30 protein-coding genes and 1 tRNA gene are annotated in these 41,343 nt (G+C 42.7%); 17 read left to right on the top strand and 14 right to left on the bottom strand.

Features of this window, described 5'->3' with window-relative positions; all coding sequences use genetic code 11:
- From V7K36_RS30150 to V7K36_RS30140, 3 genes are all read left to right on the top strand, one after another.
- Positions 1-1,147 (top strand): restriction endonuclease subunit S (locus V7K36_RS30150; RefSeq protein WP_335121312.1); only part of this gene is annotated, 1,147 nt, incomplete at its 5' end.
- A 31-nt stretch (positions 1,148-1,178) separates the two neighbouring features.
- Positions 1,179-1,406, top strand: a complete 228-nt coding sequence (locus V7K36_RS30145; RefSeq protein WP_335121311.1) for a DUF6883 domain-containing protein — start codon at positions 1,179-1,181, stop codon at positions 1,404-1,406.
- 720 nt (positions 1,407-2,126) lie between these two features.
- Positions 2,127-5,297: a type I restriction endonuclease subunit R gene (locus V7K36_RS30140; protein ID WP_335121310.1), complete on the top strand. Its 3,171-nt coding sequence runs from the start codon at positions 2,127-2,129 to the stop codon at positions 5,295-5,297.
- Positions 5,298-5,654: 357 nt separating this feature from the next.
- Here the strand turns inward: V7K36_RS30140 and V7K36_RS30135 are convergent.
- The 3 genes from V7K36_RS30135 to thrC (V7K36_RS30125) all read right to left on the bottom strand — a co-directional run bounded on the left by V7K36_RS30135 (position 5,655) and on the right by thrC (V7K36_RS30125) (position 7,754).
- Positions 5,655-5,725: transfer RNA gene (locus tag V7K36_RS30135), tRNA-Cys, on the bottom strand.
- Positions 5,726-5,957: 232 nt separating this feature from the next.
- On the bottom strand, positions 5,958-6,548 hold the full coding sequence (locus tag V7K36_RS30130; RefSeq protein ID WP_334824247.1) for a chromophore lyase CpcT/CpeT: 591 nt from the start codon (positions 6,546-6,548) through the stop codon (positions 5,958-5,960).
- A gap of 114 nt (positions 6,549-6,662) precedes the next feature.
- Positions 6,663-7,754 carry a threonine synthase gene (gene thrC / locus V7K36_RS30125; protein ID WP_335121309.1) on the bottom strand — a complete coding sequence of 364 codons (1,092 nt, stop codon included), beginning with the start codon at positions 7,752-7,754 and terminating at the stop codon, positions 6,663-6,665.
- 543 nt (positions 7,755-8,297) lie between these two features.
- Between thrC (V7K36_RS30125) and V7K36_RS30120 the strand changes: the two genes are divergently transcribed.
- Positions 8,298-8,495 carry a hypothetical protein gene (locus V7K36_RS30120; RefSeq protein WP_335121308.1) on the top strand — a complete coding sequence of 66 codons (198 nt, stop codon included), beginning with the start codon at positions 8,298-8,300 and terminating at the stop codon, positions 8,493-8,495.
- Positions 8,496-8,693: 198 nt separating this feature from the next.
- On the opposite strand, the gene V7K36_RS30115 is transcribed toward V7K36_RS30120, so the two are convergent.
- Complete coding sequence (locus tag V7K36_RS30115; protein WP_335121307.1) at positions 8,694-11,051, bottom strand: hypothetical protein; 2,358 nt, start codon at positions 11,049-11,051, stop codon at positions 8,694-8,696.
- Between the two features lie 328 nt (positions 11,052-11,379).
- On the opposite strand from V7K36_RS30115, the gene V7K36_RS30110 reads away from it, so the two are divergent.
- Complete coding sequence (locus V7K36_RS30110) at positions 11,380-13,044, top strand: iron uptake porin (protein WP_335121314.1); 1,665 nt, start codon at positions 11,380-11,382, stop codon at positions 13,042-13,044.
- 266 nt (positions 13,045-13,310) lie between these two features.
- On the top strand, positions 13,311-13,664 hold the full coding sequence (locus tag V7K36_RS30105; RefSeq protein WP_335121313.1) for a hypothetical protein: 354 nt from the start codon (positions 13,311-13,313) through the stop codon (positions 13,662-13,664).
- Between the two features lie 359 nt (positions 13,665-14,023).
- On the opposite strand, the gene V7K36_RS30100 is transcribed toward V7K36_RS30105, so the two are convergent.
- Both V7K36_RS30100 and thrC (V7K36_RS30095) read right to left on the bottom strand, forming a co-directional pair.
- Positions 14,024-14,299 carry a ubiquitin-like small modifier protein 1 gene (locus V7K36_RS30100; protein WP_335121306.1) on the bottom strand — a complete coding sequence of 92 codons (276 nt, stop codon included), beginning with the start codon at positions 14,297-14,299 and terminating at the stop codon, positions 14,024-14,026.
- Positions 14,300-14,389: 90 nt separating this feature from the next.
- Positions 14,390-15,694, bottom strand: coding sequence for a threonine synthase (gene thrC, locus V7K36_RS30095; protein WP_335121305.1), 1,305 nt, complete (start codon positions 15,692-15,694; stop codon positions 14,390-14,392).
- 573 nt (positions 15,695-16,267) lie between these two features.
- On the opposite strand from thrC (V7K36_RS30095), the gene V7K36_RS30090 reads away from it, so the two are divergent.
- Positions 16,268-16,426 carry a hypothetical protein gene (locus tag V7K36_RS30090; RefSeq protein ID WP_335121304.1) on the top strand — a complete coding sequence of 53 codons (159 nt, stop codon included), beginning with the start codon at positions 16,268-16,270 and terminating at the stop codon, positions 16,424-16,426.
- Between the two features lie 18 nt (positions 16,427-16,444).
- Entirely contained in the window at positions 16,445-17,233 is a 789-nt protein-coding gene (locus V7K36_RS30085) for an SDR family oxidoreductase (RefSeq protein WP_335121303.1), read from the top strand.
- Positions 17,234-17,394: 161 nt separating this feature from the next.
- On the opposite strand, the gene V7K36_RS30080 is transcribed toward V7K36_RS30085, so the two are convergent.
- Positions 17,395-19,065: an alpha/beta hydrolase gene (locus V7K36_RS30080; RefSeq protein WP_335121302.1), complete on the bottom strand. Its 1,671-nt coding sequence runs from the start codon at positions 19,063-19,065 to the stop codon at positions 17,395-17,397.
- 492 nt (positions 19,066-19,557) lie between these two features.
- Here V7K36_RS30080 and V7K36_RS30075 point away from each other — a divergent pair, with 492 nt between their 5' ends.
- A complete protein-coding gene (locus tag V7K36_RS30075) occupies positions 19,558-20,013 on the top strand; it encodes a hypothetical protein (protein WP_335121301.1) in 456 nt (151 codons plus the stop codon).
- A 154-nt stretch (positions 20,014-20,167) separates the two neighbouring features.
- On the opposite strand, the gene V7K36_RS30070 is transcribed toward V7K36_RS30075, so the two are convergent.
- The 3 genes from V7K36_RS30070 to V7K36_RS30060 form a co-directional block, all read right to left on the bottom strand.
- Complete coding sequence (locus V7K36_RS30070) at positions 20,168-21,223, bottom strand: M28 family peptidase (RefSeq protein ID WP_335121300.1); 1,056 nt, start codon at positions 21,221-21,223, stop codon at positions 20,168-20,170.
- A gap of 58 nt (positions 21,224-21,281) precedes the next feature.
- Entirely contained in the window at positions 21,282-22,844 is a 1,563-nt protein-coding gene (locus tag V7K36_RS30065) for a metallophosphoesterase family protein (RefSeq protein ID WP_335121299.1), read from the bottom strand.
- Between the two features lie 112 nt (positions 22,845-22,956).
- On the bottom strand, positions 22,957-23,928 hold the full coding sequence (locus V7K36_RS30060; protein ID WP_335121298.1) for a YegS/Rv2252/BmrU family lipid kinase: 972 nt from the start codon (positions 23,926-23,928) through the stop codon (positions 22,957-22,959).
- 191 nt (positions 23,929-24,119) lie between these two features.
- Here V7K36_RS30060 and V7K36_RS30055 point away from each other — a divergent pair, with 191 nt between their 5' ends.
- Entirely contained in the window at positions 24,120-24,542 is a 423-nt protein-coding gene (locus V7K36_RS30055) for a lysozyme inhibitor LprI family protein (RefSeq protein WP_335121297.1), read from the top strand.
- Between the two features lie 517 nt (positions 24,543-25,059).
- Here V7K36_RS30055 and V7K36_RS30050 read toward each other — a convergent pair.
- Positions 25,060-26,130, bottom strand: coding sequence for an LOG family protein (locus V7K36_RS30050; protein ID WP_335121296.1), 1,071 nt, complete (start codon positions 26,128-26,130; stop codon positions 25,060-25,062).
- Positions 26,131-26,334: 204 nt separating this feature from the next.
- Entirely contained in the window at positions 26,335-28,104 is a 1,770-nt protein-coding gene (locus V7K36_RS30045; RefSeq protein ID WP_335121295.1) for a pentapeptide repeat-containing protein, read from the bottom strand.
- An 815-nt stretch (positions 28,105-28,919) separates the two neighbouring features.
- Here V7K36_RS30045 and V7K36_RS30040 point away from each other — a divergent pair.
- Positions 28,920-31,958 carry a zinc-dependent metalloprotease gene (locus V7K36_RS30040; protein WP_335121294.1) on the top strand — a complete coding sequence of 1,013 codons (3,039 nt, stop codon included), beginning with the start codon at positions 28,920-28,922 and terminating at the stop codon, positions 31,956-31,958.
- An 829-nt stretch (positions 31,959-32,787) separates the two neighbouring features.
- Here the strand turns inward: V7K36_RS30040 and V7K36_RS30035 are convergent.
- Entirely contained in the window at positions 32,788-33,369 is a 582-nt protein-coding gene (locus V7K36_RS30035; RefSeq protein ID WP_335121293.1) for a type I restriction endonuclease, read from the bottom strand.
- Between the two features lie 930 nt (positions 33,370-34,299).
- On the opposite strand from V7K36_RS30035, the gene V7K36_RS30030 reads away from it, so the two are divergent.
- From V7K36_RS30030 to V7K36_RS30010, 5 genes are all read left to right on the top strand, one after another.
- Entirely contained in the window at positions 34,300-34,887 is a 588-nt protein-coding gene (locus V7K36_RS30030; protein WP_335121292.1) for a sigma-70 family RNA polymerase sigma factor, read from the top strand.
- Complete coding sequence (locus V7K36_RS30025; protein ID WP_334833388.1) at positions 34,884-35,231, top strand: hypothetical protein; 348 nt, start codon at positions 34,884-34,886, stop codon at positions 35,229-35,231. Before V7K36_RS30030 ends, V7K36_RS30025 begins: the two co-directional genes overlap by 4 nt.
- A 12-nt stretch (positions 35,232-35,243) precedes the next feature.
- On the top strand, positions 35,244-35,726 hold the full coding sequence (locus tag V7K36_RS30020) for a Spy/CpxP family protein refolding chaperone (RefSeq protein WP_335121291.1): 483 nt from the start codon (positions 35,244-35,246) through the stop codon (positions 35,724-35,726).
- Between the two features lie 4 nt (positions 35,727-35,730).
- Positions 35,731-37,284: a DUF1800 domain-containing protein gene (locus V7K36_RS30015; RefSeq protein ID WP_334943251.1), complete on the top strand. Its 1,554-nt coding sequence runs from the start codon at positions 35,731-35,733 to the stop codon at positions 37,282-37,284.
- A gap of 228 nt (positions 37,285-37,512) precedes the next feature.
- Positions 37,513-38,745: a DUF1501 domain-containing protein gene (locus tag V7K36_RS30010; RefSeq protein WP_335121290.1), complete on the top strand. Its 1,233-nt coding sequence runs from the start codon at positions 37,513-37,515 to the stop codon at positions 38,743-38,745.
- Positions 38,746-38,977: 232 nt separating this feature from the next.
- On the opposite strand, the gene cobJ is transcribed toward V7K36_RS30010, so the two are convergent.
- The gene (gene cobJ / locus V7K36_RS30005; protein WP_335121289.1) at positions 38,978-40,711 is read right to left on the bottom strand and encodes a precorrin-3B C(17)-methyltransferase; all 1,734 of its coding nucleotides are present in this window, start codon (positions 40,709-40,711) and stop codon (positions 38,978-38,980) included.
- Positions 40,712-40,984: 273 nt separating this feature from the next.
- Between cobJ and V7K36_RS30000 the strand changes: the two genes are divergently transcribed.
- Entirely contained in the window at positions 40,985-41,233 is a 249-nt protein-coding gene (locus V7K36_RS30000) for a helix-turn-helix domain-containing protein (protein WP_335121288.1), read from the top strand.
- The last annotated feature ends 110 nt before the right edge of the window (positions 41,234-41,343 follow it).

Genomic DNA, 41,343 nt, shown 5'->3' with positions numbered 1-41,343 from the left:
ATCGAATATGCTGCCATCTCTAAATAATCTGTTTTTTTACATCTTTCAAGTTTACAATCTTTGTGGCTGGTTTGATATCAAATTGCTGTTAATTGTTGTTCGTGGCATGATTCTGGCACAACATTTTCCTGTTACGATAACCAAACGTACAGTAGCATTTAATCAAGATTTAAAAGCTTTGGAATGTTCTCCTGAAGTTGAGCCACAGTTTCTATTCCACTGGCTAAGAGGTAAATCATACGAAATTCTCGGTCTAGCTGATGAAGCTGCTCATGGGACTAAAAGATTACAGACAGATAGACTAAAGAATTTACCATTGCATTTACCCCCTCTTCCCACGCAGAAGAAAATCGCCGCTATACTCTCAGGGTATGATGACCTAATAGAAAACAACACAAGACGCATCAAAATATTAGAAGAAATGGCACAAACCCTCTACGATGAGTGGTTTGTCAAATTCCGCTTCCCTGGTTGCGAACAGGTGCAGATGGTTGAAAGTGAGTTAGGGGCGATTCCAGAGAGGTGGGAAATCAAGCAATTATCCGATGTTTGTGTAAGAATTACGGACGGTTCTCATTGGAGTCCGAAATCAACTGATGACGGCTATCCTATGGCATCTGTGAAAGATATGCATACTTGGGGATTCAATCTTAAAACATGTCGCAAAATTTCTCAACAAGACTACCAGAAATTAGTAAAAAATGACTGCAAGCCTCTAAAAAATGATGTCCTTATTGCAAAAGATGGTAGCTATCTAAAACATATTTTTGTTACAGAAGAAGAGCAAGAAATGGTAATTCTATCTTCAATAGCTCTTCTGCGACCGGCTGATAATATTTTACCTTATATTTTATCTTCTTACCTGCTTCAGCCCTCCATAAAAACTAGAATGTCAGGTTATGTTTCAGGGGTAGCAATCCCAAGAATTATTTTGAAAGATTTTAGAAACTTCTCAATCCTTGTACCTCCAATTGTCTTACAAAAGAAATATTACGAACTTACTGAGTCAATGATTACTAACTGTCATCAGTTAATCAAAAAAAATCACAACCTCCGCCAAACCCGTGACTTACTCCTCCCCAAACTCATCTCAGGAGAAATCGACGTAGAACGCCTAGACATCACCACAGAGGAGATAGCTGCTTAAACAATTAAAAATTACCACATCAAAACTAATTGTGAAAATCCCCGATAATATCATCATTCCCGAAGAAAAAGTTACCCGCTATCTTCTAGTTCCCCGCATCAAAGATGATAAATCAAAATTTTTAGCCCAAGCAGGATTTACACAAAATAACCCAGAAGATTTATTGACAGCCATTCGACAACTTGCCATCACCAACGAAGTTGTAGAAGATAATACTAATGAATATGGAACTTTTTACACCATTGCTGGATACCTCTAAGGAGTAAATGGTCAAAATTTAGCAGTTATTACAGTTTGACTAGAATCAAAACATGACGGAAGCTTTCGTTTTATTACCTTACGCCGTGTGCAACTCTCTCTCAGACCTAACCCCCAACCCCTTCCCTACAAGGGAAGGGGAGCAAGAATCAAAGCCTCTCTCCCTGTGCGCTACAGTATACACACAAGTCGGATTTACCCCCCTTAATCCCCCCTTGGAAAGGTGGGAAACAGGAAATCCAGTTCCCTCCCCTTTCCAAGGGGAGGGTTAGGGTGGGGTAAAACCTTGGTTAATCAACTATTTCAGACTTATATGTACACCGTAGCCCTGTGGGGGAGAGGTTTGGAGAGGGGTTTTAAGGATAAGTTGCACATCGCGTTACCTTGAAACCAAAGAAGGACTAACCAACTTGCAATCTGCTGTAAAAGTCGTGTTGAGGTACTTCAACATCGTATTTAGGTACTTGGAAGTCGTGTTGGAGTACTTGGAAGTCGTATTTAGGTACTTAAAAGTCGTATTGGAGTACTTAAAAGTCGTGTTGGAGTACTTAAAAGTCGTGTTGGAGTACTTAAAAGTCGTGTTGAGGTACTTCAAACTTTGTCGCACCGCAAGCTGTGTAGATTGGGTTCAGCCTTTGCAACGTGCTTGAGAAAATCACCCCCTCAATCCCCAACACCGAATTTTTGAGTTAAAAATGGAGTAAATCTATACTCCATACCTATGCATCCACCTCACCCAGACTCAGAAGCAGCGTTAGAAAATGCCACTATTGACCTATTCTCTCAACTGCAATGGCAAACAGCCAACTGTTTCCATGAAACCTTTGGTACAAACAGCACACTGGGAAGAGAGACAAAGGGTGAGGTAGTTTTAATTCCCAAACTCCAGTCAGCTTTACAAAACTTAAACCCTGACTTACCCACAGAAACTATCCAACTTGCCATTGAAGAATTAACTCGTGATAGAAACACATTGAGTTTAGCCAATGCGAATGCAGAAATTTATCAACTCCTCAAAGATGGGGTAAAAGTCAGTTTTAAAAATAATGAGGGTGAAGACGAAGCAGAAACAGTCAAAGTCATTGACTGGAATCACCCAGAAAATAATAATTTTTTTCTCGCTTCCCAATTCTGGGTTACAGGAGAGATTTACACCAGAAGAACAGATTTAATCGGGTTTGTGAATGGTTTACCCTTAATATTCATTGAATTAAAAGCACATCACCAACGCTTAGAACTTGCCTATAAAAATAATCTCGCAGATTACAAACAAACTATCCCCCAACTCTTTTGGTACAACGCATTTATCATCCTCTCCAATGGTACAAAAAGTCGCATTAGTAGCTTAACTGCCAAATGGGAACATTTCGCTGAGTGGAAGAAGATAAATTCTGAAGGGGAAGAAGGGATAATTTCTCTAGACACCATTATTAGAGGAACTTGTGAACCTACCAAATTACTGGATTTAGTTGAAAATTTTATCTTCTTTTATTCTGCCAAAGGCAGTTTAGTTAAAATCGTTGCCAAAAATCACCAATATTTAGGAGTTAACCAAGCAGTTACCGCAGTAACAGAAATTAAATCCAACCAAGGCAGATTAGGAGTATTTTGGCATACCCAAGGTAGCGGGAAAAGTTATTCAATGGTCTTCTTCTCCCAAAAAGTGGTGCGAAAACTCTATGGGAACTGGACTTTTGTAATTATCACCGACAGAGAAGATTTAGACGAACAAATCTATAAAAACTTTGCCTACGCTGGTGCTGTGACAGAAATCGAAAAAAATGTCCGCGCTAAAAGTGGAGAACACCTCAAACAACTCTTGCACGAAGATCATCGCTACATTTTCACGATGATTCAAAAATTCCGCACCGAAAAAGGCGGAACCTACCCTCAACTTTCCGATAGGTCAGATATTATCGTCATTGCTGATGAAGCACACCGCAGTCAGTATGACACATTTGCTCTCAACATGAGAAATGCCTTACCCAATGCAGCATTCATTGGTTTCACTGGTACACCCCTAATGCTAGGAGAACAAGAAACCAAAAAAACCTTTGGTGATTACATCAGTATTTATAACTTCCGCGAATCAATAGAAGATAGCGCCACAGTTCCCCTCTACTACGAAAACAGAATTCCCGAATTGCAACTCGCCAATGATGCACTCAATGAAGATATGGCAGAAATCATTGAATCTGCAACACTGGATGAGGAGGAAGAGAAGAAATTAGAAAGACAATGTGCCAGAGAATATCAATTAATTACCAGAGATGACCGATTAGAGAAAATTGCTCAAGATATTGTCACCCACTTGTTGGGTAGAGGTTATCAAGGTAAAGCAATGATTGTCAGCATTGACAGATTTACTGCTGTCAAAATGTACAACAAAGTCCAGCACCACTGGCAAGAACACCTCCAGCAGTTTAGAAATGAACTTGCTCAGTTTAATTTAAGCGAATTTGAACAAAAAAAATTATCAGTCACTATTAAATATATGGAAGAAACAGATATGGCAGTAGTCATATCTCAATCTCAAAATGAAGTAGAAGTATTTCAGCAAAAACAATTAGACATCACTCCTCACCGCCAAAGGTTAGTGAGTGAATCTCCCCCACTCGATGAAAAATTTAAAGATCCATCTCATCCCCTACGCATCATCTTTGTCTGCGCTATGTGGATGACTGGATTTGATGTCCCCAGTTGTTCCACCATTTACCTAGACAAACCGATGAAGAACCATAGTCTCATGCAAACGATTGCCAGAGCAAATCGTGTCTTCCCAGGTAAAATAAATGGACTGATAGTTGATTATATTGGTGTCTTCCGAGATTTACAGAAAGCACTAGCTATTTATGGTTCTGCATCTGGTGGTAGTATTCAAGAAGGGGATACCCCAGTTAAAGCTAAAACAGCTTTAGTGGCACAATTGAGAGAAGCGATCGCCCAAACCACAACATTCTGTACGCAAAAAGGCATTGATTTTGGTGTACTGGAGTCAGCACAAGGTTTTGCACGCACCAAATTTTGGGCAGATGCAGTAGAATCCATCATTATTAATGATGATGCCAAAAAAACTTATCTTTCTCTAACAGGTAACGTTAACAAACTTTACAAAGCCATCCTTCCAGATGCTGGTGCTAATGAGTTTACTCTTATCAATGCTCATTTGCAGGCAATCAAAGACCAAATTCTGGCAGAAGTACCAGAAGTTGATGTGTCCGAAGTGATGTCCGAAGTGGAAGAACTGTTGGATTTGTCCATCACTGCTGGGGAGTTTGTGATTCAGGAATCTCACACTCAACGCATCGACTTAAGCCAAATCGACTTTGCAGCGTTAAAAAATAAATTTGCTAATACTGACTACCAGAGAACGGAGACAGAAAAACTCAAAACTGCGATCGCGCAAAAACTCCAGCAGATGCTGAAGTTAAATAAAACTCGCATGGGCTACCTGGAGAAATTCCAGCAGATGATAGCAGAATACAATGCTGACTCACGCAACGTGCAAATATTCTTCAATGATTTGATTAACTTTGCTCAGGAATTGGGTGTTGAAGATAAAAGAGCGATCGCACAAAATCTCACTGAAGAAGAACTAGCAATTTTTGACTTCTTGACTAAACCAGAAATTAAACTGACTAAGCAAGAGGAACAGGAAGTCAAACAAGTTGCCAAAGAATTATTGAAAACTCTTAAAAAAGAGAAATTAGTTTTGGATTGGAAGAAGAGACAGCAAACCAGAGCATCGGTGGAAGTGGCAATTAAGGATAATTTGGATAAGTTACCCCAGAGTTATTCTGCTGAAGTGTATGAACAGAAATGTCAGGAAGTTTATCAACATGTTTATGAGAATTATTCTGGACAAGGGAGTGTTTATGATGCTGGTGGATAAATTCTACTAGTACAAAATCTGCTTTTATCAGACGACCTAAGCCTTAGAGGTTGTTTGAAAAGTCGTAAAGTATACTAGAAACCCCGCTTCCATTCCTCTCCCCGAAACGGAGAGAGGCTTTGAAACCCCCATTCCCTTGTAGGGAAGGGGGTAGGGGGGTTAGGTTTCTGAGGCTTTGATGTTAATAAAAATACTTTTCAAACATCCTCTTACATATTTACCCCAGTTTTACCCCAGTTGTTTCCCCAAACTACCCAAAATTACAAAGAAGGCAGGAGTTAGGAGGCTCTGGAAACAATCCCTATAACTCGCATTAAAAAAGGGCTTAGAAGCCCTGTAATGCTTATATTTATTTTAAGGCGGCACCCGGATTTGAACCGGGGGTGGAGGTTTTGCAGACCTCTGCCTTACCACTTGGCTATACCGCCACAGCCCAATTCTTTGAACTACTTTAATGTTTTTAAGGTATCTTAGTAGCCATAGGGCGCTAGTTAACCCATAATAGCATAGGATTCTGAGGTGGAGATAGTGGGTTAAGTGGATGTTTTTGGTAGTCTTTAGGCGATCGCTAGGGAGTCCTAATAACAGGTTGACCATAGCACAAACAACCCTTAGCAGATTAAGGAGAATTATGAGTTTTAATTCCTCACTCCTGACTTGTTACACCTTCACTTCATCGGCAAAATTGCCCCAACGGACAAAGTGAAAGGGACCGGCGATAGAACCCCACAGACGTTCATCAGTGTCTAAATCCCTTCCCCGGTCGAGGCTGAAAAATTCTTTAGCATCAATCTCAAATTCGTTATCTAGATAAGTATTTTTGCCGTCACGAACCACAATGCAGCCTTTACCAGGTTCAACCCTGCCTTTGAAGCTATTACCTGTCCACTCTACAACCATGTTGCAACCTGACATTTTCTCCAATTGGTCAACAGATAAAACTTTTAAACGTTCGGGGTCACGAGATGCGCCATAAAATTTTTGTTCTTCTTTAACCGTGTAGTGTTCAATAACAATGTGGTTTTCTGCCGGAATCAACTTCATTACCCGCATCCGGTAGGGTTGATTGAGCATAAAATCATAAGCTTGTTCGAGAAATAAACTTACCCCTGAGAATAATTCCAAAGGAAGGGGACGGATACACACGCGAATATGAGCATAAAAAGGCGGATTTTCAAAAGCTTGTTCTTGATTGCTAAAGTCAGCTGCCATCCACCGGGCTAAGGTGGCAATATCAGTAGAATGAGTCACGTCGCTTTGCTCCGAATTCAAAATTCACGCATTCAAAATTAAGAATCTCAATAAATAAATTTAGTCGCTCTGTATGCTTTTCGGTTTCGGCCATTACAAGATGATCAACCAGTTTTAAAATCCCATTGCCCCGGCTACTGCGCCCAATTCTGCTGCAATACCCTGTTTAAATAGACTGTGATTGTGTTTAATGGCTGTATCTGGGTCTTTTAGACCATTGCCTGTAAGGACACAAACCACTGTTGCCCCTGTAGGAATCTGGTCTTTCACCTGCAACAACCCGGCTACAGAAGCGGCACTAGCCGGTTCGCAGAAGATACCTTCTGATGCTGCCAAAAGTCGATAAGCGTCGAGAATTTCGGCATCGGTAACAGCGTGGAAATTACCTTGACTTGCGGTTTGCGCTGCAACAGCTAATTCCCAACTAGCAGGGTTGCCAATACGAATTGCTGTCGCCAAGGTTTCGGGATGCGCTACTCGCTGACCGTGTACTAAGGGGGCTGCACCTGCGGCTTGAAATCCCATCATTCGGGGTAAGCGATCGCACTTTTTGGCTTGATGATATTGACAAAACCCCATCCAATATGCTGTAATATTTCCCGCATTGCCCACGGGGATACACAGCCAGTCTGGCGCATCACCCAGCACATCAACAATTTCAAAGGCTGCTGTTTTCTGCCCTTGTAGGCGGTAGGGATTGACCGAATTCACCAAAGTAATCGGATAGCTTTCGGCCATCTCGCGGACAATTTCTAGCGCTTGGTCAAAATTACCTTTAATTGCCAATACTTCTGCACCGTAGAGTAATGCTTGGGCTAACTTGCCCAGCGCCACATAACCTTCGGGAATCAGTACAAAGGCATTCATTCCCCCACGCCTTGCATAAGCGGCGGCGGAGGCTGAGGTGTTGCCCGTACTGGCACAAATTACTGCTTTTGCTCCTGCTTCCTTGGCCTTGGAAATTGCCATAGTCATCCCCCGGTCTTTGAAGCTGCCGGTGGGATTCAGACCGTCGTATTTTACAAAAACCCGCACTTGTCTGCCAATGCGTTCGGCGATCGCTGGCACTGGTATTAGAGGTGTGTTACCCTCCAACAGAGTCACAATCGGTGTTTTTTCGCTTACAGGCAAGTATTCGCGATAGGCTTCTATCAGTCCGGGCCAGGGTTGGCGATGAGATTTAGCAGTAGACAGGCTCAAAGTCACGGGATTTAAAATTTCTTAATGTAAGGATCGGATATTTAGAAAGGGTGGGATAAGGAAGCGCCGAATGGGGAAGAGTCAGAAAGTAAATTTCTCTTTGCCAGTTCCCAGTTAAGAGTCCCTTAATTCCAAACGTATATTATTAAGAATATTATTTTTTGTGGTACAGGCGTTACACTTGCTATTTTTATTTTATTTCAAACGTCAGTTTATCATCAACCGCCACGGCACTCTTTGGTTTAACGAAATATAGTCTATATCTGATTTATTGCGTAAATTACCCATAAACAGTGATAACAATTCATACAACCAGAATTGACAAGCTACCAATTCAGTATTGCTAAGTACCGTCGAGTAGAAAGAAGCTTTGCACACTTGGGGCGATGTATTCTCTGGAACACAGTCATTATGATCACCGTCTCTGATGATAAAACCTGAAATCCATTAGAGTAATTGATTTAAAATCTCAAATATTATCATAAAGCTTAAAAGAGCATTATTATAATATTTCTAATGGTGTGAGTTAAGTTGTGGATTTAATTAGCGATGTCTACTTGTTTATCTAGTGTTTCCGATCGCGACTCCCAGACCAACTGGGTCAGTAAGTTAACCAAGTCTTATTATCAAGACGACCAGCAAGCTAAACTCATGCATTTACAAGCAGAGGTAGACTCCCTGTTGCAGCAGTTGGAAAACCTGAAGCACCAACGTCTAGCCAACGCTAACCAAGGGACTTCCAAGTAAAAAAATATCCCATCGCTTTTATGGCAGGGGAGCAGGGGGCAGGGAGCAGGGGGAGGGAAAGTTATTTTGATTCCAGAAATTGGATAATTTATTTTTTGGAGTTACCCAAAAATAATAAGTCAGTCTTGTAGATAGCGATCGCTTTTCCCCTCTCTAATCTAAATTTTAGTCAGGGGCTAAATTTTGCTCAGGGGACTGCTATTCAAAACGCTGATTTTTCTGGAACCAGCGCCTCAAACTATAGTTATGAGCATTTTCTACCAGTAAAGCTAAAGATTGCACCCCTGAAAGTTTGGCGATCGCAGAGAGTCTTTGTAAGTAATTTCCTGTAAAATCAGTGTAAATTACTTTATTACTATCAGACAAAATTATCGTCCGTTCACGGCGTTGCTCTGTGTTTTCCGCCGGAATCCCAGGTGTAGACTGATTCAATGATGCTATTTCTGCTACTGAGATAGTCAATATTATTTCTGGTTGAGTGTTATTTGTTAAATCAATCACTTGAACCGGCCAATCACCCAACTTTTCCTGCATCTGCTCAAAGCTAGGAATAGCACCAGCCGGAACTTCACCAGATTGCTGTAAAGATTGCCACAGACTCGATAAAATTACCTTCACCCCTTGGGGATTTTGTTGATACTCTTCTTGTAGGGTGATTGGAGATGGTTGCACCCATTCCAGCGCTGCATTTGTCAAGGCTAAAGGTTTGGGTTGGAGAACATCGTTTAGATTCCCTGGAGTTTTTGGGCCAGCAACTAATAGGCGCAGAACTTTACCCCGTAGTTGCACCGCTTTGATAGCGGCTAGAGTAATTTGTTGTTCTCCATTTGGCAACCAGACCACAATTTGGATTTCCGGGTCAGAAGTGATTCCCAAAGTTTTCCAGAAAAATTTGGCGGTGTCAGTTTTGGGTAGGTTGAAATTCTCAAAGGGGGAATTTAGCCAGCGTTTCCCATCATTAAAAGCACTCACCTCCACCTGATACCAAACTTGGTTAGCTGTCAGTTTCAAATCTACTGGGGAATTTGGTTGCAGCCAGTCGGTATTGGTGACTTGAGTCATTGGCTGCACTGTACCAACAATTTGACTAGGGTGAGTAGAGGATATTTGCGATGTATTCTCACCATTAAGTCTTGCTAACAGACCTTGAATATAGGCAAGATGATCTTTTGTAATTTCTGGTTGCGCCTTTAACCAGGAATTAGCATTTGCTTCTCCTCGCTGAACTGCTAAAATCAAAGCGAACCAAGCTTGCACGTCTAGTCTATTTGGGTTCACCCGCAACGCGGCGGCTGTGCGATTCCACAACCGTTTTTCATCAGCTTTGAGTAGGGTAGCAATTTCTTGGGCATTATGTGGCGACGCTTCAAACACCTGTAAAGCTTTACCCCAGCGACCATCAATCAAATCTGCCAGCACTTCTTGACTAGGACTTGTCCAAATTTTCTGGGCTTGGGTTTTAGTAAGTTGGGAATGCAAGCGAATCAAATCCATTTGCGCTTGCGCCGCCTCTGGCAAAACTCCTTTGCGCTGTTTCTTGATGAATTTCAACCATTCAAAAGCTGGTGTCCACAGTCCACTACGGGCAATTAACAGGGCGTTTTGGTATGCAGAATCCTTGAGGGCTAGTGAGTTGAGGGTAATAGCCTCCAATTGAATTGGTTTGAGAAATAACTTCAGAGGCTTGACTTGGTAAACCTGTAAGTGCGGTTCTAAACCTATAGTTTGATCAACAACTAACTCTTTTGTACCATCACCAGTTACCTGCTGCCATTTGGGCAATTGTCCGTTAGGACTAGTCCAAGACAACATTTGTAATAAATTCGTGCGTTCTGGATTGTAGTATACGACGTAACCGTAAGCAAACGCACCAGTTCCTAGTTGGCGTTGACCCCGCAAATTAAACCAAACTCCTGGTAATGGAGTCCCGCCTTCAAAGCGTTGCACTTCAGTTAAAGGTAGGGGAATGCTGATATCCTGGGGTTCTGATATCCCATCAAGCAAGGGAGAAATCACAAAGGATTCATCTGGCCCCGTTACAGGTAATTGAGTCGCTAGATAGTAATAATTTTCTGACTGAGATTTAAACTCTAACTCTTCTGAGCGTTCGTAAACCCTCAGTTCCACAAGTTCTTCACAATTAGATTGACAATTAGCACGCTGTTGAAAAACTGGTAGTAAAAATGAGTTTTCCGCATTTTGATATAAAGGTAGAGTTTCCCCAAATATTTGGTTTTTTTTACTCAAATCGAGTTGAATTTCTTTGAGAGTTTGGGGGCGTTCGTGCTTACCAAGGGGAATTTGTACCCATGCAGGTAAAATTTTATTTAGCCAGCTTACCTTATCTGGATTGAAGATGAAGAGAACGCTAATCCAGGCAAAAGCCATAATTAGACTAGCACTAGTCAAGAGAATTGCGATCGCTAGCATTGACGACAACCAACTTCCCCGTTTTAGCTTTTTCTGGGGTTTTTTAGCAACGCGTTTCATCACACCAGCATGAGGTTTATTTAGTTTAGAGGCTTTTGGCCTCAGCTTGCGTGAACGATTTGCCATATTAGTTTTCAATCAATCCAATAAGACTTATTAGGCATGGGGCAATTCAATTTTGGATTTTGGATTTGAAATTTTGGATTAAATTTCAATCTAAAATCTAAAATTCTTGCTCCCTCTGACTTTTAAAAGTCCCTAGTACCTAATACCCTGTTATACTCGCCCTTTCAGAAGTTGCCCAGAAGGATTAAGTTTAATTTTGGACAAAATCCGTAAATATCCCCATGTAAACGCTAACTGATCGCGAATACACTCTACTCACTTAAGTATGTGAGCAGAGTGTAAAAAGTTGAAAGGTAGACTTATTAGCCGCAGTCATCGCCAAACCTGGATGTTCGCATGGTTACTAATTGCGGGAGTAAATGGACTTGCACAAAAAGCACTGGCACAAGAATACACAGATACAGGAACTACTCAGGAGTCAGGAGTTAAGAGCGATAATATTATTCCCTCATCTCCCCTTTCCTCAGAAAATCCAATGGCGCAAGTTACATCAGTTTCTCAACTCAAGGACGTACAACCCAACGATTGGGCATTCCAAGCATTACAGTCTTTGGTAGAACGCTATGGTTGTATAGCCGGATATCCAGATAGCAGCTATCGCGGTAATCGCGCCTTAACTCGGTATGAATTTGCTGCGGGTGTGAATGCTTGTTTAGATAGAGTCAACGAATTAATCACTACAGCCACCAGCGATTTAGTCACCCGCGAAGATTTAGCAATATTACAAAAATTGCAGTCAGAATTTTCCCCGGAATTAGCAACTTTGCGGGGTCGTGTCGATAATTTAGAAGCCAGAACCACCGAAATTAAAGCTAACCAATTCTCAAGAACAACCAAACTCAATGGATTACTGATAGTTGGCATTCAAGGACGGACTAACAATCGTGGTGATGTTAATCCTAGAGATGGACAAAAAGATACAGATGATGCAGGGACAAACATTAATGTTATATCCCTAGCGCAACTATATTTAACTAGTCAAATCACCCCTCGTAGTTACTTGTTTACAGGTCTTTTAGATGGTAAAGGAAGAACTACGCCGAGATTTCCCAATAGTGTGTCCCGAAATGATGTTTTTCTTGGCTACGAATTTCCTACAGATAACTTGATTGTAAGTGACCTCAATTTTCATTGGCTGGTGACAGATAAATTAGCAATAATGGTGGGAACAGAAGGCGTAAGTATGCCAGCTGCTTTCCGAGGCCCTAATCGGGTAGAAAGTGCTGCAACAGGACCGTTGTCTTATTTTGCCCAAAGAAACCCAATTTTAAATATGGGATACGGTCACGGCGGTATAGCTATTGATTGGCAATTTGCTAAACGCGCTAGCTTGCAGGCAATTTATACTAGTTATCAACCAGGAAATCCCGGTAAAGGTAGCGGTTTATTTGATGGAACCACCACTACAGGCGTGCAATTGCTGCTAACACCAACCGATACCCTAGATTTAAGTTTGTATTATGTTAACAATTACTCCTCAAATGGTTGTTTACTGACCTTTGTTGGTGATGAATGCTTAACTACAGTTAATACTACTACTGGAAAATCAGCACCTCTGCAAACCAACGCCGTGGGTGCGACTCTAACTTGGCAAATTTCTCCGCGCATTAGCGCCGGTGCATGGGGTGGTTATACTAAATCTTACATTCCTGGGCAATCTGGAAATGTAGAGACGACGAATTATATGGTGTTTCTAAATTTCCCTGATTTATTTGCTAAAGGAAATTTGGCGGGCATTTATATCGGTCAACCTCCTAAAATCACCCATAGCGACTTACCAATAGGGAATAATGTCCCTGATTTTATTAATACCGGCTTAGGACGTGCAGGTGGACAACCAGGGACAACTACTCAAATTGAGGCATTTTATCGTTTCCAGCTAACAGATAACATTAGCATTACACCGGGAATAATTCATATCTTGGAGCCTGGTAACACACCAGATAGTGACTCAGTTACCATCGGCATTCTGCGGAGTACTTTTACTTTTTAATTCTGCTTGCAGATAAATATTATAGAACTTAAATAATTAGCAATAAAAAAGACGGGGGTTAGCCCGTCCTCTGTATAAAAAGTAAAAACATCTTGGTAATTTCTGCAATATATCAAAAGACTCTCATAACAATCTGCCAAATTGCCAAATGCTTACCAATCAAATAGTGAATAATTTTGGCACTTGCCAATTCCCAGCAAATACTGATTCTAATGGAATTTTTCTGGGTAATACTAGAGAAAAAATTACTGGCAACGAAGTTCATTATGAACCTAAGTATACTTGATGATAAATTGCAGATAGAATTTACGTTTAAAGAGCAGCTGCTAGCTGTTCGCTTGAATAAACTTTGGCAAATATCACTAGCCCATATTGAACAAGTTACGACAGCCGAACCCCAAAGTAATTGGCGAGAATTGCGTGCCCCTGGTAGCTTTGTTCCTGGGGTAATTAAGGCTGGGACTTATTACACTAAGCTAGGTAAAGAGTTTTGGTATGTGAATCGAGAGACAAATTATTTAACCATTAAATTGCGAGATGAATCCTACAAGCGGATTATCTTAACTATTAATAACAATGAATCTTGGCAACAAAGACTTGCTCTGATGATTGCTGCATAAGTAATTGACATCTCCTCCCTTAAATTAAAGGGTTTAAGACCCCAACCATAAAGGTAGCTCGGAGGCGGAGTGTCTCCGACTCCGCTCAGTTTCAGTCGGGGTTTAAATCCCCCGGAGTTGCTCCTTTTGGGGAGACCCCAAGACCGCACTCCTCTTCTCTGCGAGACGCTACGCGAACGTCTGAAAATGTCTAAAATGTTTTAATTTTGTTAGCGCAGCGTAAAGCCTTCTCTACGAGAGGCTGCGCCAACGGCATGGCAACTCTTAGAGATGTTTACGCGTAGCTTGCTTCTCCGTAGGAGTACGCTTAGAGCGAGTCCGTAAGCGTCATTTTGAATTTTGAATTGGTGTTCTCTGTATTAACCACCGGCGACAGCTGGCACAATACTTACTTCATCGCCATCTTTCAGAGGTGTATTAATACCATCTAAATGGCGGATATCTTCGCTATCGACGTAAAAATTTACAAACCGCCGTAGCTTGCCTTCTTCATCGCACAACCGGGATTTAATACCAGGAAAGCTTTTTTCTAAGGATTCCAACAATTCAGCAATGGTGCTACCGTTGGATTCTAGAATAGGTTGATTATTAGTAAAACTCTGAAGAGTCGTAGGAACTAAAACTTTTACAGCCATATAAGTAGAAATTTAGGAGGGAAAAGTGGGGATTTGCATTTGTCCTTTGTGATTTGTAAGAACAAAGGACAAATGACTGATGACAAATAACTAAACGAGGACTTGTTGCCATTCCAAGCGTTCGAGAGTACGCGATCGCTCTAAAGCGCGTTCAAAACTATCTAGTTTAGCATCAATTGTCAAAGGTTCACCAACGTAGCCTTGGATTGCTTCTTGGGTTTTCAGACCATTGCCAGTGATGTAAATCACGGTAGTTTCATCTGGATCAATTTTGCCAGCTTCTACCAATTTTTTCAGCACGGCAACGGTTGTACCACCAGCCGTTTCTGTGAAGATACCTTCAGTTTCTGCCAGCAGCTTAATGCCATCAATAATTTCTGGATCATTGACTGACTCAATGTTACCACCAGTCTTCTGGGCTAACTCTACAGCATAAATGCCGTCTGCTGGGTTGCCGATCGCCAGCGATTTTGCAATTGTATTCGGTTTGACTGGCTTAATAAAGTCGCGTCCTTCTTTGAAGGCTTGGGCGATGGGTGAACAACCTTCAGCTTGAGCGCCACTAAAACGAACACTCTTGCCTTCTACCAAACCAACTTCTACAAATTCTTGGAACCCTTTATAAATTTTGGTAAATAGTGAACCCGAAGCCAAAGGAGCAACGATATGGTCAGGTAGTTCCCAGCCTAGTTGTTCCGCAACTTCAAAGCCTAGCGTCTTAGAACCTTCAGAGTAATAAGGACGCAGATTAATATTGACAAAACCCCAGCCGTATGTATTAGCAACTTCCGAACAGAGACGATTTACTTGATCGTAGTTGCCCTTTACGGCCATCAGGGTGGGACTATAAATCAAGCTACCGATAATTTTACCGGCTTCTAAATCTGCGGGGATGAACACACAGCAGTCTAAACCAGCGTGAGCTGCGATCGCAGCTGTAGAATTTGCTAAGTTACCAGTGCTAGCGCAAGAAACAGTAGTGAAACCCAACTCCCGCGCTCTAGAGAGGGCAACTGACACTACCCGATCCTTAAAGCTAAGGGTGGGCATATTAACGGCATCATTTTTTATATAAAGCTTATTTAGACCTAGGCGACGGGCAAGACGGTGGGAACGAACCAAGGGAGTCATACCAGTTCCCACATCTATAACATTGTCAGTTGCGACAGGCAAAAAGGGACGGTAGCGCCAAATTGAATTGGGACCGGCTTGAATTGTTTCACGAGTGACAGTCAGACGTAGGGCGTTGTAGTCATACTTGACTTCTAACGGCCCAAAGCATAACTCACAAACATTAGTGGCTTTGAGTTCATATTCTGCACCACATTCCTTACATTTCAAGGCTTGAAAGTAGGCAGTGCTGGCTTTGGTTTGGGTTGTGATTGCCTGAGTCATAAACTAGCTTTAATAAGTTTGTCTGTCGCAGTTGCCTGAATAGTAACACGAGCAAAAATACCCGTCAAACATACCCGACAAAATTTGTCGGGTATGTTTAGTATTGAGAGGAATGATTATTGTAAAACTTTGATATCAGTAATACCTGTATCTAGTATTTACACCTGTATTTTCTCTGCTATAAAACAACCTGAGTTCGACGGCTGATGTAGTAACCGCCTAATTAGCGTAAATAAAGAAACCTCTAGAGAGGTTTTACTACGCAAAACCGTCCCTCTCGGAGTCGGAGAGGGACAAACCACGCTCAGTAGACTGCTGTGCCTTATACTCACGTAGTAGATTATGTTCATCTGATGACAGATGCCTGCCAATACTTCTCGGTTAGCGCAATTAGTCGTTGCAGATCCCCCCAACCCACGCCAGTCGCTCCACTTGGGGAGACCCCAAGTGGAGCGCTGGCTCCCCGATAAATTGGGGGGCTTCTAACCCTCTTTTACCCCCTTAAAAAGGGGGTCGCCGTAGGCGGGGGATCTGAATCTAGGACGACTCAACCCTTATCCGAGAAGTATTGAGATGCCTGCCACTATGCCGCAGTGGTCAATATCTTGTACTCTGATATCTAATGATCATGTCATGCTTCAAAAATACAATGTTTTGCGATCGCCACCGGAAAGGGCGGGTACGCCATCGCACCTGCGGAATGTGGGTATTATCGGACTAAATTCTGAATAAAAGTAAAACTATTTAATCATGAAGAAATTTACTGACAAAGTTGTTCTGATTACTGGAGGTAATTCTGGTATTGGCAAAGCTACAGCATTAGCTTTTGCTGAGGAAGGGGCAAAAGTAGTGATCGCCGGCAGGAGAATTAAAGAAGGTGAGCAGACAGTTCATTTAATTGAAAAAGCAGGTAGTCAAAGTATTTTTATCCCTACAGATATTACCCAAGAAACAGAAGTTAAAAATTTAATTAGCCAAACAGTTAAAACTTTTGGTCGTTTAGATTATGCTTTTAATAATGCTGGGACTCCGGGAATTCTAAAAGTAGATATAGATGATTCTGAAGAAAATTGGAATAAAGTTATTAATACTAATTTAAAAGGAGTTTGGCTATGTATGAAATATCAAATTCCTGAAATGCGTAAAAATGGTGGTGGTGCCATTGTGAATAATGCTTCTATTAGAGGATTAATTGCTGCTAATTTAACTAATTATCAAGAGAATGAAGCACAACATAATATTCATTTTTATTGTACTAGCAAACACGCAGTTATAGGACTTACTAAATCTTTAGCTGTACAATATGCTAAGGATGGTATTAGAATTAATGCTGTTTGCCCAGGAACTATTATAACTCCTATGGTAATGGAAGCTTTAAGTGAGGAAACAATAAAGAATTATGGCAATCAATATCCCATAAAACGATTAGGTACACCAGAAGAAATTGCTCAAGCAGTATTATGGTTATGTTCAGATTCAGCTAATTTTGTTATTGGACATTCATTAGTTTTAGATGGTGGTTTAACTATTCAAAATTAGTTCCTAAATTGTTTTTGACAAAATCTAAGTATATGTAGTAGCGTGTCAAGGCTAAATTGATGCAATAGAAAAATTGAGTTATGTTTCTAAAATCCCAATCTTTCCAAGATTTGTAACGCACCATTTTAGCCTTGACACGCCAGTAGGGTGCGTTAGGACGCTTATTTCTCAACAAATTCTTTCACCACTGCCTTAGCGTCAGGAGGAATCTGCGTAATTAGGCGAAATGGAAATGCCGCAGTCGAAGCAAACTGGGCATAATCTGATGTCAGAAAGATAGCGTAGTTTTTAGCTTCTGGAGTCATCTGTGCAGCAAAGGCCAAAGCTATAGCTTTAACGTACCTGCGAACATCTGCTGCTTGTTCACCCACAACTTCACCGCCACTAATCGGTGTATTTGGTTGTCCTATCTGATCCAAAGTGGTACTGGGGTCTTTTACACTCAGATGAGTACCCCCAACTATACCAACTAGCCATTTTGGGGATGGAATTTTTTCAAATCCGATAATCTGTTCAGTTAAAGCTGGGGTGGTTTTATCTGCGGAACTTGCTAACACTAGGGTAGGAATTTGCACCTTAGTTAACCCAGTTTCGCCAAACATTAGAGAAGTTGTCGGATTGAGAGCGATCGCCTGTTTGATTCTAGTATCCCGTAGTTGATAGCTATTTTCTGGTAGTTCTTGAGCGATGCACTGCATAACTTCTCCCTCACTGAAGCTAGTCAAGTTCTTTTTACAACGTTGTTTGAGATGTTCGAGTTGTAACTCGGCTCCAGCAATTTCTAAAGCTGTACCACCACCAAAAGAATGGCCAATGACCATCGCGTTCGTGGTTGCAAGTTTCCCTTGTAGCGGATGATTAGGCGTTTGGTTGAGCTTTTCTAATTCGTCCAGAACAAAACTAATATCTTGAGGGCGATCCAAAAACTCATGAGGCTTCATAACTCTGGTTTTGCCTTGTAATGCTGAGTTAGTATTTGTCTGATTACTACCGGGATGCTCTAAAGCTGCTACTACATAACCGTGGGATGCTAAATGTTCTGCTAAATAACGCAAGTCCGTGCGGACTGACGAGAAGCCGTGAGAAAGGACAATTACGGGTTTGTCGAGAGTTGCAGCAGTTGACCAGTAAATATCAACTGGAATTTTACGTTGGCGCTTTTGATCATTCAGGCTTAAGTTGAGTATTTTTACTTGAGCTATTCCTGGTTGGCTGGGATCAAAAGGGAAAGCAATCTGCGCTGTTTTGGGGTCGAGTTGGGGAGTGATGGTTAGCATAAATTGCTGGGTACGCCAAAAAGCTGTATTCAAACTCCCTGTAACTATAAAAGCCTGTGGTAAATCAATTTCTAGGCGTTTACTCGGATAAGCGGCGATAAAACTCAATAAAGAAAGACCCTGCGGTGCAGTAGAGCCTAATACCAATCCTGCTCTCAGTGCTTGTACCCCAGCTTTGTCCTTTCGGGCTAAGGCCGTAGCGAAGTCATTGAGAATGCTTGTGCCAATTTGAGTATTAACTAACTTATTAACGGTAACAACATTAATCGGTACATTCATGCCCAGCGCCCCCAAGAAGAAGCGGCGTTGTTGTTCAGATAATCCTTTAGTGTAAGGCTGCAAACTCCCAGACAATTCCCCAGTTTTTGCAGCATTTTGCAACTCAGCAAGGGAGATAGATTCTGTAAATAAACCCAAACGCACAACAACTGTGTCAGCCGCAATGGCCGAAGTATTTGGCGCGATCAGTGTAAGTGCGATGCCTACGGTAAGGGCTTTGCCCAACGCGCTAAAGATACCTGCAACCGTCTTAAGACTTCCCCAATTTCTTACCATAACTTTTATACCAACTGTTACTTACGGAAATATAACGAATATTTGTGTATTTGACTACCGATTAATTGCTTAGAAATCAAAGGAGATTTTTTCCTGAACTTGATGGCGATGTCTACGCCTACGCTCTAATCTCCTCAAAACATCTGCTGATGGGAACAAAGCATAACAAAAGCAACGAATTGTAGAATTCATCACAGCTAAAAAATTGAGCATAAATCAGTGTTAACAGCCACAAAAGCCCGATTGTTTCTCAGCTAGGTTTAATACTGTAAGGAAGTTCTAGAACAGGGTAAGCGATCGCATCTACAATCTGCACTTTTTGTAGCCTGATATTTTGACTGCAATTTTTTTTGACAGGAAAGTTTAACCGACTGCTTAATGTTTTGTCTTTGCCTTTTAGAACGTGTTGCAGATAGATAGTCTTACTGCTGTAGCTGCACTATCATTACTCATCAAATTCTACCAGCCGCTTCAACAATTTTTTTTGGCTTTATGCGTCGCAGACTCCGCTATATTTTAATTTCGCTGCTCTCCCTGAGTATTATTACACTGTGGTGGCCTGTGAATGATTCTGATTGCAATTTCGAGACTTTTCTCGCATCAAAAACTCCAAAATTCCAAGTACATGCTACTAAGGTTATTGTTCAGCCGTGGCGTGGTCGTCACCATGTATATGGAATTTTTATGATTCCTGATGAATACAAACAAGCTCCATTTTTTGTGTTAACAGTTCAAGGTGCTGGCAGTTACTGTTCAAAACAATTTGGTTATAAAAAAAACTTTGATGATATCTTTGCTGAAGCAGGAACTTATCTGGTAAAGAAGCCTATTAGAACTCGAAAAACTCTGCGGCTTATTCTCCAAGGTTTGTACTTTCAGGTCAATGATAAAAAGAATTGGACGTTGACTTTCCCTGAACCAAAGACTAGTACCACTACGCCGAATTAGGGATTTGTTCTTTACAGCAGTTTTCATGTATTTAGACCACACGCTGATATCTATATTTCTTTCTTCCTGTGCGCCTTTGCGCCTTTGCTTGAGATAAAAAAACGTGGTTCATTTACCTGAAAATCGCTGTAATTACGAATTACGAATTATTCCGTCAGCTTGCTGGTTGAGTTTCTAAAACTTCGTTCTTTTCTAACAAGGCAGTAGTAGTATTGACTACAATCTGTGCTGCTCCTGTGAAAAACGATCGCTCGATAGTCGCTGGAACATCGCTAGGTTTATGATAGTGAGGAGTACGTAAATTTGCGGTATCTGTCACCAGCACAGAACCCACACCGTGATACCAAAATGGTGCATGGTCGCTGCGTAGGGTATCTGGTGTCAGTAAACCTTTAAAAGGAATTGGTACTGTTAGGACTGGTGGCAGATTTGATTCTTGTTTATTCAAGGCGGTTGAAGGGAGCATTTGTGAGTTTTGAAAGGCATTCAGCAAAGGCAAATGTTCTGTATCACCAACTACTGCCAAAAAGTCGCCCTTGTCGCTAGGTGGCGTAACAGGCAATCCGGCAGGGTATTTTTGACACCCAGCAGCGTAACAAGCATAACCCACCATATCCATAACGATCGCTCCGCCCAAGTTTTGCAAGCGTGTTGTCTTACTAACGAAAGCCCGACTACCCAAAAGTCCTGCTTCCTCCTTGTCAAAAAAAGCTAGCTGTAATGTCCGTGGTGTGGGATGAGAACCGAGCAACCGGGCTACTTCCAGCACCACAGCTACACCACTGGCATTATCATCGGCACCAGGGGATAAGAGAACAGTGTCGTAATGCGCTCCGACGAGAATTGCTTTAGCGGCTTTGTTAGTTCCTAGGCGTTCGGCAAAAATATTCACACCATCAGAGAACTTTTCCAATTTGGGCTTCCAGCCTAATTTTCTCAGTTCAGTTGTGATATAAGTGCGAGTCAGCGATCGCTCTGTTGTTGTATAGCGCTGAAAATTTAACTTTTGGATATGGTTTAATAGCTTGTCAGTAGACAGTTGCGGAGCAATGTTAACTTTTTTTAACTCTGCCTGTGGTTCGGGTGTTTCCACTGGAATACTCTGAACAATTGCTGGTGACGAACGCTGTTCAAAAAACGTGCTACCCTGACTACCCACCACCGCAACTGCCACCAACACCAACAGCATCAGCCAAATCCATTTTTTCATGCTCTTGCCAAAATTTTGACAACGACTACTGAGCCTCTAAGATTACTGAATCGATGCTCTAGATGATTATCGGCTCAAGTTCACGATTATGCCATTGCCGTTGATGCCATTCGGCAACCAAGGGACGAACAATAAACTTAGGCTGTCCATCGCCTTTAACGTCAATACGTAAACCTGAATAAGGTCGTCGTTTCTGAAAACCTTGACCGTTGCGACCAATGAAGAGATGCGATCGCGCCACTAATCTATTTTCATTTCCAAAAGTCTCCATCAAATCTGCTCCCTCAATTCGCTGGCGTCGCAAACTAAACCCGCTACCGCCACAAACAATCCAGTGGATATGCGAATCAGCATGTCCGGTATCCATTGTCTCAAGGTGTTCCAAGCAGTGCGCGTGACCGTTTAATACCAAATCGACCAAAGGACGCCCCTGAGTTAGGGAACCTATTTGTTTAGCTACCGCATCCAACACACCACGGAGGCGATCGCGAATGATCAGAGTTTGGGCTTGTTGCCACTTTGTCGCTTCAGTTACATAGGGAGGATGATGGAAATAAATCACCCTTCCCCGAACTTCAGGATTATTCCAAGATTCAATTAATCTTTGCTTGAGCCACTCCAGTTGTTCAATATCAGTCAGCAGTGTTTTATTACTGGCTAGTTGCTTATCAATGTCAACAATCATTTCTTCAATTTGTGACAGCTTGGCGTGGAAGTCGTCTAATTGGTCGGCTTCAGTGGGGTTTTCGGGACGAAGCTTGGCTGAGGTTTCAATGATTTGCTGCTTTTCTTGCTCTAAATCTTCACGCTGTTTTTCTAAGACTTTGCGATCGGCATCACCTGCTTTTGTTTTAGGCAGAGGTGGTGGATCGTTAAATGTATTAGAATCCAAGGCAAAGAAATCAATCCCGCCATAGCGAAAAGTGTAGTAACGATTGGGAAGGCGGGTGAAGTGCCCAGGTTCATAGGAAAGACAACAACCTGTATGTGTCTTGCCTGTGTAGTACTGATCTAAATGATGATTTAACTCTCCTGGAAGCTGAAACGCCTTAAGATAGTCGAGAAATGCCCGTGCGTAAGCGTCACCTGTTCCTGAGCCATGCAAACCCACATCTAAGTCTAACCGCGATCGCAACAGGCCACGAATCGGTAATGTTGTTAAGGACACCAAGCTCAATAAAATCGGTAAGTTATAGTAATCGTGATTTCCTGGTACAGGTAAAATGGGCAGCTTAAAAACCATCTGGTCATAGGCAATCTGTTTGGGATGTTCTCCGCCCAAGATAAACTCTCGGTAAGGCTCGATGAAGTTCTGCTGGTAGTATTCACTCGACCCCACTAAATAGATCACATCCCCGGTATGCAGCATAAAACTGGATTCGTTGTGATGAGGCAGCATGAGTTCAGCCACCTGTCGCTGGGGATTGTGTCCCCGGTGCTTGCCGGAACCACTATCACCGACAACTAAAAATGAGAACTCAGAATTGTCTGTTTGACCATCCTCCAACACCAGCCGAGTTTGGTCGATGTTCCGTTCCACAATTAACGGATCTTGCCACCGTACCCTCTGATTCATTTTACGAATTTTGTCAGCGATCGCTGGATCAGATACAAGTTTCAATGCAACCTACTCCTGAATCTTGAATTGCAGGGAAGATGAGGGAGCAGGGAGCTGGGAGCAGGGGGGAAATAACCAATAATGCCCCATGCCCCATGCCCCATGCCCCATGCCCTCACTCCTCTATTGTGTCTTTCATCTCAATAGTCAAATTAGGGAGTCCGTCTAGTTTTTCGGTAGGCTCAACTTCTTCTACTAATGGCACAAAAATTCTCAAGCCTGCTGGAACACACTTAATTTCTACCGGTGTTGTGCCCACTATTTCACCATCTAGAACAACCTTTTGTGGTGGGTTAGTCGTAATTTTAAATTGTTTGGCTCGCAGGAAGCCAATATCATCCCGTTCTACGGCGTTACCTGTAGAAGCCGTTTGAAATAGATGAAATGTCGCAGCGATCGCTCCTGCCTTGTTAGCTGGAGCTACAATCGTTAAATCTAGTAACCCATCATCATAAATCAGACCTGCTGGCCCCTGAGCTAAAACGGAAGTGGGAGGCGCGGCATTTGCGACTGTTACTGCACAGGCACTAGTTTTAATTATTTTGTCTTCAGTTTCAATTTCAACATCAAAATTTTTTAAGCTTCTCAGTTGCTGGATTCCTGCCAAAACGTAGGCCATCATCCCAAAGCGATTCTTGGCGTCCCGGTCTGCCAATTCTACAGTTTCAGCTTCAAAGCCAATACCTGCTAAGAGTACCATTGGCCGATCGTTGCAATAGGCTACATCTACACTGCGGATTCCTCCCTGTAAAATTGTCTGACATGCAGATGCGATCGTGTCAGGAATTCCTAAAGCTGTGGCAAAAGCGTTTGCTGTTCCTCTAGAAATGATCCCAAATGGAATCTCAGTACCCACTACAGCCGCCGCCGCCGCCGAGAGAGTTCCATCTCCCCCCGAAGCAATGATTGCATCTACCCCCCTTGCTACTGCTGCATATGCCAGATCGTCAGCGTCGATTTCTTCAGTTGTCAGATAAATATCTAGGTCAATATCTGGCTCTAATATTCCCCGAATTTCTGCCAGTTCTAGGTCTGGATCACCCTGACCAGCAACTGGATTGAAAATGAGGCAGGCGGAACGATTCATAAAATATAAAAGCTAAACTTAGATCACTAAAATACCAAATTATTTCTAGCATTATTGGAAAATTTTGACTTCCTTCTAACGGCTGGTTTACCTTTTGTCAGAAGTTTAGAAGTCTTCTGCGTCGGAAGATCCTAATGCTGACGCGTCTTTTGGTATCTTTTGTCCAATACTTAAACAATAAAAATTTTACCATGCGTCAATTATTACTAGTTTTCGCGAGTATCCTAACTCTCAGCAGTTTAGATGCCCCTAGCATGACAATAGCAGGCACAACGCCTAATTTAGGCAAGATGCGCTTAGTTCAAAAGCTCAATTGCAATAATTCTCAAACTCAAATAGCAATTAATGAATGTACGAAGTTATCTTATCAGAATGCAGATCAAAAACTGAATCGAGTTTATCAACAATTGCTATCTACCTTAAAAAGCTCTAGCAAACAGAAATTGATTGCTGCACAGGTAACATGGATCAAGTTTCGAGATAGCAATTGTGAGTTTGAAAGAAGCAGATATGAGGGAGGAAGTATTACTCCTACCATTTATTTTGGTTGTCTGGAAAGTACCACAAAACTGCGTACCCAACAATTACAGGAATATCTCAAATCCGATCGTTAATTTTTTTGATATCTAGCGATTTCTACAACGGGCTATTCGGCATCGCAATTCTATAACCCAATACAGTTCACTTAAGCATTTCTTCCTTCTCTTCCTTTGCGTCCTTTGCGGTTCGTTAAAAAAATTGACTTAGACAAAGAGTTAAGGAACGTGGATTAAATAAAATGAAAAACTTCATCCTGTCTCACGATCCCTCTCCTTTATAAGGCAATACGGTTCAGTTAAAGTCAAAAACCTTAACCTGCGTAGGTTGGGTTGAGGGACGAAACCCAACATTTTCGGTACTTTGTTGGGTTTCACTACGTTCAACCCAACCTACAATTATTCTTAACCCAAGCGTATTGCTTTATAAGGAGAGGGATTGAGGGTGAGGTAAGCCAGGGACATAAATTGTATGTTATTTAATTCTTATTCCTAAGCCTTAACCCAAGCGTATTGTTTTATAACCTTGAAGCAAGGAAAGGGAAAGTGATTCAAAATTTTTCCCCTTCCCTTTTTTATTTTTGAATTGTTAAACCTACTTTCTTTCTGGATGTGCTGCATCCTCTGGTGAAGGAGTACCCATCTGGTTAATTTTGGCAATCATCTGATACAAGCGCCCCAAGTCGCGTTGATTGAAGTACAAAATCAGGCGGGGTAGTCCAACAGTTTCATCTTGTGCTTCTTGAGGTAATGCCTGACTTTTTTCAATCCTTCCTTGAATAATAATGTCGCTGAAATCAACATTGAGTTTCTCTACAAGAGCGTCTGATATATCTGTCTTCAGGCGGATGACTAACTTATTGCTTACATATCGACAGGAATGATAAACCTGGTAAAAACGGGTGATAGCGTTGCAAGCCACATCCAAGTTGTCTGTCACCGTGTAAAGGCTGGGGTCTTCAGGACTTACAAGACCATTTTGCACGAGTTGCTTATCAATATATTCGCTCCAAGACCGCCAGTAATCACCACCAGGACGATCGATTAAAACTAGAGGTACTGGGCCAAATTTACCATTTTGGGTTAATGTCATACATTCAAAAGCTTCATCTTGAGTGCCAAAACCTCCCGGAAACAAGGCTACAGCATCACTTTCTTTGAGGAGAAACAGCTTGCGGGTAAAGAAATATTTGAAGTTAATTAGCTTGGTATCACCCTCTATAAACGGGTTTGCTTGCTGTTCAAAGGGTAACTGAATGTTTAATCCAAAGGAATTTTCTCGCCCAGCACCTTCGTGACCCGCCTGCATGATTCCACCGCCACCGCCGGTCATCACCATAAATCCTAATTCAGAAACAGCGCGAGCAAACTCAAGCGCCATTTGGTATTCTGGTGTATCTGTAGCTAGACGAGCAGAACCGAAGATGGTGATTTTCCGAACGTGTCGATAATCATAAAAAAGCTGGAAACCGCGCTCCATATCTGCTAATGCAGCCGACAATATTTTCCAATCGAGACGCTCAATTTCGGTATCAGCTAGACGAACAATAGTAGCAAGTGCTTGCTGAATAAATTGCCGATTTTTTAATGTCGGTAAACGAGCGATCAATTCAGCGATATCCGCCTGTAAAGACTCTAATGTGTCAAACGACGCAGATGAGGTCATGAGAACTGCTGCAACAATGGCACTATATTTTACGTGAACGACTCACACTCTAGCAAGCAGGATATAACCCTCTGATGTAGAGTTAGCAAACTCACAACTGGCTTTGAGGTAGTATTGCTCATTACTCAAGCCCAGATCCTCATCTTTTGAGATTGGAACTCGGAAGTTGGTGTTCGGAACTTGGCTTTTCCCCTTCCCCTGATCTCAATTCAGTCCCAGTTCTTCTTTCAACCCCTCCGGCACATTAACTGCTGTCTCTAATCCCCGCACATCTTCCCACTGCTGCTTTTTACCCCAAGTCATTTTTTCCATATTGGCATCGCTGAGGTCAGCACCACCCAAAATGGCATAGCTGAGATTACTGTGACTGAGATCCGCGCCATTGAAGATAGCACCACTGAGGTTACTGCCACTGAGGTTAGCACTGTTAAGGTTGGCATAGCTGAGGTCTGTACCGAACAGGATAGCGTCGGTGATGTCGGCACCACTGAGATCGGCTTCGCTAAGAATCACCCCACTGAGGTCGGCTTCGTTAAGAATCACCCGACTCAGGTCTACGCCGCTGAGGTCAGCACCTAAGAACATTGCGCCGTTAAGTCTGGCATTGTTAAGCTTGGCACCATTAAGTTTGGCGTAGCTGAGGTCGGCGGCGATAAGGATAGCATCACTGAGGTTGGTACTGAAAAGAATTGTGTCACTGAGATTAGTACCATTGAGGATGGCGTGACTCAAATCAGCACCACTGAGGTCGGCGCGGCAGAGGTCGGCATGGTTAAGGCTGACGCTGCGGAGGTTGGCTTCACTTAGATTCGCACCGAAAAGGATGGCGTTGCTAAGGTCAGCATGGCTAAGGTTGGTGTTGCTGAGGTCGGCGCGGTTGAGGTCGGCACTGGTAAGGTCGGCGCGGTTGAGGTCGGCACTACTAAGGTCGGCGCGGTTGAGGTCGGCGCGGCTAAGGTTGGCACAGCTAAGGTTAGCACCGATGAGGTTGGTGCTGCTGAGGTCAGCACCACTGAGGTTGGCACCGCTAAGGTTGGCACCGCTAAGGTTGGCATCGCCGAGGTTGGCACTGCTAAGGTTAGCACCGCTAAAGTTTACGCCAGTTAAGTTGGCATCGCCGAGGTATGCACGGCTGAGGTCGGCACCGCTAAAGTCTGCCCCGGTGAGGTTGGCATCGCCCAGGTATGCACCCCGAAAGTTGCCGCCTTTAAGGAATTGCCCGACTATACTGCTAAAGTTGCCAATTTCTAAGGCGTCGCTATAGTTGATGATCCGCAGCAGTTGGGATGTGAAAAAATTATCTGTGTCCGGTTGAGAAGATGGATAGAAGGTGATTTTTTGTTTGAGTTCATCTCGCTCTTGGGCGTAGCGGTGTAACTCTAACAGTAAAATCAGTACGTTCAGCCCTGTATATATGTCTACCTGTCTCAGCCCGATTGCAATATTTTGTGCCGCTAGCTTTAACTTTGTTTGCTGAGGTAGGTTTTCATTTGGTGTCCCATCGATAAATTCTCCCTGACACCAGCGACGATAAAAATCTTCTAGCCGCCAGAAAAGCTGTTCTAGGTGAACTTTTTTACCAGTCACAACCAATTCCATTAGTTGGTTGACTATTTCTGGTTTCAGTGCTCCATTGCCCAGTAAATCGTAAATCTCTTTATGCATCTGGCGATCGCACACTCTAAAATAAAACCCAGAGGGTAGAATGCCCAATGTGCGATCCTCGATCTTAGAAGTCAAACCGCTCTTTGATATTGTCCATTTTTCTAAGCTTTCTTGCAGTCTTAAAGAGCATAAATCTTCTGGCAAATTATCTTGAGCAAATTTAAGACTTTTGTTTGGTTCTTTAATACTTTTTCCTAGAGGTAAAACTGCTTCGGTTTCTGGCGATGTCGTCTTTGGCATCTCTTGTAACCTTGTACCTCTGGCATAACTTCTCAGCAGCAACCAGACTTGAGATAAATATGTTGACATTTTTGTGTCCGTTGTTACATTTTAATTATTGTTTTGATAATTCTGAAATTAAAAATTTTTCTATGCTAGTTTGCTTCTCACTGCCAAAAATTAATAGTATCAATAAATACTACACGAAAAACCTCATCTGTTGGTGATGTCTGCGACGGTAACAGAGCTTTGTCGTACCCCTACGGGGATCTTGCTAGCAAGAGCGTCTCGTAGAGAAGTGTGGGCTATAACAACGGCGTTCGTGGAGGGCGACTCTTCACTAATCTGTAGTAGCTTCAAGCTTCTTCTGGTGATCTAAATAAAGTGTTAGCTTAAAAATTGTTTCCAAAATCAAGTAATTTTCCGGTTTTGGCTAATTTGTTATGCTTTTTTTTCCAGAAATTTATGAGTCTGAATGTAAGAATAATACTTGCTGTTTGTTGTAGAGGCAATTGTTAGGAAAAATCTTATAGTAAAACAAAAATTCAAGAGAGTTACATCAAAAGAGCAGCTCCTTGCGTATTTTCCTCACGGCAGTTCCTTCTCCTGTCAAAGACGCTTGCGCGTAGCTTGCTTGTATTGCAGGGAAGTCGGGCATTACCTGCCCAACGGACTGCCTCGGCAAAGTTGTGGCGACTGCGGGAGGCGGAGTGACTCCGACTCCGAGCTACGTGTGTTTGGTCTTAAACCCTTTAATTTCCGATAAAGCTGAAAATGGCAACTAAAATTGAAGTCTAAAGTTTGCTGTTTAATCTAAAACAGCTAAAAGAATCGGCAAAAAGCAGGCTATATAGCTTTAGAAAAGTTAAAAATTAACTACGGAATAATTATCGGGTATAGATGGGATGAAGAATAGATTAACCTTTTATATGATTTTGTTACATAGTTTATTTTTAGGAATAGCAACGGCTAGCGCCAAGTCACCATCTATTAACAGAGTTGATCCAGATTTGTCAACCAAGCATCAGGCTGTACGGGTTGTAGAAGCTGTGGTTACGGACAGAACTAGAGAAAAATCATATAGTCAGTTAACGACAGAAACTTCTGCAACTAAAATTTCAGCGTTATCGGCAAAGGGTATAAATATTCCCCCGAAACAGAGGCTACCGTCAGGGCAAGTTTGGGTAATTAATCAAAATAAATACGCACAAGCTCAACCGTTTATTTGGGTAGTAAAAGACCTGAGAAAAGCAGGACAGCAACCATTTTTACTAGCTATAAAATCACCACAAAAACCGAATTCAAAGCCTAATTCTAGTGCTAAACCGCCAGCAAAGGATGTTTTACAGCCGTTTGACGAAGTAATCAAAGACACCCAAAAGTTAGGGGGATTGTTCACCCTTTATCGTAATAAAGAAAAGAATAAAATTTATCTAGAAATTAAGCCAGAGCAACTTAATAAAAATTACCTAGCGACAACAACCTTGGAATCGGGCATTGGCGAACGGGGTATTTACAGTGGTATGCCTTTGCAAGATTTTTTGTTTTATTTCCAACGGGTGGATGATAAACTAAACTTTGTGATTCGCAATGTGAATTTTCGCACTCGTGAGGGAGATCCCCAGGTGCGATCGCTAGCCCGGTCTTTTAGTGACTCCGTTCTCTACACCATTTCCATTAAAAGCATTCATCCACAACGCAAAACTATTCTCATCGACTTAGGCGATTTGTTGCTGACAGACTTAGCTGGATTATCTGTAAGTTTAGGAGTCTCAGGAAGCACAGACCAATCCTATTTTGGTACTGCTAAAGCTTTTCCCCAAAACTTAGAAATTGAGTCAGTTTTGAATTTCTTTGGTGGCGCTGACCACGAAAGTGAAATACCAAACTTTGCGTCGCTAGCTGACAAGCGTGGCTTTACCCTGCGTGTCCACTACAGTCTCTCTCAACTACCCAATCAAGATTATCGACCGCGCCTTGCTGACGATCGCATCGGCTATTTCATCACCGCCTACCAAGATTTATCCAAAGACGATGGCGGCGATTCTTTTGTCCGCTACATCAATCGCTGGCATTTAGAAAAACAAGACCCAAAAGCAGTAATTTCTCCCCCCAAAAAACCGATTGTCTTCTGGATTGATAACGCTGTGCCCTTAGAGTACCGCGATCCGATGAAAGAAGGCGTCCTGATGTGGAACAAAGCCTTTCTGAAAGCTGGATTCAAGGATGCAATTGAAGTCCGCCAAATGCCCGATGACGCCACATGGGACCCAGCAGATATTCGTTACAACACGATTCGCTGGATTAATACAGTTGATGGTTATTTTGCAATGGGGCCATCTCGCGTTAACCCATTGACTGGGGAAATTTTGGATGCAGACATTCTCGTAGATGCCAGTTTTATCCGGGCACTCAAGAATGATTATCGCAAAATCGTCCAACCCAGCCAAACACAAAATCGCACTACTTTATCAGCTTTGATGCAAAATCGTCTACTTTGCGCCAATGGTTTAGATGCGAAAAACAATGGTGTCCCTCAGCAGATGCAAGAACAACCTCTGTTATTGAGTCGTTTATCGAAAATGGCAGGCGAGTACGATTTATGCTATGGGATGGAAGCTGCTAACCAGTTTGCCTTTGGTTCATTGGCGATGTCACTGCTACCTGATAGCATGACCACTCCTGATCAGATGAAAAAATATATCAATCAATATATACGTTTAATTATCGCTCACGAAGTTGGACATACTCTTGGTTTACGCCATAACTTCCGTGGTAGTACACTGCTAGCACCACAGGAGATGAATAATACGGAAATTACCAAAACTAAAGGTCTGACAAGTTCCGTAATGGACTACATTCCCCCAAATATTGCTCCTCAAGGTACAAAACAGGGAGATTATTTTCCTAGCATGGTGGGGCCTTATGATGAATGGGCGATTAAATACGGCTACATACCAATTCAGACATCAACTCCCATAGCAGAAAAGCCAATTTTGGAGAAAATTGCTGCACAATCCTACAAGCCAGAGTTGAGTTATTCTACAGATGAAGATGTGTATGACCTTGACCCCACAGCCGATGCTTGGGATAACAGCAGCAATGTCCTGCTTTATTCTCAGTGGCAGTTGAATAATTCACGGGTGATGTGGAAACGTCTGGATAAGCGTTACCCACTGGCTGGTGATAGTTACACCGATGTGAGCGAACGTTTTAGCACAGTATTGGGTAACTATTTCCAGCAAATCTATTACACCACAAAATACATCGGTGGACAGTCTTTCTATCGCATTCACCCTAGCGAGATACCTGCCGATAACGTCTCTGGAGTCAGCCAACACCGATTACCATTTGAACCAGTACCAGTTGAACAACAACGCCAAGCTTTACAGACGCTGCAAAAGTATGTGTTTGCAGAAGATGCCCTGAGCTTTTCACCAGAACTACTGAATAAATTAGCACCTTCCCGTTGGCGACATTGGGGTAGTTATCCGCAAGTTGGCCGTTTGGATTTTCCAATTCATGACTTGGTGCTACTCATGCAGGGTTCTGTGTTGCGGGATTTACTCTCAGGCGATCGCCTCTCTCGCCTTAAGGATATCGAACTCAAAACAAAGCCCGGAAAAGCACTGACTCTTCCAGAATTATTTGACACTTTGCAGTCAGATATCTGGACAGAAGTAATCAAACCAAAAGGTAAATTAACGAAGATTTCCAGTTTGCGGCGAGGCTTGCAGCGTGAATACCTGAACATTTTGACGGCTATGGTGTTACGGAAAGAATCTGTTCCAGAAGATGCTCGCACGATGGCGTGGTATAAACTCAAACAATTGGATGATCAACTTAAGCAGGTTAATTCCGATGATGAATACACGAAAGCGCACTTATTAGAAACGCGCGATCGCATCGAGAAAGTCTTAAACGCCCCGTTGCAAGCGAATTAGAAAGATTAATATAGCGGTTCTCACTTGAGTGATGTACAAGAACCCCACCCCCAACCCCCTCCCCGCTCTTCGAGAGCAGGGCGGTTTCATACAAGCAGAGAAAAAACTTTATCGAGTTGATTTGATAAGGCACGTTGAGCTTGAGGAATGGTTCGGAAACCAAAAAAATCGAGCGTTAGTAATTCTCATTGCATAATTCCATGAATTACTTTCTTTCTTTGTTTGTATATTAAACTTTTTTGCCTCATTCCCCCAACAATCCCAAGCAGGACAAGATTTACAGGCAAACATCTCGGTTCTTCGTCATGTTTGGACAGAGCTTTTCTACTAGTCATAGAAGATTTCAGGCTTGCGAGAATGTTCACGCCGTCGTGCATGAAGTACTGTAGCCCACATTCCGCACCCTAAGATATCATTAAGTATAATCACTTATTTTCTCTAGGTTGCCAGCGACAAATTATGCTAATAAAAATTTTTGTCTCAGTTAAAATAAGGAAATTAAGTATATAAATTAGCTCTACTTCCTTCTAACAACCAGTAAAAGCCGATTGTGACAGTTGAGGGTGCGAAATGTAGGCTGTAGATTCGTTAGTAAGCGATCGCACTCTATTCTTAGAAGAAAACCCAAGCGATCGCTCCCTCACAGACGATCGCCTCAGCCGGGTGTATTCAGGCGCGTTGGAGGAGTCGGTGCAGAAGTTTTTGGAGATTTTGGGGAAGCTGAATCGCGCTTATCTTACTGTTTTGGAAGAAAAAGTGTTGAGTGTTTTGGAGTTGGAAATCAGAGATTAATCCAATTTTGAAACAATCTAACAGTGCTGTTAGTAACTTAAGATTCTGTAATAATTCTACCCAAATACATTATGATTCTTAAAACTTCAAATAAATTGTTACGATATTGCGATCGCGTTGCAAATAGATCGGAAATACCGTACTGTTTACCCAAGGTTTTGACAAACAAATAGCTGCTACCATTGGCGATCATGCCATACAGAGGTTGTTCTGGTTTGGGATGAATCGCCATGTAAACTAATGTCTGGGGAATCGCTAATTCTAAATCAAAGGTCGTCTTTTTTGACTCAATTAACACAATCCATAATTTAGCTTGCAAAACTAAAGCGTCAATTCTTCCCCTTAAAATCTCTTCACTATCTCCTTGTGCTTCAATCTCAACGGATACTTCGGTTTTAAACCTGTAGGGTGCTTGATAGAATCCTGCAAGTTCCAGTAATGGTGACAACATGACCATTTTGACAGTTTCTTCTAAGAGGCTTCCATCTGAAATTTGATAAAGATAATTTTGTCGAACTTGTTCTAATCTTGCCTGTTCTGCTTCACTTAGTAGAGGTAAATCCACCATCCATTCGGTAAAAAATTGACTATAGGAATCCGATTTGATTTCTGAAAACATACTGAGACTGAAAATCCCGTTTGATCAGGGTTTTATCCGAAATCTTGTTCAAAAATCAGATATGAGTCCTATATAGGACTAGTATTTGATTTCTGAAAAGATACGTAGGGTGTGTTAGAACGCAGTTCGTAACGCACCAAACCGTTGATGATGGTGCGTTACGAACTGCGTTCTAACACACCCTACAATACCTAATTTTGTTCAAAAATCAAATATGATTCCTATATCACCACTTAGTGTTAACCCCAGTTTCTCCTCGACTTGGCGAAGGGTGGTAATTTTTTCTGCAATGGCTATGCTTGTGATCATGGTTAAATTTACACTACTTGCCTAATATTAGGATAATTTAAAGAGCCACTGAACTACTCTGCCAGGACGGTCAGGAACTTAGAATAACAAAAAGTTGATGAAAACCAATGCCGCTCGACTACTTGATAAACTAGTTATTCCCTACCAAATTCTTACTTATAAGGGACTTCCAAAGAATAAATTAATCAATAAAAGTCAAGAATACCTGCTTAAATAATAATGATAATTATTCTATTTATTGCTGATTTTATTTTTTTTTGAAGTCCCTAACACCAGTTTAATTTCTCTCACGAGTGTTAGAATTCTGTTTTTTGCTCAAAATAGCAGCTTTAAATCAATACCAGCCGTGTTCTTAATTGCTCGTTGTGTGGCGTGGATCTGGATCGTACTTAATATATATATAGTCAGAAATTACACGTTTTGGCTGCTCTAAAATACTTGCCTAAACTTAGTAAAACTAGGTACTAGTAAATGAATTGCTACGTATTGAGAGCCGTAATTACCTTGGACAGGTGTTGCCTATGCCCAAACTTCTAACCCATTTGAACCTTTTTCCCATTCATCCGGTCTAATAAATACAAGCAACGAAACGGATAGAGGAGAACGCCTCAGGTGTTAGTTGTGTCAGCCAAGGTTAATAAACCAAATCAATCCATTAACGAATCAGAAAGCGAATCTGACAGTTATCTAGTACAGCAGTGCTTGCGGGGTGATACCCAAAGTTACGGTCAGCTTTACCGACGCCATCAGCAAAGAGTGAGGTCAATCCTTTACAAACTATGCACTCCAGCCTCTCTCGACGATGTAGTGCAGGAAGTGTTTCTGCAAGCGTGGAAAGGATTGCCCAAGTTTCGCCAAACAGCAAAATTCTCCACTTGGCTGTACCGAATCGCTTGGAACCTGGCTTATGACCAGCGACAGGCAGATGTTAAAAGGCGAACTCAATTACAGATTCTGAGTGAAAAAACTCCTACCCAACAGGAAGCCCCAGAGTTAATGAATCTGCATTATCAAGACCTTGTGCAACGGGGACTGGCAAACCTAAGTTTTGACCATCGTACGATATTGGTTTTGCATGATTTGGAAGAAGTACCTCAAAAAGAGGTAGCACAAATCCTGGACATTCCTCTGGGAACAGTCAAGTCACGCCTATTCCATGCTCGTGCTGCCATGCGTCAATTTCTCCAAAACCAAGGAGTACAGCTATGACTCAGCTCCCCAATGATGATTCTGACCTAATTAATTTTCTCTGCCAACATTGTCCAGAAGTTCCGCCAGCCTCGCCTGATTTGGAACAACAAATTTTACAACAGGTGAAAACTTCGCCTCAAGCACCCTTACGCCACTATTCAAGGCTGAGGTTAGTTCTGCCTGCTCTTGCAGCTGGATTAGTAGCTGCGATAGTTGGCTACCGTGCCTTGATACCTGCTCAACCGAGTCCGGCTGAACTTGCCAGATTGGAAACTTTTATTGAAAGCAATTGGCAAGCTACAGCCAGTAGTGAACATCTGGAAAGTGATGTATGGCATTTTACAGATTTAGATACTGAATAGGAGATCGCTTTGATGTTAATACGTCGTGTTTCCATTTTGGCGGTGACGATGCTTACCCTTAGTAGCACTATTGCTCTGGCCAAGCCAACTTTACTTTCACGCCAAGTCATTGCCCAAACCCCCACAAGTGTACCTCATCCAAATGGTGGGAAATCAGGGGGATGGCTCCAGGATTTGAATTTGACATCCGAGCAACTGCAACAGATTAAGCAAATTCGTAATCAATCCAAACCGCAGATAGCCCAAAAATCACAAGTGATACGTCAAGGGCAACAGGAATTATATGACCTGATAGCCGGGACAGCTACTAAAGAGCAAGTGCGTCATAAATATAACCAAATCAAGCTTGTAAAGCAGCAACTTGCTGAGGTCCAGTTTGAAAATACGCTTGCGATTCGGGAAATCTTAAACCCAGAGCAACGGCAGAAATTTGCCGATCGCATGTATAAGAAAAATCTTCGCCCAAATCCTCCACCCGCAGCACAACACAATTAACTCTATGACTGTCAAGCCTAAATATTGGGTGTTGTTGCTGTTTATCTTACTGGGAGGAATTGACCCCAGTCATGCAGCCTCCATACCTGTTGAGCCAAAAGTATTACATATAATTAATCGCCTCAGCTTTGGCCCTCGCCCTGGAGATGTGCAAAGAGTGGAATCTATGGGTGTAGAGCGATACATTCAAGAGCAACTCTCACCCGATTCTATTCCCGAACCGCAAAGTCTGACTAGCCAACTAAAGCAGCTAGATACTCTCCACTTGAATCCAGTGGAACTCTCAGAATATGGTACAACTCATCTCCCAGGACAAAAACCAAGCCTTGAAGAAATAAAAACTGCCAACAAGCGGGGTAAACAGGTGGTAGATGAGGCAGTCCAGGCGCGGTTATTACAGGCAACTAGCAGTCCTCGACAACTCCAGGAAGTGATGGTGGACTTTTGGTATAACCATTTTAATGTGGATGCTGGAAAAGGACGCGATCGCCTCTGGGTGGGAGCTTATGAACAAGAGGCAATTCGACCTTACGCTTTGGGTCGCTTTCGTGACCTATTAGGGGCAACAGCTCATCATCCAGCCATGCAGTATTATCTGGACAACTTCCAAAATCGGGCTGATAGCCGCCCCGATGCTCAGGGTAATGTCCGAGGTTTGAATGAGAACTATGCCCGTGAACTGATGGAGTTACACACTCTCGGCGTGGATGGAGGTTATACTCAGCAAGATGTGATTGCTCTGGCGCGGATTTTGAGTGGTTGGGGTTTCAGTCGTCCCGGTCAGCAGACAGATAATAATTTCGGATTTTACTTTAACCCAAAGCGCCATGATTTTAGCGACAAAGTTTTCCTGGGACACACAATTAAAAGCGGTGGTGAAACCGAAGGGGAGGAAGCTCTAGATATTTTGGCTCACAGTCCGGCGACTGCACGTCATATCAGCTATCAGATAGCTCAATATTTTGTCAGCGATCGCCCCCCCACTTCTCTGGTAAACAATCTTACACAACGTTATCTTACCACTGATGGCAATATTCGTGAGGTTCTCAACACCCTATTCCACAGCCGGGAATTCTGGGATGCAAAAAACTTTAATGCCAAATTTAAAACACCCTATCAATACGCTATTTCTGCGGTGCGAGCCACAGGCATCGAAGTGAATAACACAAGACCAATCTCCAACCTGCTGCAACAGTTGGCAATGCCTCTATACCGTTGTCAAACTCCAGACGGTTACAAAAACACAGCAGATGTGTGGTTAAATCCTGATGCGATGAATCGCCGCCTCAGCTTTGCGACAGCGATCGCCAATGGAAATTTACCCTTATCAACCATCCCCACAAATATGGAACAGGGTGACAGGACACTGGAACAAGGAAAAATCGGCACTGAGCAAATACCTGCACAAAAGTCTCCCAGGATTCCTGTAGATGCTTGGCAACTAACCAATACATTGGGCAATTCTTTTTCAGTGAAAACCCAGATGGCGATCGCTTCTAGTGACTCTCAAATCCGTAGTGCTTTAATCTTGGGCAGTCCAGAATTTATGCGTCGTTAGTTGTCAGTTACAAAACTCAACTCATAACTCATATATAGCGTTTTCTTTTCCTAATCATATTAGATCATAGTCGCCTCCTGGCTTGCTCTTAGGGGGTTAGAGGTGGGGAATTTGTACCTCACTAACAGTTTTGCCTTGATGCAATATGCCCTTTGATCGCCCAAATCGGCGCTCCCACAAATTGTATTCTACCGAATTTAAAACAGTCATAATTAAGTACTTTTAAAGATGAAAAGACGTAATTTTCTCATCCAAAGTGGAATTTTTTCAGCTGCGGCAATCACAGCCATCGGTAGCAATACTTGGGTAGCTAGATCGGCTATTCCTAACAGCGATCGCCAGCGCTTGATTGTAATCTTCCTCCGGGGGGCGGTAGACGGTTTAAACGTCGTAGTTCCTTACTCACAAACAGCTTACTATCAAGCCCGACCGCAAATTGCTATTCCCCAACCAGGGAAGGAAGGGGGAGTCTTAGATTTAGATGGGCGCTTTGGGTTACATCCAGCATTAGCTCCTCTGATGCCCTTCTGGCAGCAGAGTAGTCTGGCATTGGTTCATGCTTGTGGTTCCCCCGATCCCACTCGTTCTCACTTTGATGCTCAAGAATATATGGAAAACGCTACTCCTGGTGACAAACATACTCAGGATGGTTGGATGAATCGTTTACTAGGGGTAATTTCTCAAAAAACACCCATCCAAGCAGTAAGTGTCGGAGAAACAACACCCTGGATTTTTTCTGGTCGGATGTCTGTAGCTAACATCGCATCAGGGAGAAATGCTAGCAGACCTCTGCCAATAGATCGTCCTCAATTAGCAGCAGCATTTGACCAACTTTATGGCGGTGATGATGCCCTAAGTCAGACCTATCGCCAAGGACGAATAGCGCATCAGGCCATCCTGAATGACCTGGATAGTGAAATGAAAATGGCGAATAATGGTGCGCCTTTACCTGATGGCTTCGCCAGCGATGCCCAACGATTGGCGCAACTAATGGTCAAAGACCCCAGAATTGAGTTAGGGTTTATGGCTTTGGGGGGTTGGGATACCCATGTAAATCAAGGTAGCACTCAAGGACAATTAGCTCGGAACTTAAAAAAATTGGGTTCAGGTTTAGCAACTTTGGTCAACGGTTTGGGGAACGTTTACCAGAATACGACAATTGTTGTAATGTCCGAGTTTGGTCGTACAGTCAAGCAAAATGATAACGGTGGTACTGACCATGGTCATGGGAATGTCATGTGGGTTTTGGGCGGTAAAATTCGCGGTGGTAAAGTTTACGGTGAATGGCCAGGTCTATCTACAGCCGAACTTTACCAAGGTAGAGACTTGGCTATTACCACTGATTTTCGGGATGTTATCTCTGCGGTGTTGTCAGATCATCTACATCTCAATGAAGCAAAATTGAATCAAGTGTTGCCAAATTACACCTCTACTCAAAAAGTAGCATTAATTGTTAAGTAAGCTGATGTACCTCATGTGATTAGGAAACGCTATAAACTTGATTGAAAAATGTTGGTCTTGGTTAAAGAGTCGAATCCGTAAAAAACTGAGGCAGTTTAGACATCTCCAGAAATGAGGTATCGACCCTGACTGCACAAGGCTTTTATCTTCTTTTTCGGAGATGTCTTTTGATTGTTTACGAGATGCCATTGAGGACGTATTGCGTTTTGCGTCCTAACCGCCTTGGCGGTTGCTATACCTGCTGTTCGGTATACCGACGGGGGGTATAAACCCAGATATTACCATCGCGGCGCTTGATGGTTCGGGTTTTTGTGGAACCAACGAGAATAATTGTTCGCATATCAGCGCTTGCTGGTGCTAATTCATCAAGTGCGATCGCTTTCACCGTCTGTCCTGGTCTACCGAGATTCCGTGCCAATACTACTGGTGTATCCGGTGTTCTATGTCGCAGCAAAATATTTCTTGCTTCTGCTAGTTGCCAGGTACGCTCTTTGGAAACAGGATTGTAGAAAGCGATGACGAAATCAGCCTCAGCAGCAGCAGTAATTCGTTGTGCGATCGTAGACCAAGGTTTCAAGATGTCAGAGAGGGAAATAGCACAGAAGTCATGTCCAAGGGGCGCACCAATGGCGGCGGCGGCTGCCTGCATGGCGGAGATGCCTGGTGCTACATGAATGTCGATATTGTCCCATTCAGGTTTGGCATAGCGATCGCACACTTCAAAAACTGCTGTTGCCATTGCATATATACCGGGGTCGCCAGATGAAACTACAGCTACATATCGCCCAGATGCTGCCAAATCAAGAGCCATTTTTGCCCGTGCTTCTTCTTCGCGGTTGTCGGACTCATGCCGTTGCTTGCCATCAGCCAGAGAACCAACTAAATCTAAATAAGTTTTGTAACCCACTAGGTCAGTTGCCGACTTGATTATCTCCTTCACTTCTTTTGACATCCATTGCAATCCACCAGGTCCCGTGCCAATAATCGCTAACCGTCCGCGTGGCTGACCTGTGATGTTGAGGTCAATTGGTTGAGGGGCAATGGCGATCGCAATCTGGGCAGATGCGGGAGTAATGGGGGATGTGCCTGTAGCGGCGATCGCTGCGGCTTGGGCGGGGCTATAACCTTGTGAAAGTAGGCTTTCTAGCTGATTTAGGGTAAAAAAGCGGGCAGGCACTCCCAAGGCGCTAGCTACGGCGTGGATTGCTGGATCGGCAGCAGCAGTGATGGGTGCAAATATGCCGGCGACTGATGCTCTTTCTAGTTTGGCATCAGCTAGTAACTGCTGTACTAAAGCTACTGCATCATCAATTGTGCCACTAATTGCGATCGCGATCGTTGCGGGGTGGTAGACAAGGCAGTTGGCTGTAGGAGTCACCAAACGTTCAGTAACTTGGATAGTCAAATCTCCTTTTGGATCTATGGGCAGTTTACTATCGCTCAACCAAGGTGCTATGCCTTCAAGTTTGACTTCTGCCCCGGCTAGCAAATCTGAGATAAATTTCTTAGCATCGTCTGGGTTTGCTAAATGGTATCCGGGGGGAGGAGACAACAACGTTGTGCCTAAACGTAAATCGCCTGTGGTCGTAATTGCAGGCTTGACATCAAGGGCTTCGGCAATGCGGCGGGCCAAATCATTTACCCCACCAAGTCCGCCCAAAAGTGGGACAACAGCGCTACCATCCTCAGCCACAGCTAGCACTGGTGGTTCCTGTTGTTTCTTTGAGAGTACAGGAGCTAACGTCCTAATTAAAATACCGGCGGCACAAATGCCAATTAGCGGCGTTCCCTGGACAAATAACTCGCGCAACGTCTCGCCAAAATTAGTAAAGCTGACATCAACTCCAGACGTGCGACCCGCTAGACCGTATAGCGTCGCCCCTGGTAGGACGCTGATTATTTTGCGTGCTACTGTCACGCTATTTTGACCTAGTACTACAATGGCGGGTGCAACATTCATGATCATAAGTAGATATCTTGCAAAATCTGATATCCTTCAAATGAAACCACAGATTTAGACATGAAGAGACTTCCCCTTTACGAGGTTGGGGAATTCAGAGTGCAATGTCTACGATGGTCTTCTCTACGAGAGGCTACGCGTATGATATCTTCGTAGTAGCTTTTTAAAACCTACTTTGGGTTTATCCTATATTAGGTTTTAGAATTTAACTGAGTTCAGTAATATCTACTAACTCTCATCGAGATCGAATAAACCATCGGCAGAAAAAGGCAAGCTAAAGTGCCTAAATCAGTTTTCAGCGAAGAGTACAATCGGTTTCGCCAGCTACTTATCGAAGCCCGCAAAGCTGCCAAACTCACTCAAGCAGAATTGTCCGCAAAGCTAGAGCTTCCGCAATCCTATGTATCAAAGTATGAACGTGGAGAGCGTCGTCTTGACGTGATTGAATTTTTACAAATTGCCCAAGTCCTTAAAATAGATCCGCTTGCTTTTATCGAAGAACTGGTGAAATACCAGAAGGAGACATAATTATTATTATTCAATAGAACTCTTGCATAAATATTTTGTGGTATAATCTTGGGTTATTTTAATTTGAGTTTTGGCAATTAAAATAGGAAGGATCTATCGATTTTTTCGAT

Origin of the sequence: Nostoc sp., from assembly GCF_036919555.1 — a bacterium.
Lineage (GTDB): Bacteria > Cyanobacteriota > Cyanobacteriia > Cyanobacteriales > Nostocaceae > Nostoc.
Note: the sequence above shows the minus strand (reverse complement) of the source record. Positions and strands in the feature narration are given on the sequence as shown.

What these genes read in the sequence shown, in the direction of transcription:
- V7K36_RS30015 (WP_334943251.1), top strand. Translation starts at nt 35,731, where the DNA reads ATGACTGTCAAGCCTAAATATTGGGTGTTGTTGCTGTTTATCTTACTG.
- V7K36_RS30020 (WP_335121291.1), top strand. Translation starts at nt 35,244, where the DNA reads ATGTTAATACGTCGTGTTTCCATTTTGGCGGTGACGATGCTTACCCTT.
- V7K36_RS30070 (WP_335121300.1), bottom strand. Translation starts at nt 21,223, where the DNA reads ATGAAAAAATGGATTTGGCTGATGCTGTTGGTGTTGGTGGCAGTTGCG.
- V7K36_RS30055 (WP_335121297.1), top strand. Translation starts at nt 24,120, where the DNA reads ATGCGTCAATTATTACTAGTTTTCGCGAGTATCCTAACTCTCAGCAGT.
- V7K36_RS30090 (WP_335121304.1), top strand. Translation starts at nt 16,268, where the DNA reads ATGCCTGCCACTATGCCGCAGTGGTCAATATCTTGTACTCTGATATCT.
- V7K36_RS30115 (WP_335121307.1), bottom strand. Translation starts at nt 11,051, where the DNA reads ATGGCAAATCGTTCACGCAAGCTGAGGCCAAAAGCCTCTAAACTAAAT.
- V7K36_RS30105 (WP_335121313.1), top strand. Translation starts at nt 13,311, where the DNA reads ATGAACCTAAGTATACTTGATGATAAATTGCAGATAGAATTTACGTTT.
- V7K36_RS30010 (WP_335121290.1), top strand. Translation starts at nt 37,513, where the DNA reads ATGAAAAGACGTAATTTTCTCATCCAAAGTGGAATTTTTTCAGCTGCG.
- V7K36_RS30140 (WP_335121310.1), top strand. Translation starts at nt 2,127, where the DNA reads ATGCATCCACCTCACCCAGACTCAGAAGCAGCGTTAGAAAATGCCACT.
- V7K36_RS30045 (WP_335121295.1), bottom strand. Translation starts at nt 28,104, where the DNA reads ATGTCAACATATTTATCTCAAGTCTGGTTGCTGCTGAGAAGTTATGCC.
- thrC (WP_335121305.1), bottom strand. Translation starts at nt 15,694, where the DNA reads ATGACTCAGGCAATCACAACCCAAACCAAAGCCAGCACTGCCTACTTT.
- cobJ (WP_335121289.1), bottom strand. Translation starts at nt 40,711, where the DNA reads ATGATCATGAATGTTGCACCCGCCATTGTAGTACTAGGTCAAAATAGC.
- V7K36_RS30060 (WP_335121298.1), bottom strand. Translation starts at nt 23,928, where the DNA reads ATGAATCGTTCCGCCTGCCTCATTTTCAATCCAGTTGCTGGTCAGGGT.
- V7K36_RS30080 (WP_335121302.1), bottom strand. Translation starts at nt 19,065, where the DNA reads ATGGTAAGAAATTGGGGAAGTCTTAAGACGGTTGCAGGTATCTTTAGC.
- V7K36_RS30050 (WP_335121296.1), bottom strand. Translation starts at nt 26,130, where the DNA reads ATGACCTCATCTGCGTCGTTTGACACATTAGAGTCTTTACAGGCGGAT.
- V7K36_RS30100 (WP_335121306.1), bottom strand. Translation starts at nt 14,299, where the DNA reads ATGGCTGTAAAAGTTTTAGTTCCTACGACTCTTCAGAGTTTTACTAAT.
- V7K36_RS30120 (WP_335121308.1), top strand. Translation starts at nt 8,298, where the DNA reads ATGTCTACTTGTTTATCTAGTGTTTCCGATCGCGACTCCCAGACCAAC.
- V7K36_RS30110 (WP_335121314.1), top strand. Translation starts at nt 11,380, where the DNA reads ATGTTCGCATGGTTACTAATTGCGGGAGTAAATGGACTTGCACAAAAA.
- V7K36_RS30085 (WP_335121303.1), top strand. Translation starts at nt 16,445, where the DNA reads ATGAAGAAATTTACTGACAAAGTTGTTCTGATTACTGGAGGTAATTCT.
- V7K36_RS30040 (WP_335121294.1), top strand. Translation starts at nt 28,920, where the DNA reads ATGAAGAATAGATTAACCTTTTATATGATTTTGTTACATAGTTTATTT.
- V7K36_RS30035 (WP_335121293.1), bottom strand. Translation starts at nt 33,369, where the DNA reads ATGTTTTCAGAAATCAAATCGGATTCCTATAGTCAATTTTTTACCGAA.
- V7K36_RS30025 (WP_334833388.1), top strand. Translation starts at nt 34,884, where the DNA reads ATGACTCAGCTCCCCAATGATGATTCTGACCTAATTAATTTTCTCTGC.
- V7K36_RS30075 (WP_335121301.1), top strand. Translation starts at nt 19,558, where the DNA reads ATGCGTCGCAGACTCCGCTATATTTTAATTTCGCTGCTCTCCCTGAGT.